This is a genomic window from Sphingobium sp. Leaf26, assembly GCF_001421665.1.
Classification (GTDB): Bacteria; Pseudomonadota; Alphaproteobacteria; order Sphingomonadales; family Sphingomonadaceae; genus Sphingobium.
The window spans coordinates 1-56,973 of the sequence record NZ_LMKV01000007.1; the positions used below are offsets into that span (position 1 = coordinate 1).

Annotated in this window: 50 protein-coding genes and 1 tRNA gene (1 of these 51 only partly in view); 23 read left to right on the forward strand and 28 right to left on the reverse strand. The window is 64.3% G+C overall.

The features are described from left to right. Positions 1–267: 267 nt before the first annotated feature. Together ASE85_RS07660 and queF are read right to left on the reverse strand one after the other, a co-directional pair. Positions 268–2,919 carry a M1 family metallopeptidase gene (locus ASE85_RS07660; RefSeq protein WP_056686133.1) on the reverse strand — a complete coding sequence of 884 codons (2,652 nt, stop codon included), beginning with the start codon at positions 2,917–2,919 and terminating at the stop codon, positions 268–270. A 277-nt stretch (positions 2,920–3,196) separates the two neighbouring features. Next, complete coding sequence (gene queF, locus ASE85_RS07665; RefSeq protein WP_056686136.1) at positions 3,197–3,658, reverse strand: preQ(1) synthase; 462 nt, start codon at positions 3,656–3,658, stop codon at positions 3,197–3,199. A gap of 89 nt (positions 3,659–3,747) precedes the next feature. Between queF and ASE85_RS07670 the strand changes: the two genes are divergently transcribed. The 6 genes from ASE85_RS07670 to ASE85_RS07695 all read left to right on the forward strand — a co-directional run bounded on the left by ASE85_RS07670 (position 3,748) and on the right by ASE85_RS07695 (position 10,179). After that, on the forward strand, positions 3,748–5,055 hold the full coding sequence (locus ASE85_RS07670; protein WP_056686140.1) for a hypothetical protein: 1,308 nt from the start codon (positions 3,748–3,750) through the stop codon (positions 5,053–5,055). A 73-nt stretch (positions 5,056–5,128) separates the two neighbouring features. After that, positions 5,129–5,974, forward strand: a complete 846-nt coding sequence (locus tag ASE85_RS07675; protein WP_056686278.1) for a sulfurtransferase — start codon at positions 5,129–5,131, stop codon at positions 5,972–5,974. Beyond that, a complete protein-coding gene (gene metC / locus ASE85_RS07680; protein WP_056686143.1) occupies positions 5,971–7,188 on the forward strand; it encodes a cystathionine beta-lyase in 1,218 nt (405 codons plus the stop codon). The genes ASE85_RS07675 and metC overlap by 4 nt, the downstream gene beginning before the upstream one ends. Before the next feature lie 4 nt (positions 7,189–7,192). Continuing rightward, positions 7,193–8,446: a mechanosensitive ion channel family protein gene (locus tag ASE85_RS07685; RefSeq protein ID WP_056686146.1), complete on the forward strand. Its 1,254-nt coding sequence runs from the start codon at positions 7,193–7,195 to the stop codon at positions 8,444–8,446. A 257-nt stretch (positions 8,447–8,703) separates the two neighbouring features. Then, positions 8,704–9,444 carry a TorF family putative porin gene (locus tag ASE85_RS07690; RefSeq protein ID WP_056686281.1) on the forward strand — a complete coding sequence of 247 codons (741 nt, stop codon included), beginning with the start codon at positions 8,704–8,706 and terminating at the stop codon, positions 9,442–9,444. 213 nt (positions 9,445–9,657) lie between these two features. After that, positions 9,658–10,179, forward strand: a complete 522-nt coding sequence (locus ASE85_RS07695; RefSeq protein ID WP_056686149.1) for a sterol desaturase family protein — start codon at positions 9,658–9,660, stop codon at positions 10,177–10,179. A 78-nt stretch (positions 10,180–10,257) separates the two neighbouring features. Here ASE85_RS07695 and ASE85_RS07700 read toward each other — a convergent pair whose 3' ends face one another. From ASE85_RS07700 to ASE85_RS07730, 7 genes are all read right to left on the reverse strand, one after another. Then, on the reverse strand, positions 10,258–11,655 hold the full coding sequence (locus tag ASE85_RS07700; RefSeq protein ID WP_056686152.1) for a sensor histidine kinase: 1,398 nt from the start codon (positions 11,653–11,655) through the stop codon (positions 10,258–10,260). Further along, positions 11,652–12,371 carry a response regulator gene (locus ASE85_RS07705; protein WP_056686155.1) on the reverse strand — a complete coding sequence of 240 codons (720 nt, stop codon included), beginning with the start codon at positions 12,369–12,371 and terminating at the stop codon, positions 11,652–11,654. Before ASE85_RS07705 ends, ASE85_RS07700 begins: the two co-directional genes overlap by 4 nt. 119 nt (positions 12,372–12,490) lie before the next feature. Further along, positions 12,491–13,147, reverse strand: coding sequence for an EF-hand domain-containing protein (locus ASE85_RS07710; RefSeq protein ID WP_056686158.1), 657 nt, complete (start codon positions 13,145–13,147; stop codon positions 12,491–12,493). Between the two features lie 121 nt (positions 13,148–13,268). Further along, positions 13,269–13,922 carry a methyl-accepting chemotaxis protein gene (locus ASE85_RS24290; RefSeq protein WP_327196612.1) on the reverse strand — a complete coding sequence of 218 codons (654 nt, stop codon included), beginning with the start codon at positions 13,920–13,922 and terminating at the stop codon, positions 13,269–13,271. Positions 13,923–13,999: 77 nt separating this feature from the next. Continuing rightward, entirely contained in the window at positions 14,000–15,217 is a 1,218-nt protein-coding gene (locus ASE85_RS07720) for an argininosuccinate synthase (protein ID WP_056686161.1), read from the reverse strand. Positions 15,218–15,361: 144 nt separating this feature from the next. Next, a complete protein-coding gene (locus ASE85_RS07725) occupies positions 15,362–16,141 on the reverse strand; it encodes a hypothetical protein (RefSeq protein ID WP_235523400.1) in 780 nt (259 codons plus the stop codon). A 407-nt stretch (positions 16,142–16,548) separates the two neighbouring features. After that, complete coding sequence (locus tag ASE85_RS07730) at positions 16,549–16,737, reverse strand: DUF4169 family protein (protein WP_056686167.1); 189 nt, start codon at positions 16,735–16,737, stop codon at positions 16,549–16,551. A 116-nt stretch (positions 16,738–16,853) separates the two neighbouring features. Here ASE85_RS07730 and ASE85_RS07735 point away from each other — a divergent pair, with 116 nt between their 5' ends. After that, on the forward strand, positions 16,854–17,852 hold the full coding sequence (locus ASE85_RS07735; RefSeq protein ID WP_056686171.1) for a LacI family DNA-binding transcriptional regulator: 999 nt from the start codon (positions 16,854–16,856) through the stop codon (positions 17,850–17,852). A 3-nt stretch (positions 17,853–17,855) separates the two neighbouring features. Here ASE85_RS07735 and ASE85_RS07740 read toward each other — a convergent pair. Beyond that, positions 17,856–17,929 (reverse strand) — tRNA-Gly (locus ASE85_RS07740). A 110-nt stretch (positions 17,930–18,039) separates the two neighbouring features. Here ASE85_RS07740 and ASE85_RS07745 point away from each other — a divergent pair. From ASE85_RS07745 to ASE85_RS07760, 4 genes are all read left to right on the forward strand, one after another. Then, positions 18,040–19,011: a LysR family transcriptional regulator gene (locus tag ASE85_RS07745; RefSeq protein WP_056686173.1), complete on the forward strand. Its 972-nt coding sequence runs from the start codon at positions 18,040–18,042 to the stop codon at positions 19,009–19,011. 117 nt (positions 19,012–19,128) lie between these two features. Further along, complete coding sequence (locus tag ASE85_RS07750) at positions 19,129–21,282, forward strand: TonB-dependent receptor (RefSeq protein WP_056686176.1); 2,154 nt, start codon at positions 19,129–19,131, stop codon at positions 21,280–21,282. Positions 21,283–21,411: 129 nt separating this feature from the next. Continuing rightward, on the forward strand, positions 21,412–22,527 hold the full coding sequence (locus ASE85_RS07755) for a DUF47 family protein (protein ID WP_056686179.1): 1,116 nt from the start codon (positions 21,412–21,414) through the stop codon (positions 22,525–22,527). 139 nt (positions 22,528–22,666) lie between these two features. Beyond that, complete coding sequence (locus tag ASE85_RS07760; protein WP_056686181.1) at positions 22,667–23,665, forward strand: inorganic phosphate transporter; 999 nt, start codon at positions 22,667–22,669, stop codon at positions 23,663–23,665. Between the two features lie 74 nt (positions 23,666–23,739). Here the strand turns inward: ASE85_RS07760 and ASE85_RS23490 are convergent, their stop codons facing one another. After that, positions 23,740–23,916, reverse strand: a complete 177-nt coding sequence (locus ASE85_RS23490; protein WP_200928326.1) for a hypothetical protein — start codon at positions 23,914–23,916, stop codon at positions 23,740–23,742. A 139-nt stretch (positions 23,917–24,055) separates the two neighbouring features. On the opposite strand from ASE85_RS23490, the gene ASE85_RS07765 reads away from it, so the two are divergent. After that, the gene (locus ASE85_RS07765) at positions 24,056–25,459 is read left to right on the forward strand and encodes a helix-turn-helix domain-containing protein (protein WP_056686183.1); all 1,404 of its coding nucleotides are present in this window, start codon (positions 24,056–24,058) and stop codon (positions 25,457–25,459) included. Positions 25,460–25,615: 156 nt separating this feature from the next. On the opposite strand, the gene ASE85_RS07770 is transcribed toward ASE85_RS07765, so the two are convergent. Further along, entirely contained in the window at positions 25,616–26,512 is an 897-nt protein-coding gene (locus tag ASE85_RS07770; protein WP_056686186.1) for a LysR family transcriptional regulator, read from the reverse strand. Positions 26,513–26,737: 225 nt separating this feature from the next. On the opposite strand from ASE85_RS07770, the gene ASE85_RS07775 reads away from it, so the two are divergent. Then, on the forward strand, positions 26,738–26,974 hold the full coding sequence (locus ASE85_RS07775; protein ID WP_056686189.1) for a hypothetical protein: 237 nt from the start codon (positions 26,738–26,740) through the stop codon (positions 26,972–26,974). 12 nt (positions 26,975–26,986) lie between these two features. Beyond that, the gene (locus tag ASE85_RS07780) at positions 26,987–27,874 is read left to right on the forward strand and encodes a bestrophin family protein (protein WP_056686192.1); all 888 of its coding nucleotides are present in this window, start codon (positions 26,987–26,989) and stop codon (positions 27,872–27,874) included. A 571-nt stretch (positions 27,875–28,445) separates the two neighbouring features. Here the strand turns inward: ASE85_RS07780 and ASE85_RS07785 are convergent. Together ASE85_RS07785 and ASE85_RS24295 are read right to left on the reverse strand one after the other, a co-directional pair. Then, a complete protein-coding gene (locus ASE85_RS07785) occupies positions 28,446–29,045 on the reverse strand; it encodes a hypothetical protein (RefSeq protein ID WP_056686195.1) in 600 nt (199 codons plus the stop codon). 462 nt (positions 29,046–29,507) lie between these two features. Further along, the gene (locus ASE85_RS24295; RefSeq protein ID WP_056686198.1) at positions 29,508–30,347 is read right to left on the reverse strand and encodes a cold-shock protein; all 840 of its coding nucleotides are present in this window, start codon (positions 30,345–30,347) and stop codon (positions 29,508–29,510) included. Positions 30,348–30,627: 280 nt separating this feature from the next. Between ASE85_RS24295 and ASE85_RS07795 the strand changes: the two genes are divergently transcribed. From ASE85_RS07795 to ASE85_RS07805, 3 genes are read left to right on the forward strand one after another with little or no spacing between them, the layout of a single operon-like run. After that, entirely contained in the window at positions 30,628–31,245 is a 618-nt protein-coding gene (locus tag ASE85_RS07795) for a ribonuclease D (RefSeq protein WP_056686201.1), read from the forward strand. A 14-nt stretch (positions 31,246–31,259) separates the two neighbouring features. After that, complete coding sequence (locus ASE85_RS07800) at positions 31,260–31,907, forward strand: hypothetical protein (RefSeq protein WP_056686204.1); 648 nt, start codon at positions 31,260–31,262, stop codon at positions 31,905–31,907. Then, entirely contained in the window at positions 31,907–32,464 is a 558-nt protein-coding gene (locus tag ASE85_RS07805; RefSeq protein ID WP_056686207.1) for an LptA/OstA family protein, read from the forward strand. Before ASE85_RS07800 ends, ASE85_RS07805 begins: the two co-directional genes overlap by 1 nt. A 203-nt stretch (positions 32,465–32,667) precedes the next feature. Here ASE85_RS07805 and ASE85_RS07810 read toward each other — a convergent pair whose 3' ends face one another. From ASE85_RS07810 to ASE85_RS07825, 3 genes are all read right to left on the reverse strand, one after another. Then, positions 32,668–33,108, reverse strand: a complete 441-nt coding sequence (locus tag ASE85_RS07810) for a TIGR01244 family sulfur transferase (RefSeq protein ID WP_056686209.1) — start codon at positions 33,106–33,108, stop codon at positions 32,668–32,670. A gap of 193 nt (positions 33,109–33,301) precedes the next feature. Further along, the gene (gene recQ / locus ASE85_RS07815; RefSeq protein WP_056686212.1) at positions 33,302–35,074 is read right to left on the reverse strand and encodes a DNA helicase RecQ; all 1,773 of its coding nucleotides are present in this window, start codon (positions 35,072–35,074) and stop codon (positions 33,302–33,304) included. 502 nt (positions 35,075–35,576) lie between these two features. Further along, the gene (locus tag ASE85_RS07825; protein ID WP_056686219.1) at positions 35,577–35,897 is read right to left on the reverse strand and encodes a hypothetical protein; all 321 of its coding nucleotides are present in this window, start codon (positions 35,895–35,897) and stop codon (positions 35,577–35,579) included. A 36-nt stretch (positions 35,898–35,933) separates the two neighbouring features. On the opposite strand from ASE85_RS07825, the gene ASE85_RS07830 reads away from it, so the two are divergent. Beyond that, the gene (locus ASE85_RS07830) at positions 35,934–37,058 is read left to right on the forward strand and encodes a serine hydrolase domain-containing protein (RefSeq protein WP_056686222.1); all 1,125 of its coding nucleotides are present in this window, start codon (positions 35,934–35,936) and stop codon (positions 37,056–37,058) included. Here the strand turns inward: ASE85_RS07830 and ASE85_RS07835 are convergent. From ASE85_RS07835 to ASE85_RS07865, 7 genes are all read right to left on the reverse strand, one after another. Beyond that, positions 37,055–37,840: a PhzF family phenazine biosynthesis protein gene (locus tag ASE85_RS07835; protein WP_056686225.1), complete on the reverse strand. Its 786-nt coding sequence runs from the start codon at positions 37,838–37,840 to the stop codon at positions 37,055–37,057. The two genes, ASE85_RS07830 and ASE85_RS07835, sit on opposite strands and share 4 nt — an antisense overlap. Before the next feature lie 64 nt (positions 37,841–37,904). Further along, complete coding sequence (locus tag ASE85_RS07840; RefSeq protein ID WP_056686228.1) at positions 37,905–39,689, reverse strand: SLC13 family permease; 1,785 nt, start codon at positions 39,687–39,689, stop codon at positions 37,905–37,907. 301 nt (positions 39,690–39,990) lie between these two features. Then, positions 39,991–41,073 carry a chorismate synthase gene (gene aroC, locus ASE85_RS07845; RefSeq protein ID WP_056686231.1) on the reverse strand — a complete coding sequence of 361 codons (1,083 nt, stop codon included), beginning with the start codon at positions 41,071–41,073 and terminating at the stop codon, positions 39,991–39,993. After that, positions 41,070–41,492 (reverse strand): endonuclease domain-containing protein, encoded by a 423-nt coding sequence (locus ASE85_RS07850; RefSeq protein ID WP_156358256.1) that lies wholly within the window; start codon positions 41,490–41,492, stop codon positions 41,070–41,072. Before ASE85_RS07850 ends, aroC begins: the two co-directional genes overlap by 4 nt. Positions 41,493–41,561: 69 nt before the next feature. Beyond that, a complete protein-coding gene (gene fabI, locus ASE85_RS07855) occupies positions 41,562–42,368 on the reverse strand; it encodes an enoyl-ACP reductase FabI (protein WP_056686234.1) in 807 nt (268 codons plus the stop codon). Beyond that, complete coding sequence (locus ASE85_RS07860) at positions 42,365–43,330, reverse strand: YihY/virulence factor BrkB family protein (protein ID WP_056686237.1); 966 nt, start codon at positions 43,328–43,330, stop codon at positions 42,365–42,367. The genes fabI and ASE85_RS07860 overlap by 4 nt, the downstream gene beginning before the upstream one ends. A gap of 122 nt (positions 43,331–43,452) precedes the next feature. Then, a complete protein-coding gene (locus ASE85_RS07865) occupies positions 43,453–44,373 on the reverse strand; it encodes a DnaJ C-terminal domain-containing protein (protein WP_056686285.1) in 921 nt (306 codons plus the stop codon). Between the two features lie 136 nt (positions 44,374–44,509). On the opposite strand from ASE85_RS07865, the gene pdxH reads away from it, so the two are divergent. Together pdxH and ASE85_RS07875 are read left to right on the forward strand one after the other, a co-directional pair. Next, the gene (gene pdxH, locus ASE85_RS07870; protein WP_056686240.1) at positions 44,510–45,085 is read left to right on the forward strand and encodes a pyridoxamine 5'-phosphate oxidase; all 576 of its coding nucleotides are present in this window, start codon (positions 44,510–44,512) and stop codon (positions 45,083–45,085) included. 170 nt (positions 45,086–45,255) lie between these two features. Beyond that, positions 45,256–46,587: a dicarboxylate/amino acid:cation symporter gene (locus ASE85_RS07875; protein ID WP_056686244.1), complete on the forward strand. Its 1,332-nt coding sequence runs from the start codon at positions 45,256–45,258 to the stop codon at positions 46,585–46,587. A gap of 181 nt (positions 46,588–46,768) precedes the next feature. On the opposite strand, the gene ppk2 is transcribed toward ASE85_RS07875, so the two are convergent. The 4 genes from ppk2 to ASE85_RS07895 all read right to left on the reverse strand — a co-directional run bounded on the left by ppk2 (position 46,769) and on the right by ASE85_RS07895 (position 51,522). Beyond that, positions 46,769–47,686 (reverse strand): polyphosphate kinase 2, encoded by a 918-nt coding sequence (gene ppk2, locus ASE85_RS07880; RefSeq protein WP_056686247.1) that lies wholly within the window; start codon positions 47,684–47,686, stop codon positions 46,769–46,771. A gap of 128 nt (positions 47,687–47,814) precedes the next feature. Beyond that, a complete protein-coding gene (locus tag ASE85_RS07885) occupies positions 47,815–49,233 on the reverse strand; it encodes a CapA family protein (RefSeq protein WP_056686250.1) in 1,419 nt (472 codons plus the stop codon). Positions 49,234–49,332: 99 nt separating this feature from the next. Continuing rightward, positions 49,333–50,829: a sensor histidine kinase gene (locus ASE85_RS07890; RefSeq protein ID WP_056686253.1), complete on the reverse strand. Its 1,497-nt coding sequence runs from the start codon at positions 50,827–50,829 to the stop codon at positions 49,333–49,335. 27 nt (positions 50,830–50,856) lie between these two features. Then, positions 50,857–51,522: a response regulator gene (locus ASE85_RS07895; protein ID WP_056686256.1), complete on the reverse strand. Its 666-nt coding sequence runs from the start codon at positions 51,520–51,522 to the stop codon at positions 50,857–50,859. A gap of 320 nt (positions 51,523–51,842) precedes the next feature. On the opposite strand from ASE85_RS07895, the gene ASE85_RS07900 reads away from it, so the two are divergent. The 3 genes from ASE85_RS07900 to ASE85_RS07910 all read left to right on the forward strand — a co-directional run. Next, a complete protein-coding gene (locus ASE85_RS07900) occupies positions 51,843–53,426 on the forward strand; it encodes a serine hydrolase domain-containing protein (RefSeq protein ID WP_235523402.1) in 1,584 nt (527 codons plus the stop codon). Positions 53,427–53,501: 75 nt separating this feature from the next. After that, on the forward strand, positions 53,502–56,225 hold the full coding sequence (locus tag ASE85_RS07905; RefSeq protein ID WP_056686261.1) for a TonB-dependent receptor domain-containing protein: 2,724 nt from the start codon (positions 53,502–53,504) through the stop codon (positions 56,223–56,225). Between the two features lie 60 nt (positions 56,226–56,285). Next, positions 56,286–56,973: the 5' portion of a M20/M25/M40 family metallo-hydrolase gene (locus tag ASE85_RS07910; protein ID WP_056686263.1), read on the forward strand. It continues 611 nt past the right edge of the window; 688 of the gene's 1,299 nt are visible here — the first part of the coding sequence; its start codon is at positions 56,286–56,288; its stop codon lies beyond the right edge, outside the window.

The window sequence follows — 56,973 nt, forward strand, 5'->3', positions numbered from 1 at the left end:
AGATACCCCTTGATCCGGCTCCATTGCTCGTCCGTCAGCACCCGTCTGCTCAAAGATCGTCTCCTTCAACGACCTTGAATCAGATCTCATGCAAAATGGAAATCCTATGAATGCAGACAGCGCCTAGAGCATCATGCGGAAAAGTGGGAACCGGTTTTTCGCGTAAAACGATGCGAAAACAAAAGCTAGAGCGCGCGACCTGCATCGGATTTAACCCAGCGCGCTCTAAGACGAAAAGGGCGGCGGATTGCGCCGCCGCCCCCTCGCTTATTTCTTCGCGAACCATGCCGCGGTAGGCGCCTTCAACCGGCCCCGCGTCTCGATCCGCGTCGCGATCGCAGCGATCGAGCGATCCACCACCTTGCGCGAGTCCGGCGTCAGATATTGGGTCGCATAGGCGTCCAGCTTCGTCACCATCGCCGGATCGGCCGACCCGCCGCCCAGCCGGGCCAGCGCCTGGCTGCGCGCCGATACGTCGATCAGCGCCTCATATTGCGCCTTGTGCGCCAGCACATAATCGACCGCCTGCATCGGATGGGCGCTGCCGACCTGGCTGATGATCGCCGCGCTGGTGGTCTTGCCCGGCTCGTCGGTCAGGGCAAGGTCGAGCGCCTGGCCTGTCAGCTTCTCATCCTTCGCCTTGCCCAGCAGCGCATAGACGGTGCTCTTCTCCAGGTCGCTCTGCGCACCCTTGGCCATGGCGCGCAGCTTGTCCCACGTCGCCTGATCGGCATTTTGCGCGATGATGCCCAACCACACATTGCGCAGCGGACCGTCGAGCGCAGCCGGATTGCTCGCCAAAGCGGCAAAGCGCTTGTTGGCTTCCGCCACCACCGCCTTGTCGCCCATGCTGCCCAGCGTGGATACGAGGCTGGTGCGCAACACCGGCACCTGCGGCCCCTCGCCGGCCTTCGCGTCATAGCCTATCGCGGCCAGCGCCGGGGTCAGCTTACGACCCGCATAGGCCGCGACTTTCGCCTGCGCAGCGGCATTACCCTCCAGCATGTCATAGCTGCTCTTGAGGTAGGACGGCACCTCGGCCAGCACGGCGGGGCTGCCATTGGCCGGCACCGCATCCACCAGATCCAGCGCCAGCCCTATCGGCTGATACCCGCCCAGCGCCAACTGGAAATTGTCCGCCATCAGGCCGGTCTGGTCGATGCTCGCCAACTGGCCGAAGCCCTTGGCCAGCGCCTTCACATTCTCCGCCGGATAGAGCGAACGATAATAGCCCGTCTGCCCCGCATTGATGACATAGGCGCCGCAGCCGGGCAGCGTGACCTGCCCCTTGCCGCCCGACAGGATCAGCCGCTGCGCCTCTCCGCCCGTCGTCTGCGCCTTCACCGGCACGTTCCAGCTTTGCGGCGTCTTGCCCTTGTCGTCGCGGCTATATTCGCCCTGGCTCAGCGTCAGTACAGTGCTGCCGCCCTGACATAGGGCGCTCTCCACCTTGACCAGCGGAATGCCCGGCTTCGACGTAAAGTCATGCGCGATGCTGACAAGCCCCTTGGCGCCCGCGCCCTCGACCGCCTTCCACAGGTCGTCGGTCACGGTGTTCCCGTACGCATGGGCCTTCATGTAGGACTGGATACCGGCCTTCCAAACATCCTCGCCGGCATAGCCTTCCAGCATGGTGATGACGGCTTCGCCCTTCTGATAGGTGATGGCGTCGAACGCCTGATTCACTTCATCGACGGTATGAATCTTCTGCACCACCGGGTGGGTGGTCTTGAGCGCGTCGAGACTCATCGCCCGCTCGCGCCCGTCGACGCGCGACAGCAACGTCTCCCATTCCGGGTTCAGCTTGTCCGTCACCTTGGTCGCCATCCAGCTAGCGAAGCCTTCGTTCAGCCACAGATCGTCCCACCACGCCATGGTGACGAGATCGCCGAACCACTGATGCGCCATTTCATGCGCCGCGACTTCGTAGATGGTGCGCTTGGTTTCTTCCGACGTGAAGCGCGGATCGACCAGCAGCGTACGCTCGAAGGTGAAGATCGCGCCCCAATTCTCCATCGCGCTGAAGAACTGGCTCTGGCCCGGTCCGGCAACATTGTCGAGCTTGGGCAGCGGGAAGGGCACGCCGAAATAGTCGTTATAATAAGGCAGGATCGCCGCCGACGCATCGAGCGCCAGTTGCGCCTTGCCGGTATTGCCCTTGCCGGTGATGACGCCGACTTCGACATTGCCTGCCATCTTGGTCGCGCGGTCCAGTTCGCCCAGGCCGAAGAACAGCAGGTAGGACGACATTTTGGGGCTGGTGCCGAACGTCACCAGCTTCTTGCCGCCGCCAATGTCTTTGCTTGCCTTGACCGGCATGTTGCCGACCGCAAGCTGATCCGCCGGCACTATGGCGCTCAGGTCGAAGGTCGCCTTATAGCTCGGCTCGTCAAAGCTGGGGACGAAGCGACGGGCATCGGGCGCCTCGAATTGGGTGAAAAGCGCGCGCTTCGCCGCACCGGCATTATCGGTGTAATCAAGCGCGAACAGGCCATTCGCCTGCTGGTTGATGATGCCGGCATAGACGATGTCCAGCTTGTAGCTGCCCGGCTGCACCGGCTTGCCGAAATCGAACGTCACGGTCTGCGCATTGGCATCGACCTTCGCCGTGCCAGTGATCGCCTTGCCCTTCGCAGGGGTCAGGGTGACGGTTGAAAATGTCAGGTCCGCCGCATTCAGCACCAATGCGGGCAGAGCGGTCGCTACGTTGACGTCGATCGTCACCTTGCCATTGAACTTCAGGTTCGCCGCGTCGGGCGTCACTTCGATCGCATAATGGCTAGGCGCGGCCCCACGCGGCAACTGGGTGGTGATGCCGGCGGCGGGGCCGGTGGGCGCAACCGGCTGGGCCAATGCGGGCGTCGCATAAGCGACCGGGGCAGCCGCGATCAGCAGCGGCAGGATTTTCTTGAACGACATAGGGTTTCAGACTCCGACACGTCTTGAAAGCGACATGAGATAGTATCACGCGCCATATGAACGTCGGATCGCCCCTTTGGCTGCACGGGTCAAGTGAACTCCGCGCAAGATTATGTCGTTGGTCGAACCCTGTCGGGCGTTCGTCAGTCAGAGAAACAGGATGACGGTGAGGTCGCTCGTCATTTCGTTCAGGTGGAGCCGGGAAGCGTGATGTTCGAGCACCGGAGCGCAGAACAGCGCGCTTCGCCGGCGCGCATGGTCGGAATGACGAGTGACCTCAGCCCCGCCCGCGATAGCCCGGCACATCCTGCGCCGGCAGCCATAGCCCGGCGGGGGGCACATCCGATTGCCAGAAGACGTCGATCGGAATGCCGCCGCGCGGATACCAATAGCCGCCGATGCGCAGCCAGACCGGCTTCATCTCGTCGAACAGACGCTGGCCGATGCCCACCGTGCAATCCTCGTGGAAAGCGGCATGGTTGCGAAAGCTGCCCAGGAACAGCTTTAAGGACTTCGACTCCACGATCGTCTCGGCCGGGGCATAGTCGATCACCAGATGCGCGAAGTCGGGCTGTCCCGTCACCGGGCAGAGCGAGGTGAATTCTGGCGCGGTGAAACGCACCAGATAGGGTTTGCCGGGGCGGGGATTGGGCACATAGTCCAGCACGGCCTGTTCGGGGCTGGTGGGCAGGGCGCTGGTCTGGCCCAGATGCAGTGGGTGTGTGGGAAGGTCGGTCATGACCGGCCATCTACGCGATTGCACGGCTGATGTCAGCCTTTCGCATTGTTCACTTGCGGTTCAGCCATTCTTGTGCCTTGGCTTGGGCCATGGGGTCTCATATTCGTCCGTTGCTTTTCGCCGCGCCGCTGATGCTGGTTGCGCCTGTCCATGCCCAGCAGACTGACGCCCCGGCCGGCGGTTTCCAACTGCCGCCCACAGGCAGCACGCCAGCGCCTGACCCCAATCGGCAGGGACCGGAACTCAATGTCTATCGCGATCCGGTGACGCCCAGAGCGAGCCAGCCTGCGACTCCGCCAGTCGTCGCACCCACGGTCACGACGCCGCCCGCCACGGTGCAGCCGACGCCGCGAACCGGCCGCCCGCGCACGACGCAGGCTACCCCGCCGGCTGAAACCCGTCCGTCCCGGCCCGCCGAGCGGAAGACACCGCCGCCACCACCTGCCCAGACGCGCCCGACGCCTGCGGCACCGGCACCGGCACCGGCACCGGCACCGGCCGAACCTGCCCCGGTCGAAGCGGACAACGCAACCGCCAACAACAGCGCCCCGGCCACGCCACCCGCCCAGACGCTCCCGGCCACCGCCGCCAATGCGGTCGACAGCCCGGAGCCCGCGCCTACCGCCACCAGCGTGCCGGCAGAAGAAGGCGTCAGCCTGCCCTGGATCATCGCCGCCATCGTCGCGGCGCTGGTCGTGCTGGCCGGCCTTGTCCTGCTGCGCCGCCGCCGGCCAGCCGCATCACGCGACGTGGCACCCGCCCCGGCCAGCGCTCCAGCGCCCGTCGCCAAGCCCAGGGCAGCCGTCCCGCCGCCGCCTGCGCCCGAACCCGCCGAAGCCCTGCATGTCCCTGCCGCAGCCCCGGTCACCGCGACCGACCGTCCCTGGATCGACATGGACATGGCCGTGGGTCAGGCCCGCTATTCGCTGATGGGCGTGACGATCAGCTATGCGCTGATCCTGCACAATCGCGGCGACCGCCCGGCACAGGATGTGCTGATACGCGGCATGCTCGGCAATGGTGGCGCGCAGCAGCAGGCGGTGCTCCAGGGTTTCTTCACCGGCCAGGACGGCCTGCCGCTGCACAGCGCGGTAGCGATCGCGCCGGGCGAAACGATCCAGCTCAATGGCGAACTGCGCCTGTCGAGCGACGAAATCGTGCCGGTCGAAATGGGGCAGCGCACCCTGCTCATCCCGCTCGCCGCCTTCGACGCCGCCTATCGCTGGGGTGCGGAGGCCGACGATCCGGTCGGTCAGGGCCGCACCGCCCGCGCCTTCATCGTCGGGCAGGAACAGGAACCGCCAGCCGCCCGGCTCGCGCCGTTGCGCCTGGATCAGGGGCCGCGCCAATATCGCCGCCCCGCCGCCCGCGCCGCTGCCGAACTCACCCCGGCCTGAAGCCCCCTTCCCAGCCCCGGCTCGGCATCCTAATACTAGCCCCAAAGGCAGTATGAACGCCGAAGGGAGCCGCATGACCATCTTCGTTTCCACCGACTGGCTGGCCGGCCAGCAGGGCGCGCCCGACCTCGTCATCCTCGACGCCAGCCTGTTCCTGCCCGGTACGCCGCGTGACGCGCGCGCCGAGTTTGAGACCGCCCATATTCCGGGCGCGGCTTTCATGGACCTGCCGACCCTCGCCGATCCCGCCGATCCGGTGCCGGGCCAGTTGCCCCCCGACGACATGATGACGCAGCGGATGCAGGCGCTGGGCGTCAATGCCGACAGCCGCATCGTCGTCTATGACAACAGCCCGACCCACAGCGCCGCGCGCGGCTGGTTCATGGCGCGTGTCTATGGGCTGGGCGCTTCTGCCGCGATCCTCGACGGCGGCCTGCCCAAATGGGTCGCGGAGGGCCACCCGACGGCCAGCGGCGTTCCCGCCATCGCACCCGGCAACGCCGTCGCCCGGCTCGACCGGACATATGTGCGCAGCAAGGCCGACATCCTCGCCAATCTGGACAGTGGCGACGCGCAACTGCTCGACGCCCGTGGCGCCGGCCGCTTCACCGGCGCGGAAGCGGAACCGCGCCCCGGCATGGCATCGGGCCATATTCCCGGCAGCCGCAACATCCCCTCCTCCGCCTTCTTCACTGCGGATAACCGCATGAAGCAGGGCGATGAGTTGCGCCGCCTGCTGCTGGACGCCGGCACCGATTTCGACCGACCGATCATCACCACATGCGGCAGCGGTGTGACCGCCGCGATCATCCTCGCAGGCCTTGAATCGCTGGGGAAGGCCGACGTCGCCCTCTATGATGGCAGCTGGTCCGAATGGGGTTTCGATCCTGCGACACCGAAAGCGACAGGCGCAGCATGAGCGATACGGACAACCGCAAGCCCCTGACCAAAGTTGCGCAGGCCGGCCGCAAGCCGGAATGGACCGGCATGCCGGGCCAGCCCGGCGGCATCGTCAGCCCCCCGGTGTGGCGCGCCTCCACGATCCTTTATGACGACGTCGCCCATCTGCGCAAAGCGGCGGGTAGCAGTACGCATGAGCGCCTCTTTTACGGGCGCAAGGGCACGCCGACCGCCTGGAGCCTCGCCGACGCGCTCACCGAAATGGAGCCGGGGGCGGAAGGCACGATGCTCTTCCCTTCGGGCGTCGCGGCGATCGCCTGCGCGCTGATGGCGGTATTGAGGCCGGGCGACCGGCTGCTGATGGTCGACAGCGCCTATGACCCGACCCGCAATTTCTGCGAGCAGATGCTAAAAAGTTACGGTATCGAAACGATATATTATGATCCCACAACTGTCCAACTCGATGTCTATCTTACCGATGGTCCAATCCGTGCGATCTTTCTGGAAAGCCCCGGCAGCCTGACATTCGAGGTGCAGGATATACCCGCCCTCACCGCCTGGGCGAAGACGAACGGCGTCGTCACGCTACTCGACAACACCTGGGCGACCCCGCTCTATTTCCCGGCCATGGCGCATGGCGTCGACATTTCCATCCTGGCCTGTACCAAATATATCGTCGGCCATAGCGATGTTATGATGGGCAGCGCCACGGCGAATGCCGACTGGTTCGGCAAGATTCGCCAGACCGCCTATCTCTTCGGCCAGATGGTCAGCCCGGACGATGCCTGGCTCGCGTCACGCGGCCTGCGCACCTTGGGCGTCCGGCTGAAACAGCATCAGGACAGCGCCCTTGCCATCGCCCATTGGCTGACGGATCAGCCCGACATCGCTCGCGTGCTTCACCCCGCGCTGCCTGACTGCCCCGGCCATGCCCTGTGGCAACGCGACTTCAGCGGATCGACAGGCCTGTTCAGCTTCGTCCTGAAAGGCGGGAACGAAGCTGCCCGCGCCGCCCTGATCGACGGCCTCGCCCATTTCGGCATCGGCTATAGCTGGGGCGGCTTCGAAAGCCTGGCCTTGCCCGTCGACCCCGCCCGCTACCGCAGCGCCACGCAATGGGAGGCGGAAGGCCCCACCGTCCGCCTGCATATCGGCCTTGAAGACCCGGCCGACCTGATCGCCGATCTGGACGCCGGCCTCGCCCGCTTCCGCGCGGTCCGGGACGGAGCCTGACGCGATGGGACCGGCTCTGTCCGACCTGATCGGCCTGCTGCCGGGCGATCCCGACATCGTCCAGCCGCTGGTCGCGCTGGCCCTGTCCATCCTGCTCTACGCCTTCGCCTGGGGCCTGGCCCGGCTGTGGGCCCCTCGTCTGCGCCGCCGCCTGCCGTCACTGGGCGACGCGATGGCAGGCCATGTCCGCGCCATCGTGCGCCATGGCGCCGCCGCGCTGTTGCTGACCCTCGCTCTGCCCTTTTTTCCGAAAGATGGGCTCGGCCATCTCGTTCTTGGCATGACGCTGGGCGCCGCCGTGGCGTTGCTGTCCATCCATATCCTGAAGGGCCTTGCCATGCCGCGCTGGGCGGTGGTGCCGCTTGCGCTGATCCTCTTCATCCTGATCGTCTCGGGCAGCGGCGGCGGTATCGCACCTGTCAGCGAAATGCTGGACGGCATCGGCATGAATCTGGGCAAGCGGCGCATCACCCTGCTCGGCCTGCTGTCGATCGCCGCCACCTGCGTCGCGCTCTTCGCCGCCGTCCGCCTCGCCAACAGGGTGATCAGCCGCTCGATCCAGAAGGCCGACAGCTTCGACCCCACGCAGAAATTGCTGGCGCAGAAACTCGCCGCCATCACAGTGATCGTCGTCGCCTTCTTCATCGGCGTCGACCTGCTCTCAATCGACCTCACCGCCTTCGCCGTCTTCTCTGGCGCACTCGGCCTTGCCATCGGCTTCGGCCTGCAAAAGACGTTCGGCAACCTCATCGCGGGTATCATCCTGTTGATGGACCGCTCAATCAAGCCGGGCGACGTCATCGTCGTGGGCGACAGTTTCGGCTGGGTGAACAAGATCGGCGTGCGCGCCGTCTCCGTCATCACCCGCGATGGCAAGGAGCATCTGATTCCGAACGAGAATCTGATGACGCAGGAGGTGGAGAACTGGTCCTATTCCGACCGCAACGTCCGCGTCCGCATCCCTGTCGGCATCGCCTTCGACAGCGACCTGAAACTGGCACAACGTCTGATGCTCCAGGCCGCGCAGGAAAGCCCGCGCGTGCTGCGCAATCCCAAGCCCAATGTCTGGCTCACCGCGTTCGGGGAGAGCCGTGTCGAGCATGACATCCTCGTCTGGATCAGCGATCCGGAAGGCGGCGTCGGCAATGTGAAGTCGGACGTGCTGGGCCGGGTCTGGCAACTGTTTCGCGACCATGGCATCGCCATCCCCTACCCGCAGCGCGTCATCCATCAGGCGCCGGATCGCCAACAGTCATAAAGTCAAAAACCCGCGCAAATGCGAGGTGCGACCGCGTTTGGCGGCCGCGCTCCCGCATGACCGCGACTGTATTTTTTTGCAGTCTACAAACATTAAAGAAGTAACGACATCATAGAGCAGTAAATTCTTGTGCGTCGCAGCGCGTGGAGGCACATCGAAGGCGTTGAGGCAGCCGGCCCATCCCGAGCGGGGGAAGCATGGAGGCCGGCGTCTGGACGCAGGCGGGACGATCGCAGAACCACCATCAAGGGGTTCCCATGCGTAAGTCCATCATCGGCATCTCGGCCCTCGCTCTTGCGGCGTTCTCGATACCTGCCATAGCCCAGGACGAGCCCACGCCCGAGATCACCGTCACCGGCAATGCAGCCGTCGTGACCGATTATCGCTTCCGCGGCATTTCGCAGACCAACAAGAAATTCGCGCTTCAGGGCGGCATCACCGTCAGCCACGCCTCTGGCTTCTATGCCTCGATCTGGGGCAGTTCGATCGACGAATATGTCGCGGCCGGATCGGATCAGGAACTCGACCTGATCGGCGGCTATTCGACCACCGTCGGCGCGGCCACGATCGACGTCGGCGTCCTCTATTATTACTATCCGGGCAACGCCGGCCAGAACACCGACTTCGTCGAGCCCTATGCCTCGGTCAAGGGCACCTTCGGTCCCGCCACCGCCAAGCTGACCGTGAACTATGCGCCCAAGGCGAAGGCGCTGAGCGTCGATAATGGCAAGGAAGACAGCCTCTATGTCGGCGGCGACCTGTCGGCCTCGATCCCCAACATCCCGCTTGGCGTCTCGGCGCATCTGGGCCACAGCTTCGGTCCCAGCTATCTGACCATTGGCGATGAATATACCGACTGGAATATCAGTGCGACCTACACTTGGAACCACCTGACCTTCGGCGTCTCCTATGTAGACACCGACAAATCCTCCTATACCGCGGCCGGCCATAATATCAGCAAGGCGGGCGTGGTTGGATCGCTGACCGCATCCTTCTGATCCGCTTTCCCTTTTTCGGGGGTGAACCGGGCCGCGATCTCTCCAGAAGTCGCGGCCCTTTCCTTTGCCTTGCCCAGAGCATAGTGCTCCTGCGAAAGCAGGATTCCAGGGGTCGAGCGGGATACCTTATCGCCCCGATCGCCATTTTTGCAGAAGCAGTGCGCTCTAATTACGGGGTCGCCACCCCGGCTCACCCAACCTATATAGGCGATCATGTCGCCCATAATCCTCATGCTGCTCTTCATCGCCACGATCGCCGCCATGGAGGGATTTGCCTATGTGATGCACCGCTGGGTGATGCACGGCCCCGGCTGGTTCCTCCACGCCAGCCACCACCGCCCCCGGACCGGCTTTTTCGAGGCTAACGATCTCTATTTCGTGATCTTCGCCATGCCCTCCATCCTGCTGCTGCTGGGCGGTGTGCAATGGGGCTGGGGCAATTGGGCAACGGCGGTGGGCGCGGGCGTGGCCGCCTATGGCGCCATCTATCTCGGCTTCCACGATATCATCGTGCATCAGCGGGTGCGCAACCGCTATGTCGCCCGCTCCCGCTACATGAAGCGCATCGTCCAGGCCCACCGCCTGCACCATGCTGTCGAAACAAAGGAAGGCACCGTCAGCTTCGGCTTTCTGGTCGCTCCCCACCCCACCGCCCTGAAACGCAAGCTGGCCGACCGCAACCGCCAAGGGGTGCGCGCCGCCAGAGGGCGGCGGGGTGTGGATGCGAAGATATGATTTGGGTGATTAGGCGACACACGCTTCCCCCTTCGAGGGAGGGGAGAAAACTGTCAGCTTCCGGTCGTTAGCTGCGCTTCAAGCCGGCAGCACAAGGCTGGCTTCCAGACCGCCTTCAGGACGATTTTCCAGCCGTAGTTCGCCCTGATGTTCTGCCATGATCGCGCGGACGAGGGCAAGGCCCAAGCCCGCCCCGCCTGTCTCGCGGTTGCGGGAGCCTTCCAGACGGGTGAAGGGTTCGAGCATTTCCGCCATACGGTCCTGCGCGATGCCCGGGCCTTCGTCGGTGACGGCGATGCGGAGCGCGCCATCTTCATGCAGCACCTTCACATGGGCGCGGTCGCCATAGACGATGGCATTTTCGATGAGGTTGCGCAGCGCACGGCGGATCTGCCGCGGGCGGACGAAGGCGACGGCACGGTCGCTGTCGGCCAGATCGACGGGCGATCCCAGTTCGATGAAATCCTCCACAACTGCGTCGGCCAGTGCGGCAAGATCGACCTTCTGCGCCGCTTCCGTACTGCGGCCCGCGCGAGCGAGTGAGAGGATATCCTCCAGCATGCGGTTCATTTCATCGATCGTCTCGGACATGCGGACGCGCTCGGCTTCATCCTCGACCGATTCGGTGCGGACCCGCAGCGAGGCGAGCGGGGTGCGCAGGTCGTGGCCGATCGCACCCAACATCCGGTCCTTTTCATCCAGCATGGCGATGATGCGCGCGCGCATGGCGTTGAAAGCCAGGGTGAGGTCACGCACGTCGCCGGGACCGCGTTCGTCCACCGGATCGGCGGCACCGGTACGGGCAAATTGCTGGGCGGACCCGGTGAGTTGCTTGAGCGGCCGGGCAAGACGGCTGCCGACCCAGAGCAAGGGCAGCAGGACGATGCCATAGAGGATCAGCGTCTGGCCGATCAGCCAGCCGCCAAAGCGCGGTGAGCGATTGCCGATGCGCGCCTCCGTCGTCACCCATCTACCCGGTTTATATTCGACCGCCAGGCTGAGGCGACCGACGCGCCGGTCGCGCATGGTTTCACCCGTTGCGCGGCTGCGTATCTGTTCCCAGCGGCGCATGGGCATGACACGGCTGTCCTCCGCCGCCGCGACCGAATGGACGGTGAGGCCGATATCGTCGAACATCGCTTCCGCCCGCGCCTGTACGTCGGGGCGCGCCCTGCCCTCCAGCACGGGGCGGGTCGTGGTAAATTCAACATTGCGCCGGTCGGGCCGTTCGCGACCCGCTTCGCGCAGGGCCGGCTCAAGCGGGCGATCCGGGCGATCGGGCCGGCGATCGGCACGGGCATCCAGCGCGTTGATGACACGATAGACGACCGGTGCGGTCTGGCTGGTCAAGTCGACCCTGTTGCGTTCACGCAGCAACAGGCCGAAATTGATCGCCTGCGCCACGAACAGCGCGATGGCGATCAGGATGATGATCTGACCGACCAGGCTTTGCGGCCAAAGACGAAGCCGCCTCACAGTTTTCGGACTTCGGCCGACAGGGTGTAGCCCCCGCCCCATACGGTCTTGATCAGCGTTGGGTTTTTGGGGTCCGGCTCGATCTTCTTACGCAGGCGGCTGATCTGGTTGTCGATTGCGCGGTCGAAGGCATTAGCCTCGCGGCCCTGGGTGATGTCGAGCAGTTGGTCGCGGCTGAGTACGCTATTGGGCCGGGTGGCGAAGGCCAGCATCAGATTATACTCGGCGGTGGACAGCGGCAGCGAGACGCCCTCGCTGTCCACCAGCGTGCGTTCCTGCGTCTTGAGCAGCCAACCGGCGAAGCTGTAATTCGCGCCATCGGGCGCGGTGACGCGCTGGCCGCCGGTGGCGACGCGGCGGAAGATCACCTTGATCCGGGCGACCAGTTCGCGCGGGGAAAAGGGTTTGAGCACATAATCGTCGGCACCCATTTCGAGGCCGACGATCCGGTCCGTTTCCTCTGTGCGGGCGGTGAGCAGGATGACGGGAATTTCGCTCGTCTCGCGGATGTGGCGGCAGAGCGAGAGGCCGTCTTCCCCCGGCATCATGATGTCGAGGATGACGAGGTCGATCGCATTGGCGTTGAGCCGCACCCGCGCTTCGGCAGCGCTTTCCACGGCGGTGACGCGAAAGCCGTTGCGCGCGAGATATTGCGCCAGCGGTTCGCGGATCGAACGCTCGTCGTCGACGAGCAGGAGATGGGGTCGTTCGCTCATCGTGCCTGTCTGTCATGGCTGGAGAAAGGTTGGAAGAGCGAAGCTGAGGGGAGCAGCCCCGCCCTTCCAAGGGTTCGGCACGGCGCCAGGGGAGGAACGCCGTGCCGGGATGCAGTGCGTCAGTCGGCCGGAGGGGGCGGCGGGGCGTCATGGCCCGGACCGCGCTTGCCCATGGGGCCGCGCATTTGCGGACGAGCGGCCTTCAGTTCGTCGGCGGTGACGAAGCCATCCTTGTTGGTATCAGCCTTGTCGAACATGGCGAGTGGGCCAGCCATAAACTCGGCCTTGGTAGCAGTGCCGTCCTTGTTCGCGTTGCCGAAGCCGGGACCGCCGCGCATCATCATGCCGCCACGACCGGGGCCGCGATGGCCGCCCTTGCCCCAGCGGTGCCGGTCGGGCTTGCCAGCTTCGTCACGCTTGTCGGCGCGAGCCTGATGACCGGCGGTGAATTCGGCTTTGCTGATCTGGCCATTCTTGTCGGTATCAAGGGCGACGAACCGTTCATCCAGGCGCTGCTGGCGGCGCAGGTCCCGATCCTTCGGCGTCAGCTGGCCGTCGCGATCGACGTCCATCTTCGCGAAACGGGCTTCCAGCCCCGCGGTCAGTTCCGCCTTGCTGATCTTGCCGTCCTTATTGCTGTCGGCCATCGCCATCAGGCCACCGCGCGGGCCGGGGCCACCGTCGGTGCCGGGCTGGGCGTAGGCCAAGTGGGTAGCCGCGAGGCCGCCGACGAATAGCGATCCAACCGCAACGGTAGTGAAGAATTTGCGAAGCATCTCTGTCTTCCTTCTTGGGTCTTGCTGAACGGCGGTTCGCCGTCCTTGAAACCGTTTATGAAGGCCAGTTGTCCCTTAGATATGTCAGGTCAGCGGACAAAATGTCGCAATTTGTATCTTTTCAGCCGGCGATGATCGCCCGCGCCCGACTAGTCGCGGCCTGAGTATCGACCGCCAGTTTCTTCACTTCCGACGCGACGACGGAAAAGCCGCGTCCGGCGTCACCGGCACGGGCAGCCTCGATCGAAGCGTTAAGGGCGAGCAGGTTGGTCTGGCGCGCGATGCCGTCGATGGCATCCACGATGCTGCTGACTTCACCCAGCACATGCTCGACCACGCTGCGACGATCGCTTTCCTGCTGACGCAAACGCTGTTCCGCCTCCTCCCGCGCGGCGATGGCGCGATATTCGGCACTGATATCGTTGGCGAATTTAATCACACCGGTCTGGGTGCCGTCAGGCCCGATAATGGGATTATAGCTGCCCCTGATCCAGACCTGCTGCCCGCGCGCGTCCCGCCGGCCATAGGCACCCGTGTCGAAATGGCCAGACAGGAGGTGCTGCCAAAAGAGCGCATAGTCGCGCGACCGGGCATAGTCGGCATCGCAGAAGATGCTGTGATGCCGGCCCTGCACCTCGTCAAAGCGATAGCCGAACAACGCCAGAAAATTATCATTAGCGCCTGTTACGCGGCAATCGCGATCGAACGTGACGATCGCCGTCGAGCGATCCATCGCCCGAAAGATCGTGGCGGCTTCCAGTTCAGGCCCGTGCACAGCATAACTCCATCATGGAGCCTATGCTGTGCAAAGATTAACCTGTCGATAACCCCGGAAGGGAAGCCGCGACTTGATCAGCGGTCGCGGCGGCCCAGCAAACGCAAGCGCAGCGCGTTCAGCTTGATGAAGCCCGCCGCGTCGCGCTGGTCATAGGCGCCCGCGTCATCCTCGAATGTGACGACCTTTTCGCTGTAGAGCGAGTAAGGCGACTTGCGGCCGACGACATAGACGCCGCCCTTGTACAGCTTCAGGCGAACGGTGCCCGTCACCTTTTCCTGGCTATGGTCGATCGCGGCCTGAAGCATTTCGCGCTCCGGCGAGAACCAGAAGCCGTTATAGATCAGCTCGGCATATTTGGGAGCGAGTTCGTCTTTCAGATGCGCGGCGCCACGGTCGAGCGTGAGTTGCTCGATGCCGCGATGGGCGAGGTGATAGATGGTGCCGCCCGGCGTTTCATACATGCCGCGCGACTTCATGCCCACGAACCGGTTTTCGACCAGATCGAGTCGGCCGATGCCATGTTTGCGGCCATATTCGTTGAGCGTTTCGAGCAGGGTCGCCGGCGACATGCCGACGCCGTTGATCGCGACGCCATCGCCCCGTTCGAAATCGACGGTGATATATTCGGGCGCGTCGGGCGCGTCTTCCGGGTTCACTGTGCGCGAATAGACATAGTCCGGGGTTTCTTCCCACGGATTTTCCAGCACTTTGCCTTCCGATGAAGTGTGCAGCATGTTCGCGTCGGTCGAGAAGGGGCTTTCGCCACGCTTGTCGCGCGGGATCGGGATCTGATGCTTTTCCGCGAACTCGATCAGCTTGGTGCGGCTGGCCAGATCCCATTCGCGCCAGGGCGCGATCACCTTGATATCGGGGGCCAGGCCATAATAGCCCAGTTCGAAGCGGACCTGGTCATTGCCCTTGCCGGTCGCGCCATGGCTGACGGCGTCGGCGCCCAGCATCTTGGCGATTTCGATCTGGCGCTTGGCGATCAGCGGACGGGCGATCGAGGTACCGAGCAGGTAGAGGCCTTCATAGAGCGCATTGGAGCGCATCATCGGGAAGACATAATCCTTCACGAACTCCTCGCGCAGATCGTCGATGAAGATATGTTCTTCCTTGACGCCCATCAGGCGGGCCTTGGCACGGGCCGGCTCCAGTTCCTCGCCCTGGCCGAGATCAGCGGTGAATGTCACCACTTCGCATTGATAGGTCTGCTGGAGCCATTTCAGGATCACGCTGGTGTCGAGACCACCGGAAAAGGCAAGGACGATGCGGTTGATCTTCTCTGACATGGCTGGGCGATTCTTCCGTTAGCAAGGCGCGGTAATGACCGGCGCGCCGGTAACAGCCGATCGCCCAAAGCGCAACATAAGCCGCTCAGGAAAAGGGACGGAGAGCCGAGTGGTTCTCCGTCCCTTTCAAGGATGGTTTACGCCTTACTTGGCGGGACGCGGGCGCAGGAAGCCCGACGAAGCCCGATCACTGCCAAAACGATAGACGGTCTGGCTGCGATCGGCAGCCGGGACGGTCGCGGGCTCGGCATAGGTCGCCTGCGGCACGGGCGGCGCGACCGAGGCCGCTCCACGCTGCGCGATAAGATATTGCGCGCGACGCAGACGCTTGGTGCGGGTGCGGAACGGGTTTGACGCGCTGGGCGCTTCGGCAACCATCGCTTCCAGCGTGGCGTCTTCACCAAAGCGCGGGCTGGCCATTGTGGGGCGCGCGGCAACCGGCACAGCCATGGCCGGCATCGGGGCCACAGGAACAGGCACGGGTTCATAGTTAGGCGCGATTACGTCTTCCTCATCCGGACGGCGACGGCGGACCAGCGCGGCGCCGCCCAGACCCAGCAGGAGCAGAGCGCCACCACCGAGCGCCCAGAACAGCGCCTGATCGGTCCGCGCTGCGACCGAATCAACTGATGCGGCGATTGGCACCGATGCAGCTTCGGGCACTGGCTGGACCATCGGTGTGGCCGGTAGCGTCGCTGGGGCTGATTCGGGCCTTATTGCAGCGGCGACCGGCGCTGGCGCGGCAGCGCGGAGTGCAGGCGACGGACGTGCCGCAGTGGGCACCGAAGCGGCACGTTGCGCCGTGCGCGGCGCGGTTGCGTCAGGCGACGCCTTTTCCGCTTCGGCAGCGGCAGTCGCGGCGGCGATACGCTCGTCGATCGACGGGGTCGCCTGCACCACAGGCTGGCCGGGCGTGAACTGCATGGCGGGCTTCGAGGCGGCAGGCTCCGTTGGGGCGGCCATCCTCGATGTAGCTGGCGCTGTTGGAGGCATGGGCGCGGCGGCAGGCGCGGCATCCGGTACCATGATCGGTGCGGCCGGTGCCGCGACAGGCACATCAATGGCCTGAGCCAGCAGCGGGGTGGCGGTCAAAGCCAGAACAGCGGCAATCGCGGCCCTGGCGGGGCGGTTTGTGCGAATATTTCCAGTCATAGTGATCGGTCAACGACCGAATTCGCGATTCAACGCAAAGCCAGGGTCAGAATCGCGACGAATTGTTATGGAGGAACGTCAAGATGATGAAGATGAATATTCGTTCACTTTAACATGAACGCAAAATTTACAGAATTTGATGAAGTCATCACTTCTTCATGGAGGAAATAGAATCAATTTTACTTGTCCTCGCCGCGATCTCGTCTGGCCCCGTCCAGCAGGGCCATGTGGCGCTGCTTTTCCATATCGTCTGCGTGCCGCTGCGCTTTGGTCCGGCCAAAGCGGGCGCGATTTTCTTCGGCAAGTTTCGCCTTGTCGGTCCGCGCCTTTGTTTTGCGCACCTGACGCAGATTGACGATGTCGGTCATGATCGGCTCCTTGTCGCGCCCTGTCCATCGACAGCCGCAGCACGACCATAATCTTCCGCCCCGCCTGTTGCCAATGCCTCTTGCCAACCCCTATCGGCTGTCGCCATGGTTTATCCATGACCAGTATCCACGACGTTGCAGCGCTCGCCCAGGTTTCGATCAAGACGGTATCGCGCGTCGTCAACAAGGCCCCCAATGTCAGCCCCGAACTTAAAACGCGGGTGGATGAGGCGATCAGGCAGCTGGGCTATCGCCCCAACCAGTCGGCGCGGCGGCTGGCAGGAGGCAAGTCGTTCATGATCGCCTTCCTCTACAACAACCCCGCGCCCGGCTATGTCAGCCGCATCCAGATCGGCGCGGCCTGGCGTTGTCGGGAACTGGGCTATCATCTGGTGGTGGAGCCGATCTCGATCGGTGGCGAGGAACGCTATGAAGTGCTGGAGCGGCTGGTCGGGGCGCTGCGGCCCGACGGCGTGCTGCTGGTGCCGCCGCTGTCGGACGATGAGGGCCTGCTGGCGCGGCTGGCGGAGATGAAGCTGCCCAGCGCCCGGATCGCCGGGTCGGTGACCGCGGCGAGCTTCACGATTCATACGCCCGAACGCGCGGCGGGGCGAATGGTCGCCGACCATCTGATTGCACTGGGCCATCATCGCATCGGGGTCATCACCCCGCCCTCCAACCACCGCGCGGCGCTGCGCCGGGTGGAAGGGTTCCGCGACGGGCTGGCGGCGGCAGGCATCGCCGTCGATGAAAGCCTGTTCGTGGAGGGACGGTTCGATTTCACGTCGGGCATAGAGGCAGGCGAGGCGCTGTTGGCGCTGCCCCAGCCGCCAAGCGCCGTCTTCGCGACCAACGACGAAATGGCGCTTGGGGTATTGACGCTAGCCCATCGTATCGGCCTTCGCGTGCCGGAGGATCTGTCGGTGACGGGTTTCGACGATACGACCGCCAGCCTGACATCCTGGCCGCCGCTGACCACGGTGCGCCAGCCTTTGGAGGATATGGGCCGCTCCGTGATCGACGCCCTGGCCAACGGCCCGACCGACGCGCCGGAATTTCTGTTCACGCTGATCGAGCGGGGCAGTTCGGGACCGCCGGCGGGGGATGCTGGATAGCGCTGGAGCGGGTAGCGGGGATCGAACCCGCATCACAAGCTTGGAAGGCTAGTGCTCTACCATTGAGCTATACCCGCCCGGCAGGAGAGCGCCCTGCCATTATCGGGTAGCGCTCGTCAACCATGATTGCGTCGCAAGGCGAAGATCGCCCCTTAACCGCCTGCATCATTTGTTCTATCACCCGATTATGAACAGCCCTTCCCTGCGCCAGTTGGATATATTCGCGCAGATGGTGGCAGCCGGCAGCGTGACGCGCTGCGCCGCCGATTTGGACCTCAGCATCGAACAGGTCTTGCAAGATCTGGCATCGCTGGAGATGCGGCTGGGCTATCGACTGTTTGATGATCTGGACGGCGCGACGCGGCTGACGCCGGCGGGGCGCAAGACCGCGCAGGCGATGACCCTGCTGTCGCAGGATGCGCCCGCGCCGACCGAAGCGCCGATGGAGGAAGTGCTTCCGCCTGAAACCGAACCCGACATACCGCCTGTTCCCGCCATCATTCCAGTCGCTACGCCGTCACTCATCGTGCTGGAGGGACCGCCGCGAAAGGTCATCACCCTCGCCGCGCCCGCCCCGGTCTTCGGCCAGCTTCAGGACGGCCTGTCCGCGTTCGAAGCGGCGAACGAGGATATCGCCATTACGCTGGACCTGCATGTCCATACGGCGGAGGATGCGGCGAGCACGCTGGCCAATGGACGAGCCGACATCGCCTATTTCTATGCGCTGGAGGAGCCTACAGACTTCGGCTCACGCTATGGCTGGTCCGAGCAGCTCAACCTCTACGCCGGCAGCGACCATGCGCTGGCGCGGGCCGACAGCGTCAGCCGCGACGATCTGGCGCTGACGCCGATGCTGGCGCTGGAAACGCGCAGCGGCCTGCGCGACATTATCGACGCGGCGCTGGCAAAGGGTCGCTTCCACAACATGATGCCGATGCTGGAAAGCGACAACATGTTCGAGATCATCGCCGCGTTGCGGGAAGGCGCGGGCTGCTTCGCGGCCTTCGGTACGCTGGCCCGCGATATCGGCCGGATGAGCGGCGTGCAGCGGCTGGCGCTGGACATGCCACTGCCGGCGATCGAGATACGCCAGGCAGTCGCGCCGCGATCGACGGAAAAGCCGGCGGTCGAGGCGCTGGCGCAGTTCCTGTTCCTGTAAAATCATGACGAAGATTTAATGTCGCATCGCAGCGAAAATGCGGCGAATCGACCTTGATATGATGTATCATCCTAGATACAGGGTCACATCAGACCAGAATCAAAAGGGTTGATCCTCATGTCCCGCTTTCCGTTGCTGCGCGCCGGCTGCGCTTTGTCCGCGTTGTGCCTTGCCTTCCCCGCCTTGGCCGAGGAGGTTGCTGCGCCCGACCAGGCCTATCATGACGATGCCAAGTCCGACATCGTCGTCACCGCGCTGATCCCGCGCCGGCAGGGCGACATATTGTCCGGCACATCGGTTCTGACCGGCGAGAAGCTGGTCCGCGACCTGCGCCCCAGCATCGGCGAGACGCTGGCGCGCCAGCCGGGCGTGTCGGCCACCAGCTTCGGCCCCAACGCCTCCCGCCCGATCCTGCGCGGTTTCCAGGGGGAGCGCGTGCGCATCCTGACCGACGGCATCGGCAGCTTCGACGTGTCCAATACATCGGTCGACCATGCCGTCGCGATCAACCCGCTGACTGCCGACCGGATCGAAGTGCTGCGCGGCCCGGCCGCACTGCTCTACGGGTCGTCGGCGATCGGCGGCGTGGTCAATGTGATCGACAGCCGCATCCCGCGCCGCGTGCCCGACGAGCCGATCCATATCGACGGCATCGCCACCTATGGCAGCGCCGCGAACGAGCGGACGCTGAGCGGCGAGGTCGAGGCGCCGATCGCGCAGAATTTCGTGATCCATGTCGATGGTAGCTGGACCAGGACGGACGACCTGCGGACTGGCGGCTATATATTGTCCAAGCCGATGCGGGCGATCGCCGCCCAGTCGGACGACGCGGAAATCCGCGAGGATGGCCAGTGGAAGGGCAAGCTGCCCAACACCGCCGCCGAGACGTGGGAGGTCGCCGGCGGCTTCGCCTATGTCGGCACGGGCGGCAATCTGGGCGTGTCGGTATCCCACAGCGAAAACCGCTATGGCGTGCCGTCGCGGATCGACGTGGCCGAGGATCAGGACCATGACGGCGAAAATCATGACCATGACGAGCCGGGCCACACCCATGAGGATGTGACGCTGTCGATGAAGCAAACCCGCGCCGACCTGCGCGGCGAAGTGGCGACCGGTGGCGGCTTCCTGGACAGCATCCGCCTGCGCGCGGGCTGGGCGCAATATCAGCATGAGGAAATCGAGCCGACCGGCGAGGTGGGCACGACCTTCAAGAACCAGTCGATGGAAAGCCGGCTGGAGTTCGTGCAAGCAAAGCGAGGCGGCTGGGACGGCGCATTCGGCGCACAATTCTTCACCCGCCGGTTCGAGGCGGTCGGCGAGGAGAAGTTCCTGCCGCGCAACGAGACCAACCAGTTGGGCGTCTTCACGCTGCAATCGCTGGACCTGGGCGACACGCGGGTCGAGGCTGGCGGCCGGTTCGAGCATACCGACCTGTCGGCGGTGGCCGATGATGATCTGTTCACCGCAGGCGGCCGCCGCAACTTCAACGCCCTGTCGGGATCGCTGGGCATCAGCCAGGCAATCATGCCCGGCTGGCGCGTGGGCCTGAACCTCTCGCGCAGCGAACGCGCGCCGTCGGCGGAGGAACTGTTCGCCCGCGGCAATCATGCCGGTACGCAGGCGTTCGAGTTGGGCAACGCCGATTTCAACAAGGAAAAGAGCTGGGGCGTCGAAGGCACGCTGCGCGGTCAGGGCGAAGGCTATAGCGTCTCCTTCTCCGCCTATCATAACTGGTTCAGCGGCTTCATCTACGATTCGATCGTCGATGACAGCGTATGCCAGGCCGCCAATGGCGGAGCCGAGCTGGAATTTCCCTGCTATGCCTATAATCAGGCCGACGCCCGCTATTATGGCTTCGAGGCCGAAGGCAATGTGAAGCTGGCGCAGGTCGGCAACTATGTGATCAACCTGGATGGCGTGGCCGACTATGTCCGCGCGACCATCAAGGGCAGCGGCCCGGCGCCGCGTATTCCCCCGCTGCGCCTGCTGAGCGGGATCGAGGCGCAGAGCGACCGGATCACCGCGCGGGCCGAAGTCGAACATGTGTTCGAGCAGAACCGGATCGCCGAAACCGAGACGCCAACCGATGGCTTCACCTTGGTCAACGCATCGCTGGCCTTCAAGCCGTTCAAGGGCAATGATCGCACCACGCTGATGCTGTCGGCCAACAATATCTTCGATGTCGAGGCCCGCCGCCACGCCAGCGTGCTCAAGGATTTCGCACCGCTTGCCGGGCGCGACATCCGCGTGACGGCGCGCTTCTCGCTGTAATCTCGCCATCACGCCGCTCCCCGGCGAAAGCGGGGTCCAGTTCAACGAATCAGGACTGGACCCCGCATTCGCCGGGGATCAGGCTGCGCATAACATTGCCTTTTGTGACAATATCGTTACAGGCAGTCCATGCGCCAGATCGCCGCCTTGCCCTATACGACCGACGCCAATGGCGCGATGCAGATCCTGCTGATCACATCGCGTGAGACGCGGCGATGGGTGATCCCCAAGGGGAACCGGATCAAGGGCATGGCCGGCCATCGCGCAGCCGAACTGGAAGCCTATGAGGAAGCGGGTATCCATGGCATCGCCTGCCCCGCGCCGCTTGGCCGCTATCGTTATGACAAGCGCAAGCGCAACGGGAACTCGCGCGAGGCGACTGTCGAGGTTTTTCCGCTTGCGGTCACCGGCCACCTGACGCAATGGCCCGAACAGGGTCAAAGGGAACTGCGCTGGTTCCCGGTAGCCGACGCTGCAAAGGCGGTGGACGAACCGGATTTGCAGTCGATCATCGCGGCCTTTCGCGAACCGCCCGCCAATCCCGGCTGGTTCTTCCGGCTGTTGCTGGCGATCCGCGAAAAGCAAAGTGAAAGGACTGGAATGCTGCGCTGGTTTCATGCGTTGATGCCCAAACAGGGGCGCTTCTTCGAGCAGTTCGAGGATCACGCCGCCACGTTGGTCGTCGGTGCGGACGCGCTGGCCAAGCTGCTCAAGGGCGGCCCGGACATGGCGCAGCATATCAAGGAAATATCGGACCGCGAGCATGAGGCGGACGATATCATCCGCGATGTGTTGCAGGACGTCCGCCGCATCTTCGTCACCCCGTTCGATCGCAGCGCTATCACCGGCCTGATCGGCGTCATGGACGACGCTATCGACCAGATGAACCAGACCGCCAAGGCGATCGCGCTTTACGAGGTGAAGGATTTCGCCCCGCAGATGCAGGATATGAGCGCGCTGATCGTGGAATGCGCACGCATCACCGCCGAAGCAATGCCGCTGCTGCGTTCGCTCAACCTCAATTCCACCCGGCTGCACGACCTGACAGAGCGTCTCGTCAAGCTGGAGGGCCATGCCGACATCCTGCACGAAGCCGGGCTAAAGGCCCTGTACGAACAGGCGCGTGCCGGCAATCCGATGGACTTCATCGTCGGCAACGAGATTTACAGTCATCTGGAAAAGGTCACCGACCGGTTTGAGGATGTCGCAAACGAGATTTCCGGCCTGGTCATCGACCACGCCTGACGCTTCACCTTCCCACATGTCCCGTTCATTTCGAGCATAGTCGAGAAACGGCCAGGGCAGTCATCTCGTTTCTCGACTCCGCTCGAAACGAACGAATCTAGGATGCTTCCGATCCATGCAGGACAGAGTCTAACCCGCCATGGACCCCATCGCCCTCCCGCTGCTGATCGCGTTGATCGGTGTCGCCTTGCTGTTCGATTTCCTGAACGGCCTGCACGACGCCGCCAACTCGATCGCGACCATCGTGTCGACCCGTGTGCTGAAACCGCAATATGCGGTTGCCTGGGCCGCCTTCTTCAACTTCATCGCCTTCCTCTTCTTCGGCCTGCATGTGGCCGAAACGGTGGGCAAGGGCATTGTCGACGCCAGCATCATCGACCCGCAAGTGATCTTCGGCGCGCTGATGGGGGCCATCGCCTGGAACCTCATCACCTGGGGGCTGGGCATCCCGTCATCATCCAGTCACGCCCTGATCGGCGGCCTGCTGGGCGCGGGGACTGCAAAGGCGGGACTGGGTGCGATCGTGTGGAGCGGCGTGTTCAAGACCAGCGCGGCGATTGTCATTTCGCCGGCGGTCGGCTTGTTTCTAGCGCTGATGCTGGTGCTGATCATCAGTTGGATTTTTCGCAAGTTCACGCCGCAAGGTGCGGACCGCGTGTTCCGTAAGCTGCAACTCGTCTCCGCCTCGCTCTATTCGCTGGGCCATGGCGGCAATGACGCACAGAAGACGATGGGGATCATCGCCGTCCTACTTTATTCGCAGGGTATGTTGACCGGCGGTTTCCATGTCCCGTTGTGGGTCGTGCTGAGCTGCCAGGCGGCGATGGGCCTCGGCACGCTGCTGGGTGGATGGAAGATCGTCCACACAATGGGATCGAAGATCACCCGCCTTACCCCGGCTCAAGGTTTCTGCGCGGAGACGGGTGGCGCGATTACCCTGTTCATGGCGACCCATCTGGGTATTCCCGTGTCCACCACCCATACGATTACCGGCGCGATCGTCGGCGTGGGCGCATCGCGGCGGCTGTCGGCGGTGCGCTGGAACGTGGCGTCGAGCATCATTGTGGCCTGGGTCGTGACATTGCCCGCGTCGGCCGCGATCGGCGCGCTCTTCTATGGGCTGACGCGGCTGTTCTGAGGATCGGTTTAAGCGAACGTAGCAAAGGGCGCGGGAGTGATCCCGCGCCCTTTATGTCTGGCCCTTCCGATCTTTCAGGCGACGCGACCCAAACGATGGTAGAGATTGGCATATTTGATCGATTCCGGCTGGTCCTGCACTTCTTTGAGGTAATGGGCGATAGCAGTGCGGATCAGGCCGAAATCCTGCTGGGAGAAGACGGCGCGCGAACGGCTCGGCTCGCGGGTCTGGTCGATCGTTTCGGTGGTCATATTTTGTCCTCGCGGTTAGGCTCCGTTCGAGCCGATAGACAACGAGTTAGACAGGTAAATCGCATCCTGTAAGACCGATGAGTGGCCGCCAGTCATAATCTAATTTGGTCATTTAGTCATTCTATGACATTATGACTTTATGGCAGAGCTGACCGACCGCAAACTCTATCTGGGGCCGAAGCTGCGCATGTTGCGCCGCGAACTCGGCCTTAATCAGACTCAAATGGCTGAGGAACTGGGCGTGTCCCCCAGCTATCTCAACCATCTGGAGCGCAACCAGCGGCCGTTGACGGCGCAGATGCTGCTGCGGCTGGCCAACACGTATGACATCGACATTCGCGACTTCACCGCGCAGGCGCAGGAGGGCGGTCCGGGCGAATTGGGCGAGATATTGTCCGATGCGCTGGTGCGCGACATCGGCATCGCGCGGGACGAAGTGCTGGAGGTGGCCGAAAATTATCCCGGCGTCAGCGAAGCGATCGCCCGATTCTATCGAGCGTTGAGCGATTTGCGCCGGCTGCCGGGCGATACGCTTGAACGTAGCGGTCCGGCGCCTTTGGTCGCGCCGGTCGACTGGCTGCGCGACACGATCGCAAGGGCTGGCAATCATTTCGCGGAGATCGACGCCGGCGCCGAGGCGATCGCCGCCGACTTGCCGGAAGATCCTGCGCTGTTGCAGGCCGAGTTGCGTACGCGCCTGAAGGATCGGCATGGAATGAGCGTGCAGGTCGTACGCGGCGATGTGCTGGCGGGAAGGCTGCGCCATTATGACATGCACCGGCGGCGGCTGTTGCTGAGCGAGCACCTGCCCGCGTCCGGGCGGCTGTTCGCCATCGCCTATCACCTTGGCGCTCAGGAACTGGCCAACGCCATCGCCGCGCAGATTGGCCGTGTAACGCCGCCCGATGAGGATAGCCGCAGGCTGGCGGTGATGGCGCTGACCAACTATGCTGCCTCCGCGCTCATCATGCCCTATGACCGCTTCCGCCAGGCGGCGGAGCAGAGCCGGCACGACCTGCCGCTGCTGCGCGACCGGTTCGGCGTGTCGACCGAGCAACTGGCGCATCGGCTGACCAGCCTCAATCGTACCGGCGCGCGCGGCATCCCCTTCTTCATGGCGCGGATCGACCGGGCCGGGATCGTGTCGAAACGCTTCGACGGCGAGGCCTGGCCCTTTGCACGCTTCGGCGGCACCTGTCCGCGCTGGGATGCGCATGGCCCGCAGGAGGCCGATCGGGTGCAATCACAGTTGATCGAGACGCTGGACGGCAAGCGGTTCCTGACGCTGGCGGTGGGCCTGCCTCAAGGCGCGGCGCGCGGGCGTGGCGTCATCGCGCTGGGGTGTGAGGCGAAACATGGCGGCAGGATCGTCCATGCCGACGCGATCGACCTGGACAAGGGCGATGCCACCGCTGTCGGGCCGACCTGCCATTTGTGCGAGCGGCGCGATTGCCCCGACCGGGCCTTGCCGCCGGTCACGCGGGCGCTGGACCTGCACAGTTATGAACGGACGATCGCGCCGTTTCCATTTCGGCGGGTTTAGAGTGAGACGTAGCAAGATGCCGCAAGGCCTATTGATACAAAGCGTTCCCCGGCGAAGTTGTTGGGAGGCACGTGACTCCCAACAAGGGTCCAGTCTCAAGGTCGGAACTGGTACCGGCCTTCGCCGCGGAACCACTAAAAGGAAGCTCGTCCGGGTTTAGGCGGCCTTGGCCACCCAGTCGCGCTTGAGGTGGCGGGCGAGGAAGTCGAGGCAGGAGCGGACCTTGGCCATTTCTCCCTGCCCCGGCACATAGAGCGCGACGATGGAGGAGGCCGGCAACGCAAGTTCAGGCAGCACGGGCTGGAGCCGGCCGGTGTCCAGATCGTCGGCCACTTCCCACAGCGACTTGATGACGATGCCCGCGCCGTCCAGCGCCCAGGCGCGCGCCATTTCGCCGTCATTGGTGCTGAGCGTCACGCGCGGGCCATTGCCGCTGCCGACCACCGAGCGCCAGATGTCCTGCTGCGCTTCGCCCACGACGATATTGTCGTGGAGCGCGAGGTCGGCGACGCTTGTCGGCCGGCCACGCCGATTGATATAGTCGGGCGCAGCGCAGAGCAGGCGCGGATTGTCGGTCAGCCGCTTCATGGTGAGCGCGCTGTCCGGCGGCGGGTCGAAACAGATGGCGATGTCATGCCCCGTCTCGACGATGTTGGTCGCCTGCTCGGCGGTTTCGAGATGGATGGCGACGTCGGGGTGCAATGTCGCATATTCGCGGAACAGCGGCGCCAGGCGCAGGCGCGCGGCGCTGATGGCCGTCACCACGCGCAGCAGGCCGGTCGCTTCGGTGGCGCGCCGCATCACGTCGGTTTCGACATCGTCGATGGCGCTCAGCGCCCGGCCGGCTTTGTCATACAGGAGCGAGCCTTCTTCCGTCAGCGACAGGTGGCGGCTGTTGCGGCGGATCAGCATGACCCCCAGCCGCGCTTCCAGTTGCGAGAGCCGGCGGCTGGTCGCGGCGAGCGACAGGCCGAGGCGACGGGCCGCTTCGGACAGGGTGCCCGATTCGGCGATCTTCACGAAGGATTCGATTTCGGCAAAGCGGTCGGGCATCTCCTCAAGCTAGGTGGTCGATGCTGCAACGCAATAGAACATCCATTGCGATACGGTATGGTTTCATTGCTGCGTCTCTCAAAACCGACGGTTTTGTAAGCTTTTCTTGCCGGCTTTCGCGCCACGCAACCTTGGTTTGCATCGGACGTACGGCGTTGACGAAGGCTTTTGCGGCGCATCATTTTCGTGGGTGATCCCGCAATGTCACCATGGAGTTTTCCCCACATGCCAATGCCGAGCGCCCGCCGCACGAAGGTCGATCCGCCGATCGCCTGGAACGATATCGAAGCCCTGCCCATCTATGCCGCGATGCTGCTCTGCCTGATCTGCCTGGGGATGGCGCTGATGGATTCGACGCCCAGCCTGCATGCCACCACGTTGAAGATCGTGGGTATCGTCGGCGGCCTGGCGTTGCGCCATGCCTGGCTGAAACTGGACGATGAGGGCGGCGACGCCGTTTAAGAGACAAGCATCATGATCGTCGGACGGTCCCCCCGTATCCGCCAGAGCTTCCGGAGGGCATGGAGCGCGCTGATCGCGCTGTTCTTCTGGGATCTGGCGGTCACCATCTTCTACTATGTCTCGCCCTTCAAGGCGCCGGCCCTGCCGCTGACCATCTTCGGCACCGCGCTGGCGCTGATATTGGGCTTCCGCGTGAACAGCGCTTACTCGCGCTGGTGGGAGGGCCGCATCCTGTGGGGCGCGATGGTGAATGTGTCGCGCAGTTTCTCTCGCGCGGTACTGGCCTACCTGTCCGACACGCCTGAGGCTCGCGCCATGGCGGTGACATTGGTGAAGCGCCATATCGCCTATGTCCATGCGCTGCGCTGCCAGTTGCGGCGCGAAGACCCCGCCCCCGATATGCGGCGCGTGCTGGGCGAAGAGGCGGCGCTGCCCGAACTGGAGCGGCGCAATCCGGCCAATGGCGTGCTGGACGGGTCCGACCGCAGGTTGATGGAGGCGGTGCAGCATGGCTGGATCGACACCATCCAGCAGACCCGGATCGAAGGGATGCTGGTCGACATGTCCAACGCCCAAGGTGGGATGGAGCGAATCAAGAATACGCCGCTCCCCGCCCAATATCGCGCCTTTCCCAAATATTTCACCCGGTTGTTCTGTATTTTGCTGCCAATCGGGCTGGTCGAGACGCTGGGCATGGCGACGCCGGCGGGGTCGGCCGTGGCGGGCTTCATGTTCCTGGCGGTGCTCCAGATCGGCGACGACCTGGTCGATCCGTTCGGCAACGACGTCCACGACCTGCCGCTGACCAGCATCACCACCACGATCGAGGGCGACCTGAACCAGGCGATCGGCCTGCCCGCCCCACCGCCGCTGCAACCGGTCGACGGCGTGCTGTGGTGAAACGCCGGACGCGCCGCTGAGGTCATGGGCGCGCGTCGGAGGGCGAAGTTCACGGTGTCGTTGCCCATTTTCATATGGAAGCGCTCGCAAGGCGCTCGCAACGCTTCCCCGACGCTTCCCCAAAGCGACGGGCCACGGAAGGGGCGCGTCACGCACGCGCCATCGACGCGACGGGCAGGCGGCGGGTGCGCGACGTTCAGGTCATGGGGACGCGGCGGGGCGTGGGCTGGGACCGGCGTGGGGAGGAGCGCTTTCATCCGGCAGGATAGATCAAAGATTATCCTACATTGGAAGCCGGACGTGGTAGATCGATGGCGGGATAGTCCCGGCGCGCTTTTGTCATGCGGGTTTGGCGCTGTACCGTCATCCATGGCGTGGTTTGACCATAGGCTGGTCCGGTTCGGGGGCATGGCGGTGGGTTAGCCCGCTGAGGACAATTGCAGGTGATCCAACGTCGGTGCACGCCGCGTTGACAGGAGACATTGACGGCAGGCATCGCATATGCTGCCTTTGGCCGGGAAGAGACTGGCAGGTTTCCGGGGAATGGCCTTGGAAATTTGACCTTCGTCAGTTAATCAAGGACGTGGAGCCGCGTAATCTCTTCCAAATTTCCGATGCTCACGAGAACGTGGTTGTTCATTGAGGTCGCATCTGGTTTCAGCGGCAGCACAATGCGGCTCTCGTTCTGTCCAGCGTATTCAGGCGGCTTAATGAGCACCACCCGTTCTGGGAAAGCCCAGTCGGCGGCGGGAATTTGATCGAGGGGACGATACTCCGTCGCCCCCATATCGACCCGGCCATAGTCGAGGCGCGATGAGGCGCTTGCTCGATGCTTGAGGCGACGAATGATAGCATCTGGGTCTGAGATCTCGACGCAAAATTGGCCGAAATCTCTAGCCCGCTCAGCCGAAATTTCGTTACTTGCGCAATAGACGAACACGCTCTCTGCGGCAGTCGTGAAGGATATGCCAGTCAGTTTCCGGCCATCTGCGACCATCGTGATCTCGATTCCGTCGGCTGGCGCGTAATGCAGCATCCCATCCCTGGGATCGCCCCTGACGCCACCATCCTCGATTTGGCGATAATAAGCTAGTGATCCGAAGCGCATCTCTCCCTTGCGTATAAACGCGAGGGCATAATTTTCGTTGGCAAAATATTTGAAGAGAGACATCTGGCTACCATCCAACACAATCCATCATGGCGCATCATAGCCGACGGTCGGTTTTGGGGTAGCGGATCAATGCGCCGGACGACCTCAATTGGCGCAAAGTGGTCAGAGGACTTCGACCTCACGATTGTCTGCTAATTGCATAAATCGGTAACAATTCGGGCGAACCGCTTTCCACCACTTTGCCATTTCCGCTGCCGAGATAGCCAATAATACCAGGATGCGATGATACTGACTCATGAGTTGAGTTCCCCGGCGAAGGCCGGGGTCCAGTTCTGACCGTGGGACTGGGCCCCGGCTTTCGCCGGGGAACAGCAAGCTATAGGTTCCGGTCAATGCATCTTGGTATAAGCAGGTCTTTCGCCGCCCAGCCATGTCCGGGCGCGCGCCTCATAGCAAAAGGGGCCGCCTTTGCAGGCAGCCCCTTTCATCCTCTCCCTGAAAACAGGGATGATCCGTCCGGCCTTATTCGGCCTTCGACTGGAGGTTCACCGCAGCATATTTGCCGCGACGATCGACTTCCAGTTCGAAGTCGAGGCGGTCGCCCTCGTTCAGGGCGGCCATGCCGGCGCGTTCCACGGCGCTGATGTGGACGAAGGCGTCAGGCTGGCCATCGTCGCGCTGGATGAAGCCGAAGCCCTTCATGGCGTTGAAGAACTTCACGGTGCCGCTGGAGCGCTCACCGGTAAGCTGACGCTGCGGGCCACGCTCGGGCGCACCACCGAAGCCACCGGCGCGAGGCTCGCGGGCTTCGCGCGGCGGGCCGCGATCGGTCACGGCGAGCGGTTCGCCGTCGATGACCAGATCGGTCGCCGACACCTTGCCACCACGATCGACCAGCGTGAAGCCGAGCGGCTGACCTTCGGCCAGACCGGTCAGGCCGGCCTGTTCGACCGCGCTGATGTGCACGAACACGTCTTCGCCGCCATCGTCACGGACGATGAAGCCAAAACCCTTCTGGCCGTTGAAGAACTTTACGACGCCCTTGCCTTCGCCGACGACCTGGGCAGGCATGCCGCGACCACCGCCGCCGCCACCGCCGCCGAAACCACCGCCGCCGCCGCCAAAGCCGCCGCGACCACCGCCGCCGCCGAAGCCGCCGCGATCACCGCCGCCGCCGCCAAAACCTCCACGGTCGCCGCCGAAGCCGCCGCCGCCGCCACCAAAGCGGTCACCACCGCCAAAGCCGCCGCCACCGCCGCCGAAACGGTCACCGCCGCCGCCGCCGCCGTAAAAGTTGTCGTCGCCGAAACCGTCGCGCTTATCCTTGCCGCGCCCGCCGCGGCGACCTCTGTCAAAACTCATGCCCTGTTAGTCACTTTCGCTTCGCCCCAAAGACAATTCGGACAAACATGTCGGGCGAATGACATGCAGAATCCACCGCAAAGGCGGGTTTGGGAATCACTATATCAACTTTTCAGGGCAGCGCGAATGATTTTCACTGCTGCGATCATGTTCCGTTCCAATAATGGAAAAAGTTCCGATATTCCACGGTTCGACGCAGGAGCGACGCGCTTTGCCGCAGCGTGCGCGCAGGCAAAAGGGCCGATTGCGGTCGAACCGGTTTCGCCATAGAGGGGAAGCCATGACCGTGCATTTCCATGAAGAAGATCTGCCCGCCGGCGTCCTCGCCCCCGGCCCGATCGCCATCGACACCGAAACGATGGGGCTTATCACCCCGCGCGACCGCCTCTGCGTGGTCCAGATCAGCGATGGCAAGGGCGACGAGCATCTCGTCCGCTTCAATCCCGGCAGCGACTATGCCGCGCCGAACCTGAAGGCGGTGCTGGCCGACCCGGAGCGGTTGAAACTCTATCATTTCGGCCGGTTCGATATCGCCGCGCTCAAACATTATCTGGGCGTGGTGGCCGCGCCTGTCTATTGCACCAAGATCGCATCGCGGCTGATCCGCACCTATACCGACCGGCATGGGTTGAAGGAACTGGTCCGCGAACTGCTGGGCCAGGACATCAGCAAGCAGCAGCAGTCGAGCGACTGGGGCGGCCCGGTGCTGTCGGACGCGCAGAAGGATTATGCGGCGTCGGACGTGCGCTATCTCCATGCGCTCAAGGCCGAACTGGACAAAAGGCTGATCCGCGAAGGCCGGATGGAACTGGCGCAGGCCTGTTTCGACTTCCTGCCCCACCGCGCCGAACTCGATCTGGCCGGCTGGCCGGAAATCGACATTTTCGCGCATATGTAAGGGAGCGCCGCTTCGTGTCCCTCCAGGCCGATCAGCAACGCGACGTGCGCCGCCAATGGGCGCGACCGGGCGGCAGCCATGACCGGCTGGTCGGGCTGCTCAAGAACTGGCTGCCGGTCGCGGTCGGCGTGCTGGCGGCATTGCTGGCGACCGCGCCCTTCACCGGCGGTGACAAGGTCAGCTTCGTGCTCGACAAGAACAAGGTCGAGGTGGCGAAGGACCGGATGCGGCTGACCGAGGCGCTGTATCGGGGCGAGGACAGCAAGGGCCAGCCCTTCTCCCTGCGCGCTGGCTCTGCCGTGCAGAAAAGTTCGCGCGAGCCGGTCGTCGATCTCAACACCCTGTCCGCGCGCATCCTGTTGTCGGACGGCCCGGCCGTGCTGACGGCGCAGAAGGGCCGATACGACATGGAAACGGAGCGGGTCGGCATCCAGGGACCGGTGCAGTTCGAGGCGTCGGGCGGGTACCGGCTGACCACGCGCGACGTGGGCATCGACCTGAAGACCCGGCGGATGAAGAGCGCGGGCCGGGTCGACGGGCGCATACCGATCGGCACATTCAGCGGCGACCATCTGGAAGCGGACATGGCTGCGCGCACCGTGACATTGAATGGCCGGGCAAGCTTGCGCATCGAGCAAAATGGTCTCAAAGGGCGAAATTGATGAAACGCACCCTGATCCTGCTGTCGACCACCTTTGTGGGCACTGCCGCGCTGATGTTCGCAGGCGCAGATGCGCAGGTGTTCAAGAATCACGACAGCAACGCCCCGGTCAATTTCAACGCCGACCGGATCGAGGTGCAGGATCGCGCCGACCGCGTCGTCGTGTCGGGTAATGTCGTGGTGACGCAGGCCGGCATGACGCTGAACGCCGCGCGCATGACCGTGGCCTATAACAACCAGCCGGGCGGTGGCACCGGCACCGACGGTATCCAGATCAACCGGATCGATGCGTCGGGCAATGTCGTGGTGAACAAGGCGGACCAGACCGCGCGCGGGAATGTCGCCATCTACGACCTCAACAGCAAGCTCATCACCATGTTGGGCAATGTTTCGCTGACGCAGGGGGCGAACAAGCTGACCGGCGGGCGGCTGGTGATGGACCTCAACAGCGGGCGATCGACCGTCGATGGCCGGTCTTCGGGCGGCGTGCCCGGCGCAGCGACCAGCCCGAGCGGGCGCGTGTCGGGGACGTTTACGGTGCCGCAGCGCAAGAATTGAGCCGGGGCGCCGTACGGCGCTCGCCCTTCTTAGGTGGAAGGAATTTGGATGCCGGTTCGATGCCCGGCATGACCTCTATCGTGCGCCTTCTCCCATGACATGATGAGGTTAAGCGCTCCCCGGCGCAGGCCGAGGTCCAGTTCACATCGTTAGACTGGCCCCCGGCCTGCGCCGGGGAACGTAGAATCTTGGCTTCACATCTATTATTGGCCGGCGAGGGCGTCCATGATCTGGCGCACGGGGGCGATGTCGTAGCCGGCGGCGGCGGCCTGCGCGGCCAACACGTCGCCATTGTCGCCGGCGCGGGCGCGGGTCAGCGCCCAGAGCAAGGTGCTGCGCGTGCCCGAACGGCAATAGGCGAGCAGCTTGCCGTCGGCCCTATCGACTCCGGCCTGTTCCAGCGCCTGCGCCATGCCATCCAACTGCCAGGGGGCAAAGCCGCCATGCGCGACCGGCACGGCCAAATAGGCGATACCCGCCGCCTGCGCCGCCGCCTCGATCTCCGCGCCGTTGACCTGGCCTGGCTCCTCGTCATCGGGGCGATTGTTGAGGATGAGGGTGACGCCCTGCGCCTTCGCCTCGGCGACCTGCTCGACGCTGATCTGCGGGGATACGAGAATGCGGTCGGTCAGCTTGCGGAACATGATAGGCGTCTCCTTTGGCCGACGCCATGCGCTCTGGAAGGGGAGGTTTCAAGATATTTGGTTCGCGCGGAGACGCGGAGACGTAGAGGCTGTCGCACCGGAACGGCGCCATGGTCGGCAAGCGAACCGAACAGTTTGCCTTATTACAGGCTTCGCCGTTCTTCTCCGTGGCTCCGCGCCTCCGCGTGAACCTTTACAGGAACGGGCGGATCGCGGCCAGGAAGGCGTCGCCCCAGGCGTCCAGCTTCTTCTGGCCGATGCCGCTGATATGGCTCATTTCCCGAATGGAGGACGGGCGTTGTTCGGCCATTTCGCGCAGGGTCGAATCGTGGAAGATGACATAGGGCGGCACGCCGGCCTCCTGCGCCAGTTCGCGGCGGCAGGCACGAAGGGCGTCGAACAGCGGATCGCCGACCGGGTTGGCGTCCGCGCCCTTGCGCGCATTGCGGCCGCGGCGCTCGCGCTTGGGCGGCATGAGGATGCGCACCTCCTCCTCCCCGCGCAGGATCGGGCGGGCATTGGGGCCGAGCATCAGCCCGCCATGTTCGGTCGTTTCCAGTGCGTCGCGCACCAGCAGCGCGCGCGAAACAGGGCGCAGCAATGCGGTTTCCTCGCCCGACACGATGCCATGGACGGAAATCTTGTCGTGACCGCGCTCGCGTATCTTGTCGTTGGGCGCGCCGGTCAGCACCGCCTCGATATGGCCGGCGCCGAAACTCTGCCCGGTGCGGTAGACGGCGGAGAGATATTTACGCGCGGTTTCGGTCGCGTCGACGCTCGCCGGGGGCGACAGGCAATTGTCGCAATTGCCGCAGGTGGCGGGCGGCTGCTCGCCGAAATGGCGGAGCAGGATGGCGCGGCGACAGGTGGCGGTTTCGACCAGCGCGCCCAGCGCCGCGATGCGGGCGCGCTCGCCCTGCTGCCGGCTCTGTTCCAGTTCGGCGATGCGCATGCGGGCGCGGGCGAAATCCTCCGCCCCCCAGAACAGATGCGCGACCGCCGGTTCGCCGTCGCGGCCGGCACGACCCGATTCCTGATAATAGCCCTCGATCGACTTGGGCAGGCCGGCATGGGCGACGAAGCGCACATCGGGCTTGTCGATGCCCATGCCGAAGGCGACGGTGGCGACCATCACCATATCCTCGCTGGCGATGAAGGCGGCCTGATTGCGCGCGCGCACCGCCGGGTCGAGGCCGGCATGATAGGCGCGGACGGCGCGGCCGCCCTTCCCCAGCGTTTCGGCCAGCTTCTCGGTCGCGGCGCGGGTCTGGGCATAGACGATGCCGGGGCCGGGATTGGCGGCGACGAGATCGCTGAGCTGGCGGGTGAGGCCGTCACGCGGATGGACGGCGTAGCGGATATTGGGCCGGTCGAAGCCGGAGATGATGAGGCCATCGCGCGGGATGCCGAGCTGGACGAGGATATCCTCGCGCGTGTGGGCGTCGGCCGTGGCGGTGAGGGCGAGGCGCGGGACGTCGGGAAATTCGTCCAGCAGCGGGCGCAGCAGGCGATAGTCGGGGCGGAAATCATGGCCCCATTCGGACACGCAATGCGCTTCATCGATGGCGAAGAGCGCGACCTTCGCGGCGCGCAACAGGTTGCGGAACGGCTCCTGACTGGCGCGTTCGGGCGCGACATAGAGCAGGTCGAGGTCGCCATTGCGCAGCCGATCCTGCGTTTCGCGCCAGTCCGCGTCGACGCTGGTCAGGCTGGCGGCGCGCAGGCCCACCGCATTGGCGGCGCGCAACTGGTCGTGCATCAGCGCGATCAGCGGGGATACGACGATGCAGCATCCGTCGAGCGCGGCGGACGGCAACTGATAGCAGAGCGACTTGCCCGCGCCGGTCGGCATGATCGCCAGCGTCGGCCGCCCCGCCATGACGCGGCCTACAACCTCTTCCTGCACGCCGCGAAAGGCGGTGAACCCGAAAATATCGTGGAGAAGCGTGGGGATATCGCGCGCCATCGGGGGGCCTTAGCGGGTGCGGGGCGACGGGGCTAGGGGGTGTTGATGGATGATGCTGGTGCGAGCGGCGAAGATGGATGGAAAGCGGTCATTGCATCGACAGCCCTCTGTAGTAGTTTGTGGCCGTGGAATTCGACGAACTACGCAGCCGCTTGGCGGCGATCTTGGCCGTTGAGGAACGACAGCCTACCGATTGGCTCGAAGTGGAGCGGCTAGCGAGCCAGCTACAACAGGAACTGCCAATCGACGCCACGCCAGAGGCGGTGCATCGCTACCTTGATGATGCGGACATTCGCTTCCGCGGCGACGCATACGGAGCGAGGCAGCGACGAGAAGTGCGTCGATATGTTGATCTTGGAGAATACGACGACGGCACCCCCGTTCCGTGGTGGGGGTGCGCTCTGGTCCTTCTTGCTGGCGCAGGCGTAGTTAAGTGGCTGCTTCTCTAGTTGCGGGAACGGCAACAAGTGGGGCGTTTCCAGACCCTCAAAAACCGCCACGCTCACCCCACCGGATCAAGCAAACACCCCCAGCCGGGTTTGAACCGCGCCGTCCGGCTCGCCAGTAGCGGCACGCTGGCCTGCACCGCGCGCTGGTCGGGCAAGTCCTCCAAGCCGACCAGTCCCATGCCCGGTTCCTTGTCGCCGTTGCAACTGCCCATGGTGCGGCCTTCGACATAGCGGCAGGAGCAGCCGATGCGCGCGCCATAGGCCGCGCCGAGCCGGGCGCGGGCGCTGAGGCTCGTCCAGTGCCAGGCCAGAGCCCCAAGCAGCACCAGAACGAGCAGACCGCCCAATATCCACCATTTGCGCCGAACCAGCATGGCCCTTTTCGAATCCCTTCTGTAAGGGCGCGGCTTATGCAGATCGACAGTCGAATCGTAAAGCGCCTTGGGCTGGCGCTGGGGGTAGCCGGTGTCGTCGTGGCGGGCGCGCTGGCCAGCCGCGCCGCGCCCGTGGCCGATCCCGTCTATCGCGTGGCCAGCGATGCGGTGGTGGGAAAGAGCGCGTTGCGCGGGGCGATCGATCCTTTGTTCGATGAGGATGCGATGGGGCAGACCCGCGCCCTGCTGGTGATGCGCGACGGCAAGGTGATTGCCGAACGCTATGCGCCCGGTTTCGGGCCGGAGACGAAATTGCTGTCCTGGTCGATCGCCAAGAGCGTGACGGCGGTGCTCGTCGGCCTGATGGTGGCGGACGGGCGGCTGGCGCTCGACATGCCGGTGCCGGTCGCGGCGTGGAGCCAGCCGGGCGATCCACGGGGCAAGATCACGCTGCGGCAATTGCTCCAGATGCGGTCGGGGCTGGACCATGTCGAGGATGGCGAGCCGGTCACTCAAGGTGACACGGTGCGGATGCTGTTCATGGGCGGCGCGCAGGACATGCGCGCCTATGCCGAATCCAAGCCGCTGGGCCATCCGCCCGGCGCCGTCTTTTCCTATTCCACCGGCAGCAGCATCATCCTGTCCGACCTGATGACGCGGATGCTGACCAGCAGCAGCGATCCGGCGGTACGACGGCAGGCGATGCAGATGTTCATCGACGGGCGGCTGAAGGCGCCGGGCAATCTGCCCAGCCTGACGCCGGAATATGATGTAACCGGCACGATGATCGGCGGGAGCATATTGCATATGACCGCGCGCGATTATGGGCGGTTCGGCGAATTGCTGCGCAACCATGGGCGGTCGCCCAACGGGCACCAGATATTGCCGGAGAAGTGGGTGGACTTCATGCGCGCCCCTTCCCCGCGCAACCCGGCCTATGGCGCGCATCTGTGGCTGAACCGCGACAGCAGCGACAGCGCGCTGATGCCGGGACAGGCGCCGACGAGCCTGTTCGGCTGCGTCGGGCATAATGGGCAATATATCCTGATTTCTCCGTCGCAGCGGCTGACCGTCGTGCGGATCGGCATGTCGCCGGAGAAGGAGCAGCGCGCCGCCGTGCGCGGCGCGCTGGCACGGTTGATGGGGCTGTTTCCGGGTTAAAGGATGAAGCGCCCCTCGATCACCGTGCGGCAGCGGCCGGTGAGGATGACGCGGTCGCCCGCCAGCGTGCAGCCAAGGCGGCCGCCCCGCGCCGATGCCTGATAGGCGCTGATCTGCGTCCGGCCGAGCCGATCCGCCCAGAAGCGGGTGAGCAGGCAATGGGCCGATCCGGTGACGGGGTCTTCATCCACGCCCCCGCCGGGCACGAAGCAGCGACTGATGATGTCGCTGTCATCGCCCGGTGCGGTGGCCATCAGCAGCAGGTCGCCGTGCGCCTTCAGGGTGGCGAAGTCCGGCGTCAGGGCGCGGATGGCGGCGGCGTCGGGATAGAAGAACAGGGCGTAGCCGCCGTCGCGCCAGTGGGTTTCGACCGGCTGGCCGCCCAGCCCCGCCGCGAGGTCCGGCAGCGGTTTTGGCGCCATGTCCCATGCGGGGAGCGAGAGCGCATAGCCGCCCCCGTCGCGGGTCACGGTGAGGATGCCGGCATGGCGGGTGCGGAAGCGGATCACATCGCCGTCGATCAGGACATGGCCGCTCGCCAGCGTGGCGTGGCCGCATAGCTTGACCTCCACCGTGGGGGTGAACCAGCGCAAGCCGTAATCGGCTTCGGCATCATCCGGCGTGGGCACGGTGAAGGCGGTTTCGGACAGATTGTTTTCCGCCGCGATGGCCTGAAGCGTGGCATCGTCCAGCCAGGCGTCGAGCGGGATGACGGCCGCGGGATTGCCGGTGAAGGGTGCGTCGGCGAAAGCATCGACCTGGGTGAAGGGCAGGCTGGTCATCTGGCTGGTCCTTTATGCGTTTGCGCCGTGATGGCGGGACCGGGGAGCGCCGAACAGGGCCAGTTCAGCCGAGAAGGACCAGCGCGCTGCATACCGCAAGGCCGACGACGATGTTGATCGGCACGCCGATACGCACGAAATCGGCGAAGCGATAGTCGCCCGCGGCATAGACCAGCGCATTGGTCTGGTAGCCGATCGGCGTCGCAAAACAGGCGGATGCGCCGATCATCAGCGCGATCACCAGCGGGCGGGCGTCGACGCCCAGTTGATGCGCCAGCGCGATGGTGATGGGGGTCAGCAATGCCGCGACCGCATTATTGCTGAGCAGTTCGGACAACAGCAGGGAGAAGAAATAGATCAGGAAGACGAGCGCCCATGGCGGCGCATGTTGCAGCAAGGGCGTGACCCAGCCGACCATCAGGGCGACGCTGCCCGCCTGTTCCAGCGCAAGGCCCACGGCCAGCATGGCGAAGATCAGGATCAGTACGTCCCCGTCGATCGCGCCCCAGGCTTCCTCCGGGTCGATGCAGCGGGTGATGAGGATGAGGCCCACCGCGATGACCGCAGCCAAGCCGATGCCGACCACGTCGAAGGCGGAAAGCCCCACTGCGCCGACCATGGCGGCGATGGCGATCCATGCCTTGCGCGGGCGGAAGGCGCGGGTGCGGCTGACATCGACGCCGATCAGGTGCGGATTGTCCTTGAGCGCGCGCATGGCGTCGTCCCCGCCCGCGACCAACAGCCGGTCGGCGCCGCGAATGCGAGCTTCGGCAAGGGCCGGGCCGGGAAGATGGCGGGCGCGGTGGATGCCGATGATGCGCACTCGCAGTGCATGGAGGAAGGGAATGTCGATCAGCCGTTCACCGATGGACGGATGGCTGGGCGCGATCATCGCCTCGACCACCGCGCCGACATGCGCGCTGGTGCGGGAATCGGCGGCGACGCCTATGTCGAACTGGCCGGATTCGCGCAGCGTCATGATCGCCGCGCCATCGGCCCGGACGATCAGATGGTCGCCGGCATGCAGTTCCTCCTGATCGAGGTCGCGGCGGCGGATCGTCCCGCCGCGCTTGATGCCGAGCAACTGGACCGAACGGCCGAAGATGCCGAAGGCGCCGACTTCCCGGCCGATCACGTCGCTGTCCTGCGGCACGATGAGTTCGGTCAGATAATCCTGGATCGCAGTGCCCCCGCCCTCCCCGGCTATGGACGGCGGATCACTGGGCAGCAGAAAGGAGAGGCACAGCAGCGCGACCAGCCCCGCGATCACGCCGGCCAAGCCATAAGGGGTGATGTCGAAAATGCCGAAGGGCGCCATGCCCTGATCGGCGGCGATGCCCGCCACCACCAGATTGGTCGATGTGCCCACGAGCGTCAGGCAGCCGCCCAGCACTGCGACGGCATTCATCGGGATCAGCAGCTTCTTGACCGGATAGCCGGTCGCCTGCGCCAGTTTGAACATGATCGGGATCAGCAGCACGACCACCGGCGTATTGTTGAGGAAGGCCGACAATATCATCGTGCCGAGCGTGACTTCGGCGAGGGCGAGGCGCGGGTGACGTTGCGCGCGGCTCATGACGAGATCGGCAACCCGGCCGATCACGCCGGTGCGGACAAGCGCCCCCGACAGGATGAACATCGCCCCCACGGTGAGCGGCGCACCGTTGGAGAAGACGGAAAACAACGCTTTTTCATCGAGCAGGCCGAATATGCCAAAGGCGCAGGCACCCACCACGGCGATGACTGTCGGCGAATAGCGTTCCCGCACGAAGGCGACGAACATGCAGGCCAGGATGAGCAGGCCGATTTCCGCGCGATAAATGCCCAGCAGCGCGGTGATGAAGTGCATGTGGCGATGGCCCCCTGATCGGTCGCGTGGTCGTGTCCCGGACGGAGGTGAAACGAAATGGGCCAGCCATGGTTGCATGGCTGGCCCGTGTCGCGGCTTTGAGGGGACGTTTTGACCGTCAATCCCTGCTTTTCAATCGCAGCGTTTTTCGAGAAAAACGCATGGACGCATGGTGACGCTCCCCAGGCTTACGCTCTGCCGCTCGCCCTCCCGCGGGCGATGGCCGTCATCATAGCGTAACAGGGGCGAGTCGTCTCGCGCCAATTGCGCGTTCGGCGCGCGATTGGCGCAGTTCGGCGCGTCAGCCCTCGTCCCTATCTCCACATTGGGCGCGGTGGAGCAGTTTCTGGTCAGCGAGCACCAGCGCCATCATCGCTTCGACTACCGGGACGCCGCGAATGCCGACGCAGGGGTCATGACGACCCCTGGTGATGATATCCGACGCTTCGCCTTCACGGGTCACGGTTTCGACCGGGATCAGGATCGAACTGGTCGGCTTGAAGGCGATACGGACCTTGACCGGCTGTCCGGTGGAAATGCCGCCCGCGATGCCGCCTGCATGGTTGGCGAGGAAGACCGGGCCGTCGTTTCCGGGGCGCATCGGGTCGGCATTCTGTTCGCCGCGCAGCCGGGCTGCGGCAAAACCGTCGCCGATCTCGACGCCCTTGACCGCATTGATGCTCATCATCGCGCTCGCCAGTTCGCTGTCCAGCTTGGCATAGAGCGGCGCGCCCCAGCCGGCCGGTACGCCGCTCGCGACGCATTCCACGACGGCGCCGATCGACGATCCGTCCTTGCGCGCGCCGTCTACCAATGCTTCCCAGCGCTGAGCAGCGACCGGATCAGGACAGAAGAAGGGGTTCTGGCCGATCTGCGAGGCGTCGAAATTGGCGTAGTCGATCGCGTCGCCGCCGATTTCGCTGACATAGGCGAAGATATCGACTTCCGGGATGACCGCACGGGCGACCGCGCCGGCCGCGACCCGGCTCGCGGTTTCGCGCGCGGAGGACCGTCCCCCGCCGCGATAGTCGCGAAAACCATATTTGGCGTCATAGGCATAGTCGGCATGGCCGGGACGATAGGCCTTGGCGACGTCCGAATAATCCTTCGACCGCTGGTCTGTATTCTCGATCATCAGGCTGATGGGCGTGCCGGTGGTCCGCCCTTCGAACACGCCGGACAGGATGCGCACTTCATCGGCTTCACGCCGCTGGGTGGTGAATTTGGACGTTCCGGGCTTGCGCAGGTCGAGCCAGGGCTGGATATCCGCCTCGCTCAATTCCAGCCCCGGAGGGCAGCCATCCACCACCGCGCCAATGGCAGGACCATGGCTCTCGCCCCAGGTGGTGAAGCGGAAGACGCGACCGAATGTGTTGAAGCTCATTGCCCCCTCTCCCCTTCGGGGGAGAGGGAGGGGCCCGAGCCGAAGGCTTGGGAGGGTGAGGGGGTTTCGCGCGCCATCATCAAAATTGCCTCCAACACCCCATCCAGAGTGTGCATCACATCCGCATTGCCGAAACGCATGACCCGAAACCCTTCTCGTTCCAGGATTTCGGTGCGATGTCGATCGCTGGCTTCCCTAGCGGCATGATCATCGCCGTCAACTTCGATGACCAGCTTGACTTCCGCAGCATAAAAGTCCGCGACATAGCCTGCCAGCCAGACCTGCCGCCGAAATTTGATGCCGCCCAACTGCCGCTTGCGCAGTTTCGACCAGAGCCGTTTTTCCGGCTCGGTCGGGTCGCGCCGCATCACGCGGACCTTGTTCAGGGAGTCTGGTTTCTCAGGATCGGGTCGTCGCATAGCCCCCTCACCCTCCCACCGCTTCGCGGCGGGCCCCTCCCTCTCCCCTTGGGGGAGAGGGGTTATAGCCTATTTATCCAGCGCGATGTCCGGTGCGTCTTCGGCCTTCATGCCGATGACGTTGTAGCCTGCATCGACATGGTGGATTTCGCCCGTCACGCCGGACGCCAGATCGGACAGGAGGTAGAGGCCGGCGCCGCCGACATCCTCGATCGTCACGTTGCGGCGCAGCGGCGAGTTCAGTTCGTTCCACTTCAGGATGTAGCGGAAATCGCCGATCCCCGATGCGGCCAGCGTCTTGATCGGGCCGGCGGAGATGGCGTTGACGCGGATATTTTCCGGCCCCAGGTCCATCGCCAGATATTTGACGCTGGTTTCCAGCGCCGCCTTGGCCACGCCCATGACGTTATAGTGCGGAATGACCTTTTCCGCGCCATAATAGCTGAGCGTCAGCAGGCTGCCGCCATCCTTCATCAGTTTGCGGGCGCGCGCCGTGACGGCGACGAAGCTGTAGACCGAGATGTTCATGGTCAGCAGGAAATTGTCGAGGCTGGTGTCGGCATAGAGGCCGCGCAGTTCATTCTTGTCGGAGAAGCCGATGGCGTGGACGACGAAGTCCAGCTTGCCCCAGCGCGCCTCGATTTCCGCGAAGGCCGCGTCCAGCTTGTCCATGTCGGACACGTCGCAGTCGATCAGGAAATCGGACCCGACCTGCTCCGCCAGCGGTCGCACCCGCTTGGCCAGTGCATCACCCTGATAGGAGAAAGCGAGTTCCGCACCGTGGGCGTGCAGTTGCTGCGCGATGCCCCAGGCGAGCGACTTGTCGTTCGCCAGCCCCATGATCAGCCCGCGCTTTCCTGCCATCAAGCCTGTCATAATCCTATTCCATTCCCTTCGTCCTGCGCGATCGGCTGCTCATCCTCTTCGGGGAATTCCGCCAGCGCCGCGTTCAATTCCGCGCCAATTACCACGCCAAGCCCCACGAGAAAGAAAAAAATGAGCGTGATCATGACACCTGCCAGGCTGCCATAGGTGCGGCCGTAGCCGCCCAGCAACGACAGGGTGGGCGGCAGCAGCAGCGTGGTGCCGTACCACCAGAGCGACGTCGCCACCGCGCCGGGCCATTTGGGGAAGCGGCGCGACTTGTAGGCGGTAGGGGTCAAGGTCACGAACAGCGACCAGAGCGCGAGGCACAATATCCCCATCGGCACCAGCTTGGCCGAGGCGACCAGCGCGATCGCCTGATCCGCCCAGGGGAGGATCTGGTGCAAGAACTGGTCGACACCGGTGATCACGACCTGAAGCGAGAAGGCGAACATCACGGCGAAGACGCTGGCGAGCGTGATGCCGATCGCGCCGAGGCGATAACGCCAGAAGGGCTTGGTACTTTTCGTGCCATAGGCGCGGCGGAGGATGTCGCGGATCGTCTCGATCAGGCTGCCCACGGTCCACAGACCCACAAGGCCGCCCAGCCAGAGCAGCGGGCCGCTGCGCGCGGTCAGCACATCGTTGATCGGCTGGCGCACCACCTCCGCAACGCCGCGCGGCACGGTGTAGAGAAAGGCGTTGACCGCCTGCACCCCGTCTTCGGTCCGGCCAAAGATGCTCGCCACTGCGGCCGCGACGATGAAGAAGGGGAACAGCGTCATCAGCGACAGATAGGCAAGGTTGCCGGCATGGATGAACCCGTCGCTATAGGTGCCGACGAGAACCCGCTTCATCACCTCGAACGGCTGGGTGCCGGGCCGCACCCGGTCGATCTGCCGATGGAAATGCGCACGGGCGTCATGTCCCACCTGACGACGGGATTCGGGCGAAAGAGGCGACGGCATCGGCATGGAGAGCGTAACGTCCTATCTTATGATTGGATCATATTGGACGGATCGTCCTCACTCTTCCAACGCTTCGCGCTTCCATCTCTCCCCGGTGGGAGAGGGTAAAGGACGGGCGTAACGGCAAATCAGACGCCCAGATGGGCGCGCACGGCCCGCTGGTCCTGCCAGCTTTCGACCAGCGCCTGAATCGCGGGATCGTCCGCCGGCACGTCGATCTGGAGCGTGACCAGCTGGTCGCCGCGCTGACCATCCTTGCCGGTGAAGCCACGCCCGCGCAGGCGCAGCGTCTTGCCGGAGGTCGCTCCGGGCGTCACGCCCAGCATCACCGGGCCATCGACGGTCGGCACCTTGACCTTGCCACCCTTCACCGCCTCGTCCAGCGTAATCGGCAGGTCGAGCAGCACATTGTCGCCGTCCCGCATGAAGAAGGGGTGGGGCTTCACCTCGACCGTGACGATCGCATCGCCCGCGCCGCCTGGCCCGGCCTGCCCCTTGCCGGACAGGCGCATCTGCGTCCCCGTCTCGACGCCGGGGGACAGTTTGAGGTCGATCGTCTTGCCGTCCTGAAGCGTGATGCGCTGCGGTGCCAGGGTTGCGGCGTCGACGAACTGGACCGCGAGGCGATAGGCGACGTTCGCGCCCTTCGGCGGGGGCGCCTGCCGGCCGAAGCCACCACCGCCAAAGCCGCCGCCGCCGCCGGGGCGCCGGCCCGCGCCGCCGAACAGCCCCTCGAAAATATCGCCGAAGTCCGCCCCGCCGGATTCGAAGCCGCCCCCGGACGAGCCGCGCGCGCCGCCGCCGCCAAAGCCGAAAGGTGCAGCGGGGTTGCCGTCGCCGTCGATCTCGCCCCGGTCGAAGCGGGCCCGCTTGTCCTTGTCGGACAGCAGATCATAGGCGTTGGTGACGGCGGAGAATTTGTCCGCCGCCTTGGGATTGTCCTTGTTCTTGTCGGGGTGCAGCTCCTTGGCGAGCTTGCGATAGGCGGACTTGATCTCCGCTTCGGTCGCGCTACGGGTCACACCCAAGAGGGAATAGGGATCGGCCATCATCTTACCTGTTGCACAAAAGCATCACTTGCCGACTATGTGGACGATGCGGCCCCGACATTCAAGCCGGCTTCCATGTCCGATGCTTCGGACCGCCCGTATCGACAGGGCGGCGGACGCGCCTTAAGACACCGATATGACCGATCCCTTCGCCCTTTTCGACGAATGGTACGCGCAGGCGCGCGATACCGAACTCAATGACAGCAATGCCATGGCGGTGGCCACCGCCGATGCGCGCGGGCGGCCATCCGTCCGCATGGTGCTTCTGAAAGGGCATGGCCCGGACGGTTTCGTCTTCTACACCAATTTCGAGGGGCGCAAGGCCGGCGAGTTGCTGGACAATCCGCATGCCGCCCTGCTGTTCCACTGGAAGTCGCTGCGCCGCCAGATCCGGATCGAAGGATCGGTCGGCCCGGTCGACGATGCCACCGCCGACGCCTATTTCGCGACCCGCAGCCGCGACAGTCAACTGGGCGCCTGGGCATCCGACCAGTCGCGCCCCCTGCCCGACCGGCAGACTTTCATGGACCGGTTCGACGCCGTCAGCGTCCGGTTCGAGGGCGGACCGGTGCCACGCCCGCCGCACTGGTCGGGCTTTCGCATGACGCCCGAACGGATCGAGTTCTGGCAGGATCGCGAGCATCGGCTGCATGAGCGCCGCCTGTTCGAACGGGTCGGTGACGACTGGTCCGAAGGGCTGCTCTACCCCTGATACTCCGCGCACGAAGGCATGGGCGGGGCGTGGAAAGGCGTGCCTGCTTCGTCTTGTTCGATGTGCGTGGTTGCAGCCCCGATTGCGGCTACCCCATGCGCCTGTTAGGTGTCGGCCTGACAGACGGATAATGGAACAGGGGCGCGTTCGCGGGCCTCCAGAGGAAATTGATGCGAAACAGACTGACGGCCTTCATCCTTATCGGCATGGTCCTGGGGGTGATAACGGGCTTCGTGGCCAATCTCTGGGTCGGCGGCGATGAGACGCTGGCCAAGGATGTGGCGGGCTATTTCCACCTGCTGGCCGACATCTTCCTCCACCTGATCAAGATGATCATCGCGCCGCTGGTCTTTTCCACGCTGGTCGCAGGCATCGCCCATATGGGCGACAGCGCGGCGCTGGGACGGATCGGCGGGCGCGCGCTTGCGTGGTTCATCATCGCCAGCCTGATCTCGCTGACTTTGGGCCTGATCTTCGTCAATTTCTTCGAGCCGGGCGCGGGCCTCAACCTGGTTCGGTCCGGCGCGGACGCGGGCGTGAATACCGAAGCGCTCAATTTCCGCGACTTCATCCTGCATGTCTTCCCGACCTCCATGATCGGGGCGATGGCCGACAACCAGATCCTGCAAATCGTCGTCTTCTCGCTGTTCGTGGGCGTCGCGCTCACCGCCATCGGCGACAAGGGCAAGCCGATCATCGCCCTGATCGAATCGATGGTCGAGCTGATGTTGCAGGTGACAGGCTATGTCATGCGCGTCGCGCCCTTCGCGGTGTTCGGCGCGCTGGCCTCGTCGGTGACGGTGCAGGGTCTGGGCGTGCTCAAAACCTATGGCGCGCTGGTCGGCGAATTCTACATCGCGCTCTTGTGCCTGTGGCTGCTGCTGTTCGGCGCGGGGTCGATTTTCCTAGGCAAGCGGATGTTCAAGCTGATCCGCTATGTCCGCGAACCGATCCTGATCGCTTTCTCCACCGCTTCGTCCGAAGCGGCCTATCCCAAGATGCTGGAGCAGCTCGACCGCTTCGGCATCCCGCGCCGCATCTACAGCTTCGTGCTGCCGCTGGGCTATTCGTTCAACCTCGACGGGTCGATGATGTATTCGACCTTCGCGACGATCTTCATCGCGCAGGCCTATGGCATCGACCTGCCGATCGCGACGCAGATCACCATATTGCTGGTGCTGATGGTGACCAGCAAGGGCATCGCCGCAGTGCCGCGCGCGTCGCTGGTCGTCGTCGCCGCGACGCTGGGCCAATTCGACTTGCCGGTGGAGGGCATCGCCTTCATCCTGGCGGTCGATCACTTCATGGACATGGGCCGCACCGCCACCAACGTGCTGGGCAACGCCATCGCCACGTCGGTCATCACCAAATGGGAAGGGATGCTGGAGGTCGAGGAGCCGATCGACGTCGAACATCCCAAGGCACCGGCCCATTCCCCAGCCCACGGCCGCGCCGGGCTGGAACTGGCATCCGACATGGTGGACGACGACCGCAAGGGGTGAGGCTTCACTCCCGCTGACGTGAAAAAGCGCCTCCGTCCCTTGTGAAAGGAGGCGCTTTTTTTAGAGCATCGTACGGAAAAGTGGGAACCGGTTTTTCGCGTAAAACGATGCGAAAACAAAAAACTGGAGCGCGCGACCTGCATCGGATTTAACGCAGCGCGCTCTAGAATCCTCCGTTCATTCAGAAGCGGTCCGGCACATACATGTCCGTCGGCACCGGGTGGCGGATATAGTCCTCGTGCCGTTCACGGTCGGGCAGGACGACCGGTTCCTTGGGCACATCCGCATAGGGAATCTGTTCCAGCAGATGCGCGATGCAGTTCAGCCGCGCCCGCTTCTTGTCGACCGCTTCCACCACCCACCAGGGCGCTTCGGCGATATGGGTGCGTTCCAGCATCGCTTCCTTGGCGCGGGTATAATCCTCCCAGCGGCGGCGCGACTGGACATCCATGGGCGACAGCTTCCACTGCTTGAGCGGATCATGGATGCGCATGGCGAAGCGGAACTGCTGTTCATCGTCGGTGATCGAGAACCAATATTTGATGAGGATGATGCCCGAACGGACCAGCATCCGTTCAAATTCCGGGACTGACCGGAAAAATTCCTCCACCTCATCCTCGGTGCAGAAGCCCATCACCCGCTCGACGCCGGCGCGGTTATACCAGCTACGATCGAACAGGACCATTTCGCCCGCCGCCGGCAGATGGGCGGCATAGCGCTGGAAATACCATTGCGTGCGTTCGCGCTCATTGGGAGCGGGCAGCGCGGCGACGCGGCAGACGCGGGGATTCAAGCGCTGGGTGATGCGCTTGATCGCGCCGCCCTTACCCGCCGAATCGCGCCCTTCGAAGATCACCACGACCTTCAGCCCCTTGTGCACGATCCAATCCTGCAAACGGACCAGTTCATGCTGTAGGCGGAACAGCTCGCGAAAATAGGTGCGCCGCTCCATCTGCTCGCGGTCGGGATGCTCCTCCATGTCGGCGAGCATCGTTTCCAGCCGATCCTCATCTATCTCCATCTCCAGTTCCTCGTCGAAACTGTCGGCAATCTCCGCTTTGATGCGGTCCATGGCGAAGGTCGGGTCGTCGAAGGTCATGGCGTCACTCTCGATACGCGGAAGAATGACCTCCTCGTCGCACCGGGCGATGACACTATATTGACGCTGCGCCCGCCAGCGGGACAAAAATAGGCCGACCGTTCCGGAGGCGCCCGGCGTGCGTTGTCTTATTTGCCGGCGGACAGCTTGATGACGCCGACGCCGCGTTCGATGGCAATCTGCGTGCCATAGGGTTGCGACAGGCGCTGGAGCCGTTCGAGAATACGCGCGCCGGTGGCGGCGTCGGCCATGTGCGGCACGCCGCGTCCGGCGCCGGTGGCATTGACGCCGAGGTCGACCGGGTGGAGGCGGATTTCGCTCAGCCTGCCGTCGCGAAAATGGCTGACCGCGATCACCGTTTCATAGAGGTTGGGGTCGCCAAATTCCTTCGCGCCGCGCGCCTGAAGCAGTTCCGGTGCGGTGACGGTGCCCGGCGTGATGCCGAATTGATCGTACATGTCGGCCGGCAGGTCATCGAGCGAATTGTTCATCATCGCGAAGTTGCCGAGCGAATAGAAGATCGGCTTGCCCTTGTATATTTCGATCCCGCGCAACTGGTGCGGGCCATGGCCGACATAGACGTCCGCGCCGGCATCGATCGCCTGATGCGCCAGCGGCTGGGCGAAGTTGGCGATGATCTGGCTGGCATTGCCGGGTTCATGATTGTGCAGCGAAAAGACGACGAAATTGCCATTCTGCTTGGCCTGGCGGATGGCGAGCAGATTGGCGGCGACATCCCTGGCGTTGAGGTCATATTCGATCTTCATCGGCATGGCCGGATTGGCGGTGGCGCGGAACTCGCGGCCCTTCATCTTGATCGGCGAGCCGGGCTTGGTGCCGGCAAGGCGGGCGATGGTGGCGAGGTCGGCGTCCGACACCAGGCCGATTTCGGTGCTGCGAATGGTGTTGGCGCCGCCACGGCCCGGCACCTTCCCCAGCGGATCGGCGGCGGGCGTCATCGGTGTGAAGCTGGTGGTGGCGGATATCAGGCCGACGCGGCCGAACGGGCCGTCATGATAGGCGGGCGCGCGCGCGGCGGTCATGCTGCGGCCGGTGCCGGCATGGGTGAGGTGCGCGGCGTCGAGCAGGTCGAGCGTTTCGGCCATGCCCTCCACACCCCAATCGGTGGCATGATTGTTGGCGTGGCTGACGATGTCGATGCCCATTTTCGCGACGTCGGCGGGCACGGCGGGATCGGCCAGCATCCAGGTGCCGCCCGATTCGGCCTGTGGCGATCCCTTGAAGCTATTGAGGTCGAGCGCGGTCGTTTCGAAATTGCCGAAGGTGAGGTCCGCGCCGCGCAGGAGGCGCAGCATGTCGGGCGACTGCTTCTCGATCGTCGCCAGCATCGGGCGCAGATAGATGAGGTCGCCCACCGCCGCGAAGCTGAAATCCCCGGCGATCGGCGTGCTGGGGACGGTGGTGGTGGTCAACTGGCCGCCGCTTTCCTCTTCCTCCGCATGCGCCGGCAGGGCGGTGGACAGGATGGCCGCGGCACCGGCGCACAGCAGGGTGCGCAACGCGCGGCGGTGGAAGATGGCAGGCATGGAAGCGGTCCCCTCTGGGCGGTGCCGAAAAGCGGCTGACGCGAAGAGACTTAGCCAAGACGGCTGACATGAACCTGTCACATGGCGGTATGTCGTGGGTCAGGCCGGGGCGAGGCGGAAGCGGATGAGGACGCACAGCCCCTGCCCGGTGCGACCGTCGCGCAACGCGATCTGCGCGCCCAGCCGGTCCGCCAGCGCGCGCGCGATCGGCAAGCCGAGGCCGGTGCCGGGGGCCGAGGTGCGGCCACCGATGCGATAGAAACGCTCCCACACCCTGTCGCGCTGGTCTGCGGGGATGCCGGGGCCGTTATCGTCGATTTCGACTACGGCATCCTGATCTTCCAGCCAGACGCTGACCGCGACGATGCCGTCGGGACGGTTGTAGCGGATGGCGTTGTCGAGCAGATTGACCAGCAATTCGCCCGCCAGCGCCGGCTGGCCCAGCGCCATGACAGGGCCGTCCATGCGATTGTCGTAGCCGATGTCGAGGCTGGCGGGGGCTTGGGCGGCACGGTCGGCGGTTACCGTCGCGGCCAGATCTGCCAGGTCGAAGGGGCGCACCTGCATATCGCCCTGATCCTCGCTCCGGGCGAGGGCGATCATCTGGCGCAGCAGCAGTTCGAGCGAGTCGATCGCATGAGGAATATCGGTCAGCGCCGCCCGCCCCTGCGGCGAGGTGGGGCCGTAGCGATCGAGCACATCGAGATGGACGCGGGCGACGGCGAGCGGCGTGCGCATCTGGTGCGAGGCGTTGGAGGTGAATTGCCGCAACGAATTGCTGGCCCGTTCCAGCCGGGCCATGAGGCCATTGAAAGCAGCGACGAACGGCCGGATTTCGGCCGGATCGGCAGTGCTGCTGTGCAGGCGGAAGGCGGGGGAGGCATCCTGCTGCGCCATCTCCACCTGCCGCGTCAGGTCGATCAGCGGGCGCAGCCCCCAGCGGATCGCCCACCAGAAGAGCAGGCCGGTCACGACCAGCACGGCCAGCCCCACCAGCAGCACCCTGACCATGAACTGATGCTCATAGGCGCGCCGATCATCGATATAGTCGGCTATCTGGATGACGATCAGGCCGCTTTCGCCGGCGGGACGGCGGATTTCCGTCGCGATGCGGGCGGGCTTGCCGTGCAGCGCGCCGTCGCGCAGATAGGCGGCCTGCGTCACCAGCTTCGCATCGGCGGGATTGAGATAGCCACGCACCAGCGGATTGGCGCGATAGGCGTTGACGAACGTCGCCGGGGGATGCGGGTCGATGACCCCGTCCCATGTTTCGCGATAATCGGCCGGCGGCGGCAGGGCGGGGTCGCCCGCCAGCAACTTGTTTCCGCGATAGACGCTGTAATGCACGACCGGCCGCGCCCGACGCTGAAGCAGGTGGACGGCGAGCGGCAGGAGCTTGTGCCGCTCAGGCGGCTGACTGTCGTAGACGAGGCTGAGCGTGCGAACCGAACCGATCAGCACGCGATCGACCGTGTCGGCCTCCGTATCATGCGTCACCCAGGCGGTGATGATCCCGAACAGCAGAACGAGCGCGGCCAAAGGCATCATCACCGCGCCGGTCAGGCGCAGGCGCAGCGAGGGGGGCAGGTTCCGCATCAGCGCGCTGTTAGCAGATTATGCGGATCAGGCCGCCTCTATCATATAGCCAAGCCCGCGCACGGTGCGGATTGCCGGGCCGGACGGCTGAAGCTTGCGGCGCAGGCGGCCGACATAGACTTCCAGCGCGTTCGGCGTGACGGCGTCGTCGAAATTGAAGATTTCGGCCGACAGCCGCTCCTTGGCGATCACCTTGCCCGGCCGACCCATCAGCGTTTCCAGCACCGCCAGTTCGCGGCGGCGCAGGTCCAGCATCTTGTCGTCCAGATAGACGGTGCGGCTCGACCGGTCGAACATCAGCGTGCCGATCCGCAGCATCGGGTCCAGTTGCCCCTGGCTGCGCCGGACCAGCGCACGGATGCGCGATTCCAGTTCACGCGGATGGAAGGGCTTGGCCATATAATCGTCGGCGCCGCGATCAAGGCCCTGGATTCGATCGTCCATCATGTCCCGCGCGGTCAGGATGATGATCGGCGTGGCGGCACCGCGCGCGCGCAACTGGCTGAGCACATCCAGCCCGTCCATGTCGGGCAGGCCGAGGTCGAGGATGATCGCGCAATAGGGTTCCTGGTCGGCCAGCTTCAGGGCATCTTCGCCGTTCGTGAGGATATCGACGGCAAAACCCGCCGCCTCGAGCGAGGCGACCATGCCACGGGCGAGCCGCTCATCATCTTCCACCAGCAACAAACGCATTGACCCGATACCTTCCGTCCTGCGCGCTTCATCCGGCGGCCGACATTAAATTGCGATACGCATCATGCGCGGGATTGCAAATGCGAAGTGCGCCGGCGCCGGTCTTGCCTTTGATTACGCATCCGGCTGCGTCCGCCCTTCTGTGTCAGGTTCATGACAGCGACATCGGTTAGGACAATGGGAAAGACGAATGGCGGGATCGTGATCCACAGCCTTCGGGTCGCAAAAAAATGACGCGCACATAAGCGCTTCGCCATTTTCCAAGGGGAATCGGAACTATGATGACGGGTCGCTCCGCGGTTGCGGGGATGTTGTTCTGTATGGCTGTTGCGCTGTCGGGCGGGGCCATGGCGCAGGATTCTGCGCCGGCCGATTCCGCCTCGCTGGCGCGCCTCGACGCCTTGTTCGCCAAATGGAACCGCAAGGATGCGCCCGGATGCGCCGTCGCCGTGTCGCGCCATGGTCAGGCGATCGCCAGTCGGGCCTATGGCATGGCCGATCTGGAACAGTCCGTCCCCGCCACCCCCGACAGAATCTATGAGGCCGGGTCGGATTCCAAGCAGTTCACCGCCGCCGCCATCCTGATGCTGGCGCGCGAGGGCAAGCTTTCGCTGGACGACGATATCCGCAAATATCTGCCCGAACTGCCCGCCTACGATGCGCCCGTCACCATTCGCCACATGCTGCACCACATCAGCGGCCTGCGCGACTGGGGATCGGTCGCCGCGGTCGAAGGCTGGCCGCGCAACAGCCGCACCGCCAGCAATGACGATGTGCTGGAGATCGCCGCCCGCCAGACCGAACTGAACTTCGCGCCGGGCGCCCATTATCTCTACAGCAACAGCAATTATAATCTGGCGGCGATCATCGTCGCGCGGGTCAGCGGCCAGTCGCTCGCCGATTTCACCCGCGAGCGCATCTTCACGCCGCTGGGCATGACGCATACGAGTTGGCGTGACGATCATGGCGATGTGGTGCCCGGTCGCACCGGCGCCTATGACTGGCAGGACGGCGTCTATCGCAACGATCAGGTGATCGAAGACGCCTATGGCAATGGTGGCCTGCTGACCACCGTGGGCGATCTGGTGAAGTGGCAGGCGGCGCTGGACGCCGGCACCTTCGGCGCTGGTTTCACCGAGCAGATGCAGACACCCACCAAGCTGAACGACGGCACGCCGATCGCTTATGCGCTGGCGCTGGTGAACCTCGACCATCATGGCCAGCAGGAAATCAGCCATAGCGGGTCGACCGGCGGCTATCGCGCCTGGATGGCGCGCTATCCCAGGCAGAAACTGGCCGTATCGCTGCTCTGCAACACCGGCAATGCCGATACGCCGGTGCTGGGCCGTGCAGTCGCCGATATCTTCCTGCCTGCGTGGAAGGACAAGCCCTACACGCCCAAGGGGCCGCTACCCGCCGGCCTCTATGCCGATGGCATGAACGGCTTTCCGGTGAAGTTCGACAGCGACGAACAAGGTCGCCTGCGCGCCGACGGCAAGCTGCTGACGCCGGTCGGTCCGGGTCGCTGGGCGCTGCGCGAGGATATCTTCGCCTTTGGCAAGACCGGCCTGGTGCGTGAAAATCGGGAGGGCGAAAAGATCGCTTACCGCAAGGTGGACGAGGTCACGGTCTTCGACGCCCAGCCCTATGTCGGCAAATATTGCGGCGTCGATACCCATGCCTGCCTGACCTTCCGCCAGCAGGGCGAAGCGCTGGTCTATAACGGCCCGCGCTGGGCCGACCAGACGCTCAGCCCCGCCTATGCCGATGTGTTCACCGGCGAAGCGTCGCCCGACGCCGGCCGCGTCACGGCGAAGTTCCAGCGCGATGCGAGCGGCGCCGTCACCGCGCTGCGCTTTGGCGAGGGTCGTGCTTACGACCTGCTGTTCCGCCGGGCCGACTGACCAGATTTCCAAAGAGATAAAAGAGAGCCGCTCAGGTCGCGGACAAAAAAGCAAGAAGACGAAAAGGGACGATATATGACTGATTGCAAGACCCGGTTTCGCACCCTGTTGATGGCTGGCACCGCTGGCCTCATCCTCTCGCTGGCGCAGGGCGGCGCGGCGATGGCGCAGACAAACACCCCCGCTGACACCGCAGCCGCCGACGAAGCCGAACCGGCGATCGTCGTCACGGGTTCGCGCATCGACCGCAAGGGTTTCGAAGCGCCTACGCCGACCACCATCATCGGCGACGCCGAACTGCGTCAGGGCGCGCGACCCAGCATCGCGCAGGTACTGAACGACCTGCCCCAGTTCCGCGCAACCCAGTCGCCGGCCAGCACGGTCGCCAACACCAACTCCTCATCATCGGCGATGGACCTTCGCGGTCTGGGCGTCACGCGCACGCTGACCCTGCTCAACAACCGCCGCTTCACCGGCGCGGTCGACCTCAACACCGTGCCGCAGGGGCTGGTGAAGCGCGTCGAAGTCGTCACCGGCGGCGCATCGGCAGCCTGGGGCTCGGGCGCGATCGGCGGCGTGGTCAACATCATCCTGGACGATGAGCTGGAAGGCCTGACCATCGGCGCGCAGAACGGCATCTCCTCGCGCGGGGACGGTTATCGCTACAGCGTCGACGGCACGTTCGGCACGAAGTTCGCCGACGGTCGCGGCCACTTCATGATCGGCAGCGAATATCAGCAGGACAAGGGCATCCTTGACCGCAATTCGCGCAAGAATGTCGGCAGTTCCAACGTCTTCACCCCCGCTGGCACTGATGCCCTCCCGATCCTGGTGCGCGACGTCAACGCCGCCAACACCAGCCTGGGCGGCCTCATCACCACGGGTAAGCTGAAGGGCCAGACCTTCAACACGGACGGCACGCTGCGTCCCTTCCAGTATGGCAGCATGGTGAGTGGCAATGGGACCACCATGGTCGGCGGCGAAGGCGTGGCCACCAATGACGAATATGCGCTGACCAACCCCTATCAGCGCGTCAACGCCTATGCCCGCGCCAGCTTCGAAGTCGGCGACGCCACTTTCTGGGCAGACGGCAGCTACAGCCGCATCTGGGCGAAATATCCCTTCTATGCGGAAAGCGGTTCGTACAGCATTTCGGCGACCAACCCCTATCTGTCGCAGGACATCCAGAACCAACTCGCCGCCGCCGATGAAAGCAAGGTCAGCATCGGCCGCGTATTCGAGGATTATGGCTATCGCACCTTCGACTATTATCGCCAGAATGTAGAAGGCGCAGTCGGCGTCGATGGCAGCTTCGCGGACGGCAAGTGGCGCTATTCGGCTTATTACAGCCATGGCGAAATGCGCAACATGCAGAGCTATCACAACCAGATTACCGGCGCGAACCTGACCGCCGCTCTGGACGCGGTGCGCGATTCCAGCGGCAATATCGTCTGCCGTGCCGCCCTGACCGACGCCAACACGGCGTGCCGTCCGCTCAACATCCTGGGCACCGGCACGGCCGATCAGGCCGCGATCGACTATGTGTTCGGCAACACCGCGCGCGTCGTCTACACGACCAAGCTGGACAGCGCTGGCGCCAGCCTGCGTGGCGACCTGTTCGAAACCTGGGCCGGCCCGGTTTCGGTTGCGGTCGGCGCCGAAGCGCGCTGGGAAGAACAGGTGACCAACAGTCTGGACGCCACGTCGGCCGCCAAGGGCTTCAGCCGCTTCAACTTCGCGCCGCTCGACGGCGGGTTCAACGTGCAGGAAGGCTTCGGCGAAGTCGCCATCCCGCTGCTCGACCAGCCGTTCAGCAAGATCGACGTCAATGGTGCGGCCCGTTACAGCCGCTACAGCACCAGCGGCGGCATCTGGTCGTGGAAACTGGGTCTGACCGATCGCATCTTCGACAATCTGCTGATCCGCGTGTCGCGTTCGCGTGACATTCGTTCGGGCAGCCTGGCCGAACTGTTCACCACCAGCACGACCAGCTTCACCACCGTCGTCGAAAACGATAAGAACGACAAGCCGCAGACCTATTCGATCACCCGCTTCGGCGGCGGCAACGCCAATCTGAAGCCGGAAATCGGCAGCACGCTGACTCTTGGTGCGGTATTTACGCCTACGTTCCTGCCGGGCTTCAACCTGTCGGTCGATTATTACGACATCAAGCTGAAGGACGCGATCACCTCGCTGGGTGCGCAGGACGTCATCACCAACTGCGCCAACGGCAACACCGTATTGTGCAGCCAGATCGAACGTGACTCTGAGGGCGCTCCGAAGAACATCTACACCACCTATATCAACCTGGCCGAATATCGGACCAAGGGTGTGGATATCGAAGCGACCTATACCCTGCCGCTAAGCAAGGTCAGCGAAAGCCTGGGCGGCACGATGCGCTTCCGCGGTCTGGCCACCTATGTGCCCAAGGTCATCATCAACGACGGCAACAGCACGGTCGATCGCGCCGGTGACGTGGGCGACAATGTCAACTTCGGCACGCCGCACTGGCGCGCGACGGGCGCGATCACTTACGCAAGCAGGGCTGTGTCGGTTGACGCTCGCGTCCGCTATGTCGGCGGCGGCAAGTTCAACCATACGCTGCCTATCGCCAACAATGACATCAGCGCCCGCGTCTATGTCGATCTGGGGGCACAGGCGACCATTGCCGATCGCTTCACGCTGTTCGCCAATGTGAACAACCTGTTCGACCGCGATCCGCCGCTGACCACCTATGGTGCGATCCATTATGACAGCATCGGCCGTTACATGACGGTGGGCGCGAAGGTCAGCTTCTGATCTAAGGGAAAGATGACGGCGCCCTGCCGGCGCCGTCATCAACTATAAAGGGGCATGTGCATGAATCGGTCGCTGTTGAACATGATGCTGGCGGGCTCGCTCATCGCCCTGCCTGCGGTGGCGGCCAGCGCCGCGCCCACGCCGGCCGACACCCGCCTGATGGCGACCATGAAGGCGCGCCCGGCGGTCAGGACCGCCCTCGCCGCGCTGGAGCAGGAACATGGCCAGTGGGTCGAGAATATCATCGCCCTGACCCAGATCCCCGCCCCGCCTTTCAAGGAAGCGGTGCGCGCGAAGGCCTATGCCGACATGTTCAGGGCGGCGGGCCTTGGCGATGTGGAGATTGATGAGGAAGGCAATGTGCTGGGCCTGTTGCGCGGTACCGGCAAACCGGGCGGCAAGCTGGTGGTCGTGTCCGCCCATCTCGATACCGTATTTCCCGAAGGCACCGACGTCACCGTGCGCCGCGAGGGCGACAAGCTGCATGCGCCGGGGGTAGGCGACGATGTCGCGGGCCTCGCCACCCAGATCAGCCTGGTCAAGGCGCTTGTCGCGGCGAAGATCAGGGCACCGATGGACATCCTGTTCGTCGGCGATGTCGGCGAGGAAGGGCTGGGCGACCTGCGCGGCGTCAAGCATCTGTTCCTGAAAGGCAAATATAAGGGCCGCATCGCCAGCTTCTTTTCGATCGACGACGGGTCTGTCGATGGCCTGACCAATGGCGGCGTCGGGTCCAGGCGCTACAAGC

Excerpts from the sequence above, each read along its gene's own strand:
- ASE85_RS07660 (WP_056686133.1), bottom strand. The coding sequence starts at position 2,919 with ATGTCGTTCAAGAAAATCCTGCCGCTGCTGATCGCGGCTGCCCCGGTC.
- queF (WP_056686136.1), bottom strand. The coding sequence starts at position 3,658 with ATGACCGACCTTCCCACACACCCACTGCATCTGGGCCAGACCAGCGCC.
- ASE85_RS07670 (WP_056686140.1), top strand. The coding sequence starts at position 3,748 with ATGGGGTCTCATATTCGTCCGTTGCTTTTCGCCGCGCCGCTGATGCTG.
- ASE85_RS07675 (WP_056686278.1), top strand. The coding sequence starts at position 5,129 with ATGACCATCTTCGTTTCCACCGACTGGCTGGCCGGCCAGCAGGGCGCG.
- metC (WP_056686143.1), top strand. The coding sequence starts at position 5,971 with ATGAGCGATACGGACAACCGCAAGCCCCTGACCAAAGTTGCGCAGGCC.
- ASE85_RS07685 (WP_056686146.1), top strand. The coding sequence starts at position 7,193 with ATGGGACCGGCTCTGTCCGACCTGATCGGCCTGCTGCCGGGCGATCCC.
- ASE85_RS07690 (WP_056686281.1), top strand. The coding sequence starts at position 8,704 with ATGCGTAAGTCCATCATCGGCATCTCGGCCCTCGCTCTTGCGGCGTTC.
- ASE85_RS07695 (WP_056686149.1), top strand. The coding sequence starts at position 9,658 with ATGTCGCCCATAATCCTCATGCTGCTCTTCATCGCCACGATCGCCGCC.
- ASE85_RS07705 (WP_056686155.1), bottom strand. The coding sequence starts at position 12,371 with ATGAGCGAACGACCCCATCTCCTGCTCGTCGACGACGAGCGTTCGATC.
- ASE85_RS07710 (WP_056686158.1), bottom strand. The coding sequence starts at position 13,147 with ATGCTTCGCAAATTCTTCACTACCGTTGCGGTTGGATCGCTATTCGTC.
- ASE85_RS07720 (WP_056686161.1), bottom strand. The coding sequence starts at position 15,217 with ATGTCAGAGAAGATCAACCGCATCGTCCTTGCCTTTTCCGGTGGTCTC.
- ASE85_RS07725 (WP_235523400.1), bottom strand. The coding sequence starts at position 16,141 with ATGCAGTTCACGCCCGGCCAGCCTGTGGTGCAGGCGACCCCGTCGATC.
- ASE85_RS07730 (WP_056686167.1), bottom strand. The coding sequence starts at position 16,737 with ATGACCGACATCGTCAATCTGCGTCAGGTGCGCAAAACAAAGGCGCGG.
- ASE85_RS07735 (WP_056686171.1), top strand. The coding sequence starts at position 16,854 with ATGACCAGTATCCACGACGTTGCAGCGCTCGCCCAGGTTTCGATCAAG.
- ASE85_RS07745 (WP_056686173.1), top strand. The coding sequence starts at position 18,040 with ATGAACAGCCCTTCCCTGCGCCAGTTGGATATATTCGCGCAGATGGTG.
- ASE85_RS07750 (WP_056686176.1), top strand. The coding sequence starts at position 19,129 with ATGTCCCGCTTTCCGTTGCTGCGCGCCGGCTGCGCTTTGTCCGCGTTG.
- ASE85_RS07755 (WP_056686179.1), top strand. The coding sequence starts at position 21,412 with ATGCGCCAGATCGCCGCCTTGCCCTATACGACCGACGCCAATGGCGCG.
- ASE85_RS07760 (WP_056686181.1), top strand. The coding sequence starts at position 22,667 with ATGGACCCCATCGCCCTCCCGCTGCTGATCGCGTTGATCGGTGTCGCC.
- ASE85_RS23490 (WP_200928326.1), bottom strand. The coding sequence starts at position 23,916 with ATGACCACCGAAACGATCGACCAGACCCGCGAGCCGAGCCGTTCGCGC.
- ASE85_RS07765 (WP_056686183.1), top strand. The coding sequence starts at position 24,056 with ATGGCAGAGCTGACCGACCGCAAACTCTATCTGGGGCCGAAGCTGCGC.
- ASE85_RS07770 (WP_056686186.1), bottom strand. The coding sequence starts at position 26,512 with ATGCCCGACCGCTTTGCCGAAATCGAATCCTTCGTGAAGATCGCCGAA.
- ASE85_RS07775 (WP_056686189.1), top strand. The coding sequence starts at position 26,738 with ATGCCAATGCCGAGCGCCCGCCGCACGAAGGTCGATCCGCCGATCGCC.
- ASE85_RS07780 (WP_056686192.1), top strand. The coding sequence starts at position 26,987 with ATGATCGTCGGACGGTCCCCCCGTATCCGCCAGAGCTTCCGGAGGGCA.
- ASE85_RS07785 (WP_056686195.1), bottom strand. The coding sequence starts at position 29,045 with ATGTCTCTCTTCAAATATTTTGCCAACGAAAATTATGCCCTCGCGTTT.
- ASE85_RS24295 (WP_056686198.1), bottom strand. The coding sequence starts at position 30,347 with ATGAGTTTTGACAGAGGTCGCCGCGGCGGGCGCGGCAAGGATAAGCGC.
- ASE85_RS07795 (WP_056686201.1), top strand. The coding sequence starts at position 30,628 with ATGACCGTGCATTTCCATGAAGAAGATCTGCCCGCCGGCGTCCTCGCC.
- ASE85_RS07805 (WP_056686207.1), top strand. The coding sequence starts at position 31,907 with ATGAAACGCACCCTGATCCTGCTGTCGACCACCTTTGTGGGCACTGCC.
- ASE85_RS07810 (WP_056686209.1), bottom strand. The coding sequence starts at position 33,108 with ATGTTCCGCAAGCTGACCGACCGCATTCTCGTATCCCCGCAGATCAGC.
- recQ (WP_056686212.1), bottom strand. The coding sequence starts at position 35,074 with ATGGCGCGCGATATCCCCACGCTTCTCCACGATATTTTCGGGTTCACC.
- ASE85_RS07825 (WP_056686219.1), bottom strand. The coding sequence starts at position 35,897 with ATGCTGGTTCGGCGCAAATGGTGGATATTGGGCGGTCTGCTCGTTCTG.
- ASE85_RS07830 (WP_056686222.1), top strand. The coding sequence starts at position 35,934 with ATGCAGATCGACAGTCGAATCGTAAAGCGCCTTGGGCTGGCGCTGGGG.
- ASE85_RS07835 (WP_056686225.1), bottom strand. The coding sequence starts at position 37,840 with ATGACCAGCCTGCCCTTCACCCAGGTCGATGCTTTCGCCGACGCACCC.
- ASE85_RS07840 (WP_056686228.1), bottom strand. The coding sequence starts at position 39,689 with ATGCACTTCATCACCGCGCTGCTGGGCATTTATCGCGCGGAAATCGGC.
- aroC (WP_056686231.1), bottom strand. The coding sequence starts at position 41,073 with ATGAGCTTCAACACATTCGGTCGCGTCTTCCGCTTCACCACCTGGGGC.
- ASE85_RS07850 (WP_156358256.1), bottom strand. The coding sequence starts at position 41,492 with ATGCGACGACCCGATCCTGAGAAACCAGACTCCCTGAACAAGGTCCGC.
- fabI (WP_056686234.1), bottom strand. The coding sequence starts at position 42,368 with ATGACAGGCTTGATGGCAGGAAAGCGCGGGCTGATCATGGGGCTGGCG.
- ASE85_RS07860 (WP_056686237.1), bottom strand. The coding sequence starts at position 43,330 with ATGCCGATGCCGTCGCCTCTTTCGCCCGAATCCCGTCGTCAGGTGGGA.
- ASE85_RS07865 (WP_056686285.1), bottom strand. The coding sequence starts at position 44,373 with ATGGCCGATCCCTATTCCCTCTTGGGTGTGACCCGTAGCGCGACCGAA.
- pdxH (WP_056686240.1), top strand. The coding sequence starts at position 44,510 with ATGACCGATCCCTTCGCCCTTTTCGACGAATGGTACGCGCAGGCGCGC.
- ASE85_RS07875 (WP_056686244.1), top strand. The coding sequence starts at position 45,256 with ATGCGAAACAGACTGACGGCCTTCATCCTTATCGGCATGGTCCTGGGG.
- ppk2 (WP_056686247.1), bottom strand. The coding sequence starts at position 47,686 with ATGACCTTCGACGACCCGACCTTCGCCATGGACCGCATCAAAGCGGAG.
- ASE85_RS07885 (WP_056686250.1), bottom strand. The coding sequence starts at position 49,233 with ATGCCTGCCATCTTCCACCGCCGCGCGTTGCGCACCCTGCTGTGCGCC.
- ASE85_RS07890 (WP_056686253.1), bottom strand. The coding sequence starts at position 50,829 with ATGCGGAACCTGCCCCCCTCGCTGCGCCTGCGCCTGACCGGCGCGGTG.
- ASE85_RS07895 (WP_056686256.1), bottom strand. The coding sequence starts at position 51,522 with ATGCGTTTGTTGCTGGTGGAAGATGATGAGCGGCTCGCCCGTGGCATG.
- ASE85_RS07900 (WP_235523402.1), top strand. The coding sequence starts at position 51,843 with ATGGCTGTTGCGCTGTCGGGCGGGGCCATGGCGCAGGATTCTGCGCCG.
- ASE85_RS07905 (WP_056686261.1), top strand. The coding sequence starts at position 53,502 with ATGACTGATTGCAAGACCCGGTTTCGCACCCTGTTGATGGCTGGCACC.